This window comes from Achromobacter sp. ACRQX, assembly GCF_022346505.1.
In the GTDB taxonomy this organism is placed as follows: Bacteria; Pseudomonadota; Gammaproteobacteria; order Burkholderiales; family Burkholderiaceae_B; genus Achromobacter; species Achromobacter animicus.
Genome location: NZ_JAKRML010000001.1, coordinates 342,038 through 387,396, shown reverse-complemented (window position 1 = coordinate 387,396; position 45,359 = coordinate 342,038). Strand labels below are relative to the sequence as shown.

Below are 45,359 nucleotides of genomic sequence, written 5' to 3'. Positions count from 1 at the left end.
CCGACGCGCAGCGAACCATGCGCCAACGGCGATCCGGTGGCGCCCATGCCCCCGCCGCCGCCGATGCTTTGCACCACCAGCGCATTCGCGGAGTCGCCCCACGTGGTGATGGTGCTGCCCGACAGGCTGAGCGTGGCATTGCCGCCGTAGCTGCCGGACCCGCCGCTGCCGCCGACCGTCGATTGCACGGTGCCGCCCACGGAGTCGCCCGTGCCGACCAGCGTCGACAGCGCCGAGGCACTGCCGCCCAGGCCGCCGCCGCCGCCGATGGATTGCACCAGCACGCCCTGCGAATTCGCCCCATAGGTCGTCAGGATCGAATTGTTGATGGCCGATGACGCCGTGCCGCCCGCGCCGCCGCTTGCCCCGGAGCCGCCCATCGCAAAGGTCACCGCAACGCCGAACGACGCATCCTCGTCCGGCACGGCGATCGCCAAGGCTTTCGCCACGGAGGCGCCGCCCGCTCCGCCCCCGCCGCCGATGGACTGCACGACCACGCCGTGCGCGTCGCCATTGGCGGTGCCCGACGATCCGGTCGTCAGGCTTGCGTTGGATACATTGCCCGCTGCGGTGCCGCCCGCGCCTCCGCTTCCGCCGGTGCCACCCACTGCGACCGACATGGCAAACCCGACGCTGGCGTCGTAGGAAGACGCGGCGCCGCCGGTCCCGCCGCCGCCGCCGATGGATTGCGACACGATGCCGTACGCATGGTCGCCGCTCGTGTTCAGGGTGTAGCCGTTCAGACCCACGGTGGACGCGCCGCCGTTACCGCCGCCGCCGCCCTGTCCGCCGATGACGGCGACCCCGCTTGCCGCACCGCCGTCCCCACCGCCGCCACCGATGGACTGACCCAGCATCCCGATCGAGCCCGCCCCGCTGGTGCTCAACGCACCGGACTGGCTGACGTTGACCGTGCCGCCGGACACCGCGGTGCCGCCCGCGCCGCCCAACGCGACGATGCCGCTGCTGACGCCCGCCGTTCCGCCGCCGCCGCCGATGGCCTGCGCCGAAATCCCGTGCGACGACTGCCCGGTCGTCGAGATGGACGACTGGCTGTTGATCGTGACCGAGCCGCTGGCTCCGCCGATGCCGGCATTCGCACCCGCGTTGCCGAACAGTTCGAAGTTGGCCGTGGTGGCGCCACCGATGCCGCCCATCGACTGGCCGAGAATGCCGATGGAGTAATCGTTCAACGTCTGAATGGAACCGCCGGTCGTCGTGACCGTGACTGCGCCGCCCGCGCCGCCGCTGCCGGCATTCTCGGGCGTGAAGTCGATGATGCCGCTGCTGGTTTCGACGCCGCCGCCCGCACCGCCCAGGCTGCTGGCCGAAATGCCGGTGGACTGCAAACCATTGGTCCGGATGCTGGCATTGCCATTCATGGCGACGCTCACCGTGCCGCCATTGCCGCCGACCGCGCCATTGCTGTCCTCGCGGCCCGCGCCGCCGTTGCCGCCTTGCGTGATGACGCTGACGCCGGGGATGTAGTTGCCGGAGGTTGTGATCGACGATCCGCTGTTGAGCGTGACGCTGGTCGTGGTGCCCCCATTGCCGCCGCCGTATCCGCCGACCTCGCCGCTGGTGTTGGTGATCGTCTGCGGACCCATCCCCCCATTGCCGCCGAGCCCGATGACGACAATTCCGCCGGACACCTGCGACAGGCTGGCGGGTTGGACCGTTGACGAGCTCGCCACGGATACCTGTCCGTTGTTCACGACCGTCATCGCGCCGAACTGGCCGCCGGTGCCGCCGTTGTCGCTGCCGTCCTCGGACGTCATCCCATTGCCGCCCTGGCTCAGCACAGACAGGCCGCGCACGCTGCTCAGGGCCGACCCGCTGACATTCACCGATACGTTGCCGCTGTTGGTGATGATCGTAGGGTTCGAGGCATTGGCCGTTCCGGCGCTGGCGCCGCTGCCGTTGTCATGCCCCCCATCGCCGCCGATGGATTCGGCGCCGATGCCCCACGCATAGCGCCCCGCGGATCCGCTGACCGAGACCGTGCCCGTGTTGCTGATATTGACGATATTGCTGTTGCCGCCACCGCCGCCGTTCTGATCCCCCGTCGCCGCGCTGTCCTGATTCCCGCCCACCGCGCCGATGCTGGCGCCGTAGAGGCCGACGCCGCCATATGGCAGGTACGACACACTGACGTTGCCGCTATTCGTGATCGTCACGGCGGAACCGTCGCCCCCCCGGCCGCCATTGCCCCCGCCGATCACCGTCTCATTGGCATTGGCGCCAATGCCGCCGACCGACGCGCCATAGATGCCGAACTGCGCGCCCGAATCGGCCCATATCCCAGGCCCGCTGCCCTGGGTGCTGGACGTCGGCGAGTTCTGCACCGTGATCGTCCCGCCGTTGTTGTTGACGGTGATGGTGCCGCCGTTACCGCCATTCGTCGCATTGTTGCTGGTATCGCTGGATCCCTCGCCGCCCGTCAGGCGAACAAAGATGCCACCCTGCGGGGCGCTGGGCTGCAACACCGCGCCGCTATTGATCACCGTGTAGTTGCCGCCATAGCCGCCGACGTTGTCGCCGGTGCCGGCGCTGGCGGTATTGACCACGCTGACCTGCGCGCCGGCCCCGCCCTGGCTGGACGAAATGGTGCAGGTGGTGGAATTGGAGGGGTTGGTGTCGACCGATGGGCAACTCAGCGCCGCGGCCGCCGGTTGCACCATGACAAGTCCCACGGCCGTGACGGAGAGCATCTCGCGCCAATCTGGCGGACGCAGCAGCGAACGGCGCGGTTCGAGGCCCCCCAATGCAGCGGCTCTGGCTCGCAAAGGTCGCTTTGCAGTCGGCTTGCCCATCGTCATCCCCTCGGCGCAAACCCGTAACAACGGGCCGCATAAGTTTTCTGATTTTTTCGGCTTCGGGATTTTTACCAGGGACGCGTGCCTTTGCACAGCAATGTTGCACTTCGGTCAGGATGCTGCCGGGGCGGCGCCAACGCATTGGTGCGCGCCAACAACGGTGGCCTTAACGGCAAGGAAACGAACGCGCCAGCGCCTCCCCAACCAGCGGTCCGGCGTTCGTTTTCAGGCGGCTGTCTGGCAACGCAGTCAGATAGCTGTGCACCCTGTCCTTCAACTCATGCGGCAGCACGCCCGTTCGGGTGCACCAGAGCGTTCCTTGCGTTTGATCGGCGATCCCGCTCACATAGGCCTGCGCATACGCCGACGAGAACTGGCGGCCCAGCGAGGCATCGCGAATCCCCGACGGCATTTTTCCTTCCATGGCGGCGACCAGGTCGGCGCCGGAAAAATGCCAGGTCCGGACTTCCTGCGCCTGGCTTGCCACCGAGGCAGACAGCATGCAGATCAGCGCCACGCGTCTCATTGTCTTCGTTCCTATTCGCCACGACATGGGCAATGGAGCGAAGGATAGCGCAGGCGGGATGGCCGCCCGCCTGCCCGTCCGCCATCACCGCTCGCAACGCTGCGGCACCTTGCGCGGCGCTTCCGTGTAACCCAACGCCGTCACCCTGCTGAGCAGATCGGCATAGACCGCATCGTCCAGGCACGGCACCCGGGCCATGATCCAGACGTAATCGCGCTTGGAGCGGCCAACGATGGTGATCTGGTACGACTCGTCCAGATAGGCGATGACGTACTCGGCCTTGATGGGCCAGATGAACTGCATGCCCCACACCGCATTGCCGGTGCCGGGCCGCACGGTGGCCACCGGATGCATGGTGTCGATGGGCGCCTCGAAGCTGCCATCGCGGTAGCGGAAATCCGTCTGCACCCGGCCGTCCGGCAGCAGCCGATAGCTTTCCACGGCGTCGTAGGCATTGCGCTCGGGCCAACTGGGAATGTGGGCGATCACATACCAATCGCCCATGAAACGGTTCAGGTCCACGTGAGCCACCGGCGGCATGGGCGGCGGCGACGCGCAGCCGGCCAGCAGGGCCGTCACGCCAATACACAGGTTTCGCAACATGATGGTTCTCCTCAAGGCCGCGTGTAGCGGTAGTGCGCCACGCCCCACTGCTGGCCGTCGTCATAGCCAAAGAGCTCGGCGCAGGCCATCCAGAACATGCGCCAGCGCTGGTGCCACAAACGGGCCAAGGACGGGCCGTAAGCGTCTGCCAACGCCGCCCGCGCCGTTTCCCGGCGCGCGTCCTGGTTGGCCAGCCAGTGATTGGCGGTGCGGGCGTAATGCGTCCCGTCGAGAAACCAGCGCTCCTCAAGTCGCAGGTCTTGCTGGAAGTGCAGCAACGTCTGCGCCGACGGCATGATGCCGCCAGTAAAAAAGTGCCGACCCATCCAGTTGCCGGCGCCGTCGGTCTCGAACGGATAGGCGCGCTCGCGGTGCGCGAAGATGTGCACGAACAACTTGCCGCCGGGCCGCAGCCACTGCGCAATGCGTGCCATCAGATCCTGGTAGTTGCGCATGTGCTCGAACATTTCCACCGAAACGCAGCGGTTGAAGGTGGCGGCGGGCAGCGCCAGCACGTTGACATCGCAGGTCACGACGCGCACGTGCGACCAGCCGCGCTCCCGGCAGCGCGCCTCGATGTGCTGGCGCTGGGTGGCCGAGTTCGACACCGCGGTGATGCGTGCGTTGGGAAAGCGCTCGGCCATCCACAGCGTCAGCGCCCCCCAGCCGCAACCTAGCTCCAGGATGTCCTGGCCGTCAGCCAGCTCGGCGCGCTCGCCATACAAGCGCAGCATGGCGGTTTCGGCCTGGTCCAGCGTTTCGCTGCCCGTTGGGTAAAGGCAACTTGAATATTTCATGCGCGCGCCCAGGCAAAGCTGAAAGAACGCGGTCGGCAATTCGTAGTGCTGGGCGTTCGCGGCATCGGTGTGGATGGCGACGGCGCTGGTGCGCAGGCCGGCGATAAGCTGGCGGTCGCGCTCGGTCCAGGCCTCGATGCCACCGGCGTATTCCTGCGCCAGACGCTCGGCGCAGAGGCGCCGCATGCCCAGGCGCACTAACCCATCGGGCAGCAGGCCGCGCTCGGCCAGGCCGAGCAGACCGGGCGCGGGGCGGTCGGTGGGCAACGGAGTGTCGTGCAGCGTCGCGGTCGTCATGGCATACCTCGTCAGGATTTCGGGAACCAGGGAAAGAACGCCGGCGTGCGGCGTTGGTAGTCGCGATAGTCGTCGCCGCGCGTGCGCAGCGCCTGTTGCTCGGTGAACGGAATGCCGCTGATCCAGCGCAGAAATACGTACATCAGCACCGGCCCCAGCCAGGACAACCATGCCAGCGGCGATCCCCACGCCAAGGCGACGTAGGCGAACCAATGGCACCACTCGAAGAAGTAGTTAGGGTGCCGCGAATAGCGCCACAGGCCGACCCGGCAGGTCAGGCCGCGGTGAGTGGGGTTGTCGCGGAAGTGGTCGAGCTGGCGGTCGGCAATCACCTCGCCCGACAGGGCGGCCAGCCAGATCAGCAGGGCCAGTGCCACGGGCCAGCCCTGCGCCGGGCTGACGCCCGCCGCCAGGAAGGGCAGGCAGAACAGCATCACCAGCCCGGCCTGGAACATGAACAGGCCGAAGAACTTGCCCTGGTGACCTTGCCAATGCTCGCGCAGCGCACGATAACGGCCGTCCTCGCCTGCGCGCACGCGCCGCCACAGATGCCAAGCCAACCGCAACGACCACACCCCAGCCATCAATGCCAGCGCGAGCCTGGCGGCAAGACTGCCCGCGCCAGTGGCGGCGATCAGCAATGCCGCCGCGCCCATGCCCAGCGCCCACACCACGTCGACGATGCCGGCGTTGGCGCGGCGGCGCTGCCAGCGCCAAGCCAACGTCATGGCGCCAATCATGCCCAACGCGATGCAGAACCATTGCTGCCAGGTCGTCATGGCGCCTCCCGCACCCAGCGCTCGCCCTCAGGGCGCGCCTGCGGATGCGTCAGCAGCAGGTGCGCAACGCCGATGGAGCGTTCGCGAAAGCCGCCTTCGCAGTACGCCAGGTAGAACTCCCACAAGCGGCTGAAGCGTGCGTCGAAGCCTTGCGCCCGCACCTCGGGCTGCCGCGCCAGGAAGCGTTCGCGCCAGACCTGCAGCGTGCGCGCGTACGACTGGCCGAAATCCTCCAGGTGCACCAACGCCAGATCGCAGGCGCGGGTCTTGGCGCGCAGCATGGCATCGATGGACGGAATGAAGCTGCCCGGGAATATGTGGCGCTTGATGAAATCCACCGAGGCCAGCGCCTGCGCATAGCGGTGGTCCTCGATGGTGATGGCTTGAATCAGCGCGCGGCCATGCGGGCTGAGCAGGCTGGCGACCTTGGCGAAATAGGCTTCCAGGAAATTCGCGCCAACGGCTTCGATCATCTCCACCGACACCACCTTGTCGTACTGGCCTTGCAGGTCGCGATAGTCGCGCAGCACGACGCTGACCCGATCCTGCAGGCCAGCGGCGCGCACGCGCTCGACCGCCAGGTCATGCTGCTCGCGCGAGAGCGTGGCGGTGGTGACGTGGCAGCCGTAGTGACGCGCCGCGTGGATGGCCAAGCCGCCCCAGCCGCTGCCGATCTCCACCACGCGGTCCGTGGGACGCAGCGCCAGCTTGCGGCAGATCGTCGCCAGCTTGCGATGGGACGCCCCCTCCAGCGTGTCATCGCCGTCAGCCCACAGCGCGGACGAATACATCAGGTCGTCGGACAAGAACAACGCAAAGAACGGATTGCCCAGATCGTAGTGGGCGGCGATGTTGCGGCGGCTGCCGTCGCGGGTATTGCGGTTGCCGGCATGCCAGCGCCGCAGTGCCCAGCCGGCCAGCCGCGCCAGCCCCGACTCCATGGCGTCCAGCGTGTCGCGGTTGCGCACCAATAAGCGCACCAGTCCGACCAGGTCGTCGCAGCGCCACAGGCCGTCGCCGTAGGCCTCGCCCGCGCCGACGCTGCCTTGCGCGGCCACCAGCCGGTAAAAGCCCAGGTCACTGACCGTCAGGCGCACGCACGGCTCGCCGCGGCCCAGCGTGACGCTGCCCAGCCCGTCTTCGATCAGCAGCCGGCCATGGTCCAGTGCCGCCAGGCTGGCAAACAGACGCTGGCGCAACAGCCGCTCGAGCGGACTGGCGCGGCGGCTGGCCGCGACCGAAGCATGTTCCGAGGGCGTCATGGGTTTCATCGCGGTTCTCCGTTGGGCGTGCGGGGATGGTCGTAGACGGGATTGCGCTTGAGCCACAGACGCAGCGCCTGCCAATGAATGGCGCCGACGACTTGCAGCGTCATCAACGGGTAGCGCCACAGCAGGCGCGCTAGCCCCGCGCCATCCAAGGCGCGGCGCTGCAGATCCAAGCGCGCGTCAAACTGCGCCACGCCTGCCCGGCTGACCCGCATGTGCACCCGCAGGTCGTCGGCGGGCAGGTTGAAGCGCCAGTCATAGGCGCAATCCATCGGCAGGAATGGCGATACGTGGAAGCGCTTGTCGAAGCGCCAGGCCAGCGCGTCGCCCTCGCGCTCGGCGGCGGTGGCCGGCAGCACCACGCAATGGCGCTGCTTCCACGGCGTATTGGTGATCTCGGCCACGATGGCCGCCAGCGTCTGGCCATCCGCGTCAAAGCAGTAATAGAAGCTCACCGGATTGAAGACGTAGCCGGCGTAGCGGGGGTGCGCCAGCAGTCGGATGGGCCCGTCCGGCATGTCTCCCAGATGCGCGCACAGGCGTTGCCGAACCGCCTGCGCCAGCGGCAAGCCGTCGCCGGCGTCGAGATAATCGGCCCTGCGCCACTGCGCCAGATTGGGGCGCTCTACGGACCACAGCCAGCGATCCTGAAACACGCGGTCGATCTCATCCAGATCCAGGTAAAGCTGCGCCATGCGGTAGCCGAAGCCATGCGCGTGCGGATGGTGGCGCCGGTGAGTCACCCGGCCCTCGTAGACGGCGCTCTGGTGGATCATGCCGCCTCCCTCTCCCGCACCCGCGACTGTTCCAGGATGCCGCGCACCACGTCCAGCGCGCTCGCCACGCCGTCTTCATGAAAGCCCCAGCCCCAATAGGCGCCGGCGTACCAACTGCGCCGGCGCCCCGATATCTCCGCGCGGCGCGACTGCGCGGCCACGGCTTCGTGGGTGTACACGGGGTGGTGATAACGCATGCGCGCCAGCACCGTGTCCGGATCGATGGCATCGCTGCGATTCAACGTCACGATGAAGGGCTGGGGCGACCTGATGCCCTGCAGCAGGTTCATGCAATAGCTGACCGAACACGGCGCGTCTGGATCGGCCGGCACGTAGGCGTTCCAGGCGGCCCAGGCCTTGCGCTGGTGCGGCAACAGGCGCGCGTCGGTATGCAATACCACGTCGTTGTCCTGGTAGGCGATGGCGCCGAGGACCTCGCGTTCCTGCGGCGTCGGGTCGGCCAGCAGCGCCAGCGCCTGATCGCTGTGGCAGGCGAAGATCACCTCGTCATGGTGGTCCTGGCCATCGGACGTCATGACCTGCACGCCGCCCGGCAGGCGCCGGACGGCGCGCACGGCGCAGTTCAGCCGCTCGCGCACCGCCCATTGCCGGCGCATGGCGTCGATATAGCGGCGCGATCCGCCCTGCACCACGCGCCACTGCGGCCGGCCGCTCAGGCGCAGCATCTGGTGGTTCGCCATGAACCGCACCAGGTATCGCGCCGGAAACGCCAGGATGCGCGAGGCCGGCGATGACCACAGCGCCGACGCCATCGGAATCAGGTGGTCGGTGCGGAACGCCTCACCGTAACGGTGTTGCGCCAGGTATTCGCCCAGCGTAGGGCCCGGCTCCGGGGCGCGCAGCAGCGCGGGCGCCTCGCGGTAGAAGCGGATCAGGTCGCGCACCATGCCCAGGAATCGCGGCGACAGCAGGTTGCGCCGCTGGCAGAACAGCGTGTCCAGCGAGGCGGCGTTATAGGCAAGACCGTCCGCTTCCTTGTGCACCGAAAAGCTCATGGTGGTGGGCTGCGACGCCACGCCCAATTCTTCCAGCAGCGCCGTGAAATGGGGGTAATTGAGCGGGTTGTGAACGATGAATCCGCTATCGACCGCATAGCGCCGGCCGCCCTGTTCGACCCTGTGCGTATGCGTATGCCCGCCCAGATAGTCGTTGGCCTCGTACAGCGTGACATCGTGGTCGCGGCCCAGCTTCCAGGCGCAGACCAGTCCCGCGATGCCCGAACCGATGATGGCGATGCGCATGCTCACTCCTTGGCAGCGGCCAGCGCCCAATCCGGCACGGCCTTCAGGTCCCAGATGAGGCCGGTGGCGGCCAGCAGGCGCAGGCCGTACCAGGTGATGTCGATCTCGCGCGGACGAAAACCCTGGCGCGCCGATCCCGGATAGAAGTGATGGTTGTTGTGCCAGCCCTCACCGAACGTCAGCAGCGCAAGCCACACGTTGTTGCGGCTGTCATCGGTGGTGTCATAGCGCCGCTTGCCGTAGCGGTGCGCCAGCGAGTTGATGGTGACGGTGGCGTGGAACAGGGTCACGGTGGAAATGAAGAAGCCCCACACCAGCATCTGCGGCCCGTCCGTGCCCAGGCAGGGCGCCACGCGCGCCAACAGCGCCCCCAATCCGTAGCACCCCACCGCCAGCGCCAGCGGCACCGCGGCGTCGAAGCGGTCGAGCCAGCGCAGTTCGGGGAAGCCGCGCAGATCCGGCACGCGCGCAAGGTCGGTGGCGAAGGCGCGGCGCGTCAGGAACCAGCCCATGTGGCTCCACCAGAAGCCGTGATGGCGCGGAGAATGCAGGTCATGTGCATCGTCGGCATGGCGATGATGGTGCCGATGGTGGGCCGCCCACCACAGCGGACCGCGCTGCGCGCACGATGCTCCCAGCACGGCGAACACCCACTGCATGCCCCGCGACGTCCGGAATGTGCGATGCGAGAAATAGCGGTGATAGAAGCCGGTCAGAGCGAACATCCGTACCGCGTAGAGCGCCCCCGCCAGCGCCACCGCAACCGGCGAGACACCGGTCCACAGCACACCCAGGCAGCCGGCGTGCAGCAAGGCGAAAGGCAAGGCGCGGGTCCAGTCGATGCGATCGGGATCGCCGCCCGGCGCGTCCTGCGCCTGCGTATCGACCCAGCGCCGCATCGAAGCGGTCCAGCCGGTAAGAATGGAGCGCATCATGCTGTCCTGTGGGAAACGTAGGGGGATATACGGTCCCGGCACAGCATCGGATGCGTAGGTGAAAACCCTGGTGCGGCGCGGGCCGCGGCAAGCGCGCGGCCCCGCTCAAGAAGCGGCTCAGATCTTGAGCACGTCGCCCTTCATGATGACCGGGCCGGTGGGCTTGCCCGACGGCGACCCGCCCGGCGGTTCGAGCGTGATGGCCAGGGTCTGCCCGCCTTCCAGGCCTTGGGCGCGCGGCAGCGCCGTCTGGCCATCGGGGGCCACCACCCCGACGGATATCGGCGCCTGTCCCGGCGGAATCACCCAGAGCTCCAGGGCCTTGCCGTCGGCGCGCGAGGCCAGATCCTGCAAGGCATGCACGTGCAGGCCGCCGCGCTCGTCGGCGCGCACCACCAGCATGGCCTGCGCCTCGGGGCTTTGCAGCACCGCCATCAGCTGCGTGCGCGCGGCGCGGTCAACCTGCATCGGGTAGATCGCCACCCCTGCCACCAGCAGGGCCGCCAGCGCGCCGCTGACCACGCGCCAGAATGCCAGGCCCTGCCAGCCACGGCCGCCCCCCGGCTTCAAGCGCGATTCGATGGCGCGCCACACGCGGCGCGGCGGCACCCGGGCCGGCAGCGACCACAACAGGGGGTAGATGTCGTTTTCCCATTCGCGCACCTGGCGGCGCAGGTTGGCGTCGGCGGCCATCAAGCCCTCGAAGCGGCGGCGTGCGCCCCCGCGCATGGCGCCGGCCACGTAATCCGCGGCAAGCCGCTCGCGCAGTTGAGGATTGGTGTAGTTCATGACAGACACCTCTTGAGCCGGTCCATGCCGCGCCGCACCCAGCTCTTGATCGTGCCCAGCGGGGCCTCGAGGCGGCGGGCGATCTCGCTGTGGCTGAGGTCGTCGAAAAAGGACAGCGCGATGGCCGCGCGTTGCTGACCTTCGAGCTGTTTCAGGCAGTCCGCCAGACGCTGGCCGTCCTGGTCGCGTTGCAAGCGTTCGAACGGGCCGGGCGCGTCATCGGCCCAGGCCTGCGTCAATGCGCCGTCCGCGTCGGGGCGTTCCAGGTCCGGCCGGCGGAGCATGTCGATGCAACGGTTGCGCACGATGCGCGTCATCCAGGTCATGACTTGGCTCTGCTCCGATGAATAGCGGGCGGCATTGCGCCAGATATTGATGAAGCTGTCCTGGAGGACTTCCTCTGCCCAGTCGCTTCGCCGCAATATACGTACCGCGAGCGCGAACAGATGCGGGGAAGTCTGACGATAGAGTTCCGCCAGCGCGGACTCCTGGCCGCGAGCGCACTCCTGTATCAAAGCCTGCAGACGAAGCGGATCGGGCATGGCGGCTATCCGGGGTCACTGGCATTCAGGCCGCGCGACGACAAAACGGCGCTCGGGGGACGGATGTCTTGCAGCGGATGATACAGGCAAGTCCAGGCCGCGAAATATTTTCCGCGGCCTGCATCCAACTGCGGCTCCCGCGTGTAGTACCTGCAACGGCGCACATTCCGTGCGCCGTATCCGCAGCGTTTTACTGCGCAGGAGACCGCTCATGATGACTCGCCACACCCCCGCCAACGGCCTTTTCGCGGCCGCAATGCTGGCCGCTTGCGGCATGCTGCAAGCTTCTCCGGCCCTGGCCGCCTCGCAAGACGCCCTGCCCGCCCCCGTCAAGGTACCCGCCGGCCACAAAGTGGCATGGGAAACCGTAGGCACGGGCGACATCACCTATGAATGCCGCGCCAAGGCCGACGCCAAGGACCAGATGGAATGGGTGTTCGCCGGTCCGAAGGCGGTGCTGAAAGACCGCCAGGGCAAACAGGTCGGCACCTACTATGGCCCGCCCGCCACCTGGGAAGCCGCGGACGGCTCCAAGCTGACCGGCACGCAGGTCGCCGTGGCGCCGGCCGGCGCGGGCAACCTGCCCTATCAACTGGTCAAGGCCAATCCCGCCATGGGCGCCGGCGCCCTGACCGGCGTCACGTATATCCAGCGCACGGCGCTCAAGGGCGGCGTGGCGCCGCAGACGCCTTGCACGAAGGCCGGCGAACGCAGCCAGGTGTCTTACCAGGCCGACTACATCTTCTGGAAGGCCAACTGACACCGGGCAGGCAGGCCCCTGGCGGCAACGGGACTCCGGTAACATGCCTGGATCCGCCGCCGCCCGGGGCTTGTCAGCCCGGTCCGTGCCCACCCCCTCCTGCTCTGTGCGCATGCCGAACCGACCTGATCCGGACTTCGATTACACCGCGGCCCTCGAGCAGTGCGCCGCGGGACGCCGCTCGGCGCTGGAGGCCCTGTACCGCCAAGAAGGCCCCCGTCTGCTGGGCGTCGCGCAGCGCATCGTGCGTGACCGCGCCCGGGCCGAAGACATCGTGCACGACGCCTTCGTCAATATCTGGAACCGGGCTGGCAGCTTCGACGCCACGCGCGGCTCGGCCCGCGGCTGGATCTACAGCGTCGCGCGCAACCTGGCGCTGAACGCCGTGCGCGACGGCCGCCACGAAACTGCCGTCGACGACGACACCGCCGCCGCGCTGGATGCTCGCGACGCAATGGCTGCCTGGCACGACACGCGCGACGCCTTCGACTGGCGCGACAGCGCCGGCCGCATCGGCCCGTGCCTCGAACAACTGGAACCCGTGCGCCGCAACTGCGTGCTGCATGCCTACGTGGAAGGCCTGTCGCACAGTGAAATCGCGCAGCGCCTGGGCGCGCCGCTGGGCACCGTCAAAGCCTGGATCAAGCGCAGCCTGAAAGCGCTGAAGGAATGCCTGGCATGAGCGCCCCGTCCCCTTCCCCCGACAACCTGGATGAACTGGCCGGCGAATACGTGCTGGGCACCTTATCCGCTGCGCGCCGGCGCGACGTCAACGCCCGCCTGCCGCACGATGCCGCGCTGCGCGCCGCCGTCGACCGCTGGGAGGAACGCCTGCTGCCGCTCAGCAGCCTGGCCGAGCCGATCGAGCCGTCGCCGGGCCTGTGGCCTCGCATTGCGGATACGCTGGATCGCCAACGCGCGGCCCCGCAAGCCGCGCAGCCGGCGCGCCCGGGTTGGTGGGACAGCCTGTTCTTCTGGCGCGGTGCGGCCGCCAGCGGCCTGGCTGCCGCCCTGGTGCTGGCCGGCACGCTGGCGCTGCGGCCCGCGCCCGCGCCGGGTCCCGTGCAGTACATGGTGGTGCTGGTCGCGCCCCAGTCGCAAACGCCGGGCTGGGTCGTGCAGGCCAGTGCCGGTCAGCGCGACGTGCAACTGGTGCCGATCGCGGCCATGCAGGTGCCGGCCGATCGTGCGCTGGAATTCTGGACCAAGGCCGACGGCTGGGCCGGTCCGGTCTCGCTGGGCCTGATCAAACCGGGCGAGCCGGTGCGCATCCCGCTGGACAAGCTGCCGCCGCTGGAACCGAACCAGTTGTTTGAACTGACGCTGGAACCGGCCACCGGGTCACCAACCGGCAAGCCGACCGGGCCGATCCAGTTCATCGGCCGCGCGGTAAAGGTGATGTAGCGCCGGCGCGCCTGAATCGGCGCCGGCCCCGGCACGGGACCTGAAGCCGGCCCGAAGCCCATGAATTGTTTCCTTTCTTTCCGAACTGGAACCAAGGGCGCAGACCCCCGCAAATATAATTTCCGAGATTCAAATTCAGCGGAGGTTTTTCATGCGCCATGCAGAAGCCGGTCGTCGTTTCATCCACCCGTTGCGGCGCGTCGCCCCGTGGCTGGCCTTGGGACTGTTGGGTTTGACGTTGTATGGCTGTGCCGCGACGACGCCGCCCAAAGGCGTGACACCCGTTGGCTCCTTCGACGTGCATCGTTATGAAGGACGCTGGTTCGAAATCGCGCGGCTGGACCACAGCTTCGAACGCGGCATGACAGACGTCACCGCCCACTACACGCTGCAAGACGACGGCACCGTGCGCGTCATCAACCGCGGGTTCGACCCGGCCAAGGGTTCGCAAGGCGATTGGCGTTCGGCGCAGGGGCGAGCCCGCTTCACGGGTGACCCGTCGGTGGCATCGCTGAAAGTGTCGTTCTTCGGCCCCTTCTATGGCGGCTACCATGTGGCCGCATTGGATCCGGATTACCGCTGGGCCCTGGTCGTTGGCCCGGATCGCAGCTACGCCTGGATTCTCGCGCGTGACAAGACGCTGGGCCGCAATACGCGCGACGACATCCTGCGCCGCGCCAAGGCGTTGGGCCTGGACACCGACGCATTCATCTGGGTCAGCCAGGATCGCGAACAGCCGCCACTTGAACCGGCCTCCTGATGCAAAGCCGCGCGCCATGACATCCGAGCGCGCGAGGGCGCACACCCTGCGCCTGATTCTCGGCGACCAGTTGAACCCGTTGCACAGCTGGTTCGCCCGGACCGACCCGAACGTCGTGTATGTGCTGATGGAAGTGCGTCAAGAGACGGACTACGTGCTGCACCACGCGCAAAAAATCCTGGCGATATTCGCCGCCATGCGCGATTTCGCGCGGCATCTGCGCGAGGCGGGACATCGCGTGCGGTATGTCGCCATCGACAATCCCAGCAACCGGCAGAACATCACCCAGAATCTGGCAGCGTTGATGGCCCACTATGGCGCCCGAGAACTGGACTACCAGCAGCCCGATGAGTGGCGCGTCAGCGAAGTCCTTGGCGCCTGGAGTGCGTCGCAAGCATTCTCTGTCCGGGAAGCCGACAGCGAGCACTTCTACACGACGCGTGACGAGGTGGCCAAGTTCTTCGCCCCACGCAAGAACTGGCTCATGGAGACGTTTTACCGTCATATGCGCCAGCGCCATGGCGTACTCGTGGACGAATCGGGCGCGCCCGCGGGCGGCCGATGGAACTTTGACCACGACAACCGCAAGTCCTGGCCTGGAACGCCGCCGCTGCCGCCGGACGCGCGGCCCGAGCATGACCATCGCGCGTTGTGGGAAACGGTGTGTCAGGCAGGCGTGCGAAGCTTTGGAAATCCGCAAGCCGATCACTTCCGCTGGCCGTTGAATCGCACGCAGGCGTTAGCGTGGCTGGATCATTTCATCCAGCACACCTTGCCCAACTTCGGGGCTTACGAAGACGCCATGAGCGCGGGCAATCCGCGCCTGTTTCACTCGCAGTTGTCATTCGCCCTGAACACCAAGATGCTGCACCCAGACGAGCTGGTGCGGCAGGCGCAGGCCGCCTACGAAACGGGGCGCGCGCCCTTGGCAGCGGTCGAGGGCTTCATCCGGCAGATCCTGGGATGGCGCGAATATGTGCGTGGCGTGTACTGGGCGCACATGCCGGGTTACGAGACGCGCAACGCCTTGGCGCACACACGCCCGCTGCCGACGTGGTTCTGGACCGGAAAGACCACCATGCGCTGCATGCGCGACGCCATCGGCAATTCGCTGGACAACGCCTACGCGCACCATATCCAACGCCTGATGGTCATCGGCAACTTCGCGCTGCTGGCCGGTCTGGACCCTGCCGAAGTGCACCGTTGGTATCTGGGCGTGTACATCGATGCGTTCGAATGGGTCGAACTGCCCAACACGGTTGGCATGAGCCAGTTTGCCGACGGTGGTCTGCTGGGCACGAAACCCTATGCCGGCAGCGCGTCATACATCGATCGGATGAGCGATTACTGCCGTGGATGCTCGTACGACAGGAAACAGAAGACAGGCGATCGCGCCTGTCCGTTCAACGCGCTGTACTGGGATTTCTTTGCTCGCCATCAACCGCAGCTCAAGGACAACCGGCGCCTGGCCATGGTGTACCAACGCTGGCGGGACATGCCCGAGGACGCGCAGACGGCGTTGCGTGAGCACGCGGCGCTGACATTGACACGCCTGGACGAGCTTTAAGAAAGGCTCCACTTCAGAAGCGGTCTGCCCACCCGGCGGGATGTGGCAGGTATCAACCTGCCGCGCCCCCCATAGACTCCCCGTTCAAGTCCGGCCCGCGGCCGGGCGCCCCTTGAATGCGGAGTGATTCATGACAGCACCTCGGGCGGGTATCCGACTCGCCGACTTCCTTTCCCCGACCGTCGCGGCCCTGATATCGGTGTTGGTGAACTATGGCGGCACCTTTGTCCTGGTGTTTCAGGCGGCAGAGCTGGCCCGCTTGACGCCGGCGCAGACCACCTCCTGGGTATGGGCGGTATCCATCGGGGTGGGCGTGACCGGCGCGCTGCTCAGTTGGCGCTACAAGGCGCCCATCATTACGGCGTGGTCCACGCCCGGCGCCGCGTTCCTGGCCACGGTCATGCCGTTCACGCCTTATCAGGAAGTCATCGGCGCGTACATGTTGTCGGCGCTGGGTTTCATCGTGCTGGGACTGTCGGGTGCATTCGAAAAGCTTGTGCGCAGGATCCCGGCTGGCATTGCCGCCGGACTGCTGGCGGGCATCCTGCTGCAGTTTGGCGTCAATGCCTTTGGCGGCGCCAGCGCCGACCCCCTGCTGGTGATCGTGCTGGTGGTGTCCTACGCGCTGCTCAAGCGCTTCTCCTCGCGCTTCGCCGTGATCGGCATCCTGGCCATCGGCCTCGCATTGCTCATCGCGCAGGGCCGGATCGACTTCTCGGCGGTCCATCTGCGCCTGGCGGCGCCCGTGTTCGAAATGCCCGGCTTTTCGCTGCAGGCCGCGCTGGGCGTTGCCCTGCCCCTTTTCATCATCACCCTCACCGGTCAGTACATGCCCGGCATGCTGGTGCTGCGCAACGATGGCTACCGGACCAGCGCGAATCCGATCCTGACCGTGACGGGACTGGGCTCGCTCGTGATGGCGCCTTTCGGGGCGCACGCATTCAATGTCGCGGCGATCACCGCCGCCATCTGCACCGGCAAGGACGCCCATGAAGATCCCGCCAAGCGTTACATCGCGGGTCTGGCCTGCGGTGCGTTCTACATCCTGGTCGGCACCTTCGGCGTTACGTTGGCGACACTGTTCATGGTGCTGCCCAAGGCATTCATCACCACGCTGGCCGGCCTTGCCTTGCTTGGCGCGATTGGCGGCAGCCTGGCCAACGCCATGGCCGACGCGCGCACGCGTGAGACGGCGCTCATCACCTTTCTGGCCACCGCCGCGAACGTCACGATGCTAGGCGTGGGCGGCGCATTCTGGGGCCTGGTGGCCGGCTTGACCGCGCATCTGCTGATGCACGGCGCCCCTCAGGGACGGCACTCCATGCTGCCCAATCAAGGCCGGTCAAGCCCTTGACAGCGCGTTCTCCAGACGCAGCACGGCGTCCTCGATCTCGTAGGCCGTCAACGACGCATAGCCCAGCAGCCAGCCCGGCTGCTTGTACGGGCCGGCATACAGCCGGCTGAGGCCGGGCAGGCGCAGGCCGGCGCGCTCCGCCAGAAGCAGGGTCCTTTCCTCGGACCAGCCCGGCTCGAGCAGGCACGGGATCTGCAGGCCGCCGGGGGGACGCACTGCCTGCACGACGTGGCCCAGCCGCTTGACCAGCGACGCCAGCAGAACCTCGCGGCGCCCCGCGTACAGCTTGCGCATTGCCCGCACGTGCGAATGGTAATGACCGTCTTCCATGAAGCGGGCCAGTGTCAATTGCAGTATCTGCGGCGTGTGTCCGTCCATGATGCTGCGCGCCCGTGAAAAGGCGTCGACCAGTTCGGGCGGCAGCGCCATGTATCCCATCCTCAGGCCGGGAAACAGCGTCTTGCTGAACGTACCCAGGTACAAGGTGCGCTGATGCCGGTCCAGCCCCTGCACGCAAGCAGTCGGCAAACCGTCGTAATGGAATTCGCTGTCGTAGTCGTCCTCGATGATCCACTTGCCATGGTCGGCGGCCCAACCGATCAGCTCCAGCCTGCGTTCCAGCGACAACGTCACGCCCGTCGGATACTGGTGCGACGGCGTCACATACACGCAACTGGCGCCGCTGCGGTCCGCGCGCAGGAGGTCCATGCGTATGCCCTGCGCGTCGACGTCTATCGGCACGATCCGCGTTTCGGCGGCCTCGAACGACTTGCGGGCGCCAAAGTAACCGGGGTTCTCCATCAGGATGGGCTTGTCGGCGTCGGCCAGCAGTTGCGCGCACAGGAAGAGCGCTTGCCGGGTGCTGCTGAGCACCAGGACCTGCTCGGGCACGACTTTGGCGCCACGCTCCAGATTCAGATAGGCAGCGATGGCGCGGCGCAGCGGTTCAGCGCCCTGCGGTTCGCCATGCAGCAGAACGTGGCTGCGGCTGTCCTTCATGACTTGGCGCTGCAGGCGTTCCCAGACGCCAGTGGGAAACGTGCGCGTCTCGGGCAGGCCGGTTGCGAACGCCTTGATGACCTGCTGGTCTGACACGCCGCCGCTATCCAGGATCGCCCGCCCGCGCCGGCTCAGACCCGCACCCGGCTGCGCCGCGCCGGGCTTGCGCTCCAGCCTTGCCCGCTTGCGCGTCGCGCCCCGCAGTTCGATTCCCACCGTCTCGGACACATAGCTGCCCGAGCCCTCGCGACGCACGATGTAGCCATCGCGATGCAGTTGCACGTAGGCGTTTTCGACGGTGTCGCGGGACACGCCCAGCGACTTGGCCAAGCTGCGCGTCGCGGGCAGCTTGACCCGCGGTCCCAGCGCGCCGTCCAGGATCAGCGCGCGCAGCGCCCGCTGGATGCGCTGATGCAGATCCAACCGCTGGAGCGCCGCCTCGTTCATTTGAATCTTGAGCGTATCCAGCTGGAATGTCGTTGCCATACGGTTGTTGAACGGTCTGCTGATCGGCACGGAAATGGCCAGTCCTGACCGGCCATTCTAAGTCACTGCCGGGCATTGCCCGCGAAGGAGATGCATCGGGCCCGCACCCGCCGCAGTATGATTTCGACGATCAAGCACTCTGAGTTTTCCGCATGGCACGTACGCGTCACCCCTCGCTCGCGCATTGGGGCGCCTTCACGGCAATTACCGAAGCCGGCCGCCTGGTCGGCTGCGAGCCTTTTGAGCCGGATCCGGCGCCCTCGCCCATGCTGGATTCCATTCCCGAGATCGTGCATTCGCCACTGCGCGTGCGCCGTCCCGCGGTGCGGCGCGGCTGGCTTGAAGGCCGCCGCGACCGCGAGGGCGACGACTACATCGAAATTTCCTGGGACCGCGCGCTCGACCTCGTGTCGGGCGAGCTGACGCGCGTGCGCGCCAAGCATGGTGCGGCCGGAATATTTGGCGGCTCGTATGGCTGGTCCTCGGCCGGGCGGGTCCATCATGCGCGCAGCCTGATCCGGCGGTTCCTGTTCCTGGGCGGCGGCTGCGTCGATCAGATCGGCAATTACAGCTGGGGCGCTGCGCAGTTTCTGCTGCCGTATGTCATCGGCACCACCTCGCCCGTCAGCGGCGATGTGACCGATTGGGACAGCGTGCTGGAACACACCCGGGTGCTGATCGCGTTTGGCGGCATTCCGGTCAAGAACAGCCAGGTGACGTCGGGCGGCGCAGGTCTGCACAACCTGCCGGGATGGTTGGGCGAGGCCCAGCGGCGCGGCATCAAGCTGGTGGTGGTCAGCCCCACCCGGGCCGACATTCCCGCCGAAATGGCGGCCGAGTGGCTGCCGATACGGCCCAATACCGACACAGCGTTGATGCTGGGCATGGCGCATACCCTGCTGACCCAGGACCTTCACGACGAAGCATTTCTAGCCAGCCATTGCACCGGGTTCGAGCGCTGGGCCGCGTATTTGCGCGGCAATACCGATGGCCAGCCCAAGGACGCGGCGTGGGCCGCGGCGATTACCGGCATTCCGGCGACCCGCATTGCGGCGCTGGCACGCGAGGCCGCGCAGCAGCGCAGCCTGTTGACGGCTGCGTGGGCCTTGCAGCGTGCGCAGCATGGCGAGCAGCCGTATTGGGCATTGATCGGACTGGCGGCCATGCTCGGCCAGATCGGCCTGCCCGGCGGCGGCTTTGCCTTTGGCCATGCCTCGTTGAACGGCGTCGGCCAGCCGCGCCGTCAGGTGCCGGGGCCGGAGATTCCCGTGCCCAAGAACCCGTCGGGCTTGGCGATTCCGGTCGCGCGCATCGCGGACATGCTGCTGGCGCCGGGCACGGAATACGAATTCAATGGTGGGCGCCATGTGTACCCGGACGTGAAGCTGATCTACTGGGCCGGCGGCAATCCCTTCCATCACCATCAGGACCAGAATCGCTTGCGGCAGGCCTGGAACAAGCCCGAGACGGTGATCGTGCACGAGTCCCTCTGGACACCGTTGGCACGGCGCGCCGATATCGTGCTGCCCGCCACGACGGCGCTCGAGCGCGAAGATGTGGGCGGGTCGTCGCGCGATCCTTACGTGTTCGCCATGCATCGCGCCGTGGAGCCGCAAGGCGAGGCGCGCAACGATTTCGACATCTTTGCCGAGCTGGCGCGGCGCGCCGGCTTTGGCGAGGCGTTCACCGCGGGGCGCGATGTGCCCGGCTGGTGCCGGCATGTCTATGACGGCATGCGGGCGGGATGCCAGGCGCGGGGCGTGGAACTGCCTGACTTTGACACCTTCTGGGCGCGCGGGCATGCCGAAGTGCCGCCGCCCGAAACGCCCTACGTGCTGTTTGAGCGCTTCCGGCAGGACCCAGCCGGCAACCCGCTTTACACAAAGTCCGGGCGGATCGAGCTGTATTCCGAAGCGGTGGCCGGTTATGGCTATGACGATTGTCCCGGGTATCCGGCCTGGCTGCCGCCGACCGAATGGCTGGGCGCGCCGGCCGCCGAGCAATGGCCGCTGCATCTGCTGACCAATCAACCGCGCACGCGGCTGCACAGCCAACTGGATCCCGCCAGCCTGTCGCGCGCCGGCAAGGTGTCCGGCCATGAGCCCATTGCGATCAACCCGCTGGATGCGGCCAAGCGCGGCATCAGCGAAGGCGATGTACTGCGGGTGTTCAACGACCGTGGCGCCTGTCTGGCGGGTGCGGTGCTGGACGACGGACTGTCGCGCGGCGTCGTGATCATGGCGACGGGCGCCTGGTCGGATCCCGACGGCCCTCTGGACAGGCATGGCAATCCGAACGCACTGACCGCGGACATCGGAACCTCGCGGCTGACGCAGGGCCCCAGCGCCCAGACCGCCCTGGTGCAGGTGGAAAAGTATCTGGGCGAGCCGGTGCAGCATCGGGCCTGGGAACTGCCCGTGTTGCTGTCCGGGGCGGCGTAGTACCGCAACCCGCCCCGCGGCAGTCAAGTAATTCCGCGACATATCCTTAGAACGGCACGTTTGATTTTCTGACGGCAAACTTCGTTTTCCTTATTTACGATGGATCCGGAGTGCGCCATGCGCCTTAACCAGTTATTGGGTTTGCTGCTGTCTGCGTCGGTGCTGAGCGCCGCCCAGGCGGCTGATATCACGTTGGCGCTGGGCACCGAGCCCTCGACGCTGGATCCGCAGACGGCGCAGGACGGCTCCGAGCGCGCCGTGTCGCGCAACATCTTCGAAACCCTGCTGACCCGAACGCCCGCCGGCGAGCTGGTGCCGCAATTGGCGACAGCCCTGCCGCGTCAGGTCGACGCGACGACCTGGGAGGTCACGCTGCGTCCGGACCTCAAGTTCAGCGACGGCAAGCCCCTGGATGCCGCTGCCGTGGCCGCCAGCATCAACCGCATCGTCGACCCCAAGACCGCCTCGCGCCAGCGTCCGTTCTTTCTTGGCATCAAGCAGGCCGAGGCCGTGGACGCCGTGACCCTCAAGGTGCACACCAACGGCGCCGATCCGGCGCTGCCCGCGCGTCTGTCCTGGCTGACCATCGTGTCGCCGGCCGCGGCCGCCGATGGCAGCCTGAGCCAGAAGCCGGTGGGCAGCGGCCCCTATGTGCTGACGGAATGGTCCAAGGGCAACCGCATCGTCCTCACCAAAAACCCGAATTACTGGAACCCCAAGGCCGTCGGCAATGTCGACCGCGCCACCTATCGCTTCGTCGCCGAACCCGGCACGCGCCTGTCTGGCCTGCGCGCCGGCGACTTCGACTTCATCACCAATCTGCTGCCGGAAGACACCAAGCGCGTGGCCCAGGCCGTGACGCTCAAGGGCACCGACCTCCCGTTTGTGTCGCTCAACGCCCTGAAAGGCCTGACGGCCGACGTGCGCGTGCGCCAGGCCTTGAACTACGCGGTGGACAAGGAAGCGCTGGCCAACGACCTCTATGGCGGCTACGCGTCTGTGTCGCACGGCCAATTGCTGGCGCCGGGCTGGTTTGGCTATGACGCCTCCATCAAGCCCTATCCCTACGATCCCAAGCGCGCGACCGAGCTGCTGAAAGCCGCCGGCGCCCATGGCAAAAGCATCGACCTCTACGCCCCCTCGGGCCGCTGGCTGAAAGACAAGGAACTGGCGGAAACCATTGCCGCCTACTGGGAGGCCGCGGGCCTGAAGGTCAACTTCCGTGTGCTGGCCTGGGCCGAATACCTGGACGCGCTGAACAAGAACCGTGTGCCGACCGAAGCGCAGATCAGCAGCAGCCATTCGAACCAGCTGCTGGACGCGGATCGCACGCTCAGCGCCTATTACGCCGAAGGCGGCGTCGCAGCCGCCAACGACAACGCCGAGCTGAAGAAGCTGATCGAAGACGCGCGCCAGGAAGCCGATCCCGCCAAGCGTCAGGCTTTGTATTCCAAGGCGCTGCAGATCGGCCGCGATCAGGCCTATCTCGTCTTCCTGCTCGATGGCGGCGAGATTTTCGGTTTGTCCAAGCGCGTGGATTTCTCGCCGCGCGTCGACGGCCTGATTCCGCTCAAGGACTTCCGTGTCACCGACTGATCAGGGCGGGCGCGGCTTGCCGCGCTTTTTGCTGGGCCGCTTTCTGCAAGGCTTGCTGGTCGTGTTGGGCGTGACGACGATCGTGTTCGTCGTCACGCGGCTTATCGGCGACCCGGTGCAGGCCATGCTGCCGGTCGATGCCTCGGCCGAAGACCGCGCCGTGCTGGCGCGCGCCTTGGGCATGGATGGGCCGATCTGGCTGCAGTACCTGCACTATCTGCGCGACATCGCCAGCTTTCAGTTCGGCGACTCGCTTTGGCAACACCGGCCGGCCGTGGACATCGTGCTGGAACGCCTGTCGGGCACCCTCACCTTGTGCCTGGGCGCGCTGACCGTCGCCGTGCTGCTGGGCGTGCCGCTGGCCATTGCCGCCGCCCTGAAGCCCGGGCAATGGGCGGATCGCATTTCGGTATTACTGAGTCTGAGCGGTCTGTCCCTGCCGCAGTTCTGGCTGGGCTTGCTGCTGATCCTGCTGTTTGCCGTGACCTTGAACTGGTTGCCCTCATCAGGTTCGGACACCGCAGCCAGCGCCGTGCTGCCCATCATGACGCTAGCGCTGCCGGCCTTGGGCCGCATCGCCATGATGTTGCGCTCGGCGCTGATCGATGAACTCAATTCGCAATACGTGCGCACGGCGCGCGCCAAGGGATTGCGCTCGCGGCGCGTCGTGCTGGTGCATGCCTTGCGCAATGCCGCCGTGCCGACGGTTGCGCTGCTGGGCTGGGAATTTGCCGCCATGCTGGCCGGCCATACCGTCGTGGTCGAAACCGTGTTCGCCTGGCCAGGGCTGGGCCAGACGGCGGTGCAGGCCATCGAGCGCCAGGATCTGGTGCTGCTGCAGGCCGTGGTCTTCTTCATCGCCTTCCTGATCGTGATTCTGAATTTCTGCCTGGACATCGTGTACCGGGTGCTGGACCGGAGAATCGCGGTATGAGCACGCCTGTGTGGGAAGTGCCGGTGTCCGCACCGGCGGCACGTGGCTGGCGTGCCTTGTCGGATCGCCAGCGTGGCTGGATTCTGGCCGTGGTGCTGTTGCTGGCGCTGGCGGCGGTTGCCATCATCCTGCCGTGGCTGGCGCCTTATGACCCCGCCACGATCAAGCTGTCGGCACGCCTGCGTCCGCCGGCCTGGGAAGAACGCGGCAGCCTGGCGAACCTGCTGGGCACGGACAATCTGGGCCGCGATGTGCTGAGCCGGGTGCTGCACGGCGCGCGGCTGTCGATATTCATCGGCGCCGCCGTGGTGGCGATCTCGGCCGGCGTGGGCGTGCTGGTGGGTTTGATTGCAGGTTTCGCCGGCGGCCGGGTGGACGCGGTGCTGATGCGCTGGGTCGATATCCATGTGGCCTTCCCCGGGCTGCTGCTGTCTTTGGTGATCCTCGTGATTCTGGGTCCCGGCCCGGGAACGGTGATTCTGGCCCTGGCCCTGAACGGTTGGATGGTCTACGCGCGGCAGATCCGCAGCGTGGTCCTGTCGGTGCGCCAGTTGCCCTATATCGAAAGCGCCGAAATGGCTGGCGCGCGGCCGGCACGCATCCTGCTACGCCATGTCCTGCCCAATCTGGCCGCGCCGCTGATCACCTTGATGGTGCTTGAGTTCGCGCGTGTCGTGCTGGCCGAGGCGGCCCTGTCGTTTCTGGGTGTCGGCGTGCAACCGCCGGGCGTATCGTGGGGCCTGGACGTGGCCAACGGCCGCAACTATCTGACCAGCGCGTGGTGGCTGGCGACGTTTCCCGGTCTATCCATCGCGCTGACCGTGTTGGGCGTCAACCTGGCGGCCAGCCGCCTGCGCCTGGCGCTGGACCCGCGGGAACGCGAAAAAGACTTTGCCCGCAAACTGCTGGCCAAGGAGGGGCGATGACAACGCAGCCTCTGTTGAGCGTGCGTGACCTGAGCGTTGTGTTTCTGACCCGCCAGGGCAGTGTCAATGCGGTCGATCGCGTGTCCTTTGAGCTGCATGCCGGCGAAACGCTGGCCCTGGTCGGCGAAAGCGGATCCGGCAAAAGCGCCTGCGCCTTGGCGTTGATGGGCCTGACCACCTTGCCCGGCCGGGTGGCCGGTGGCAGCGTGGTGTTTGACGGCCAGGATCTCCTGACCCTGCCGGAGCGCGCACTGGAAGACATCCGCGGCCGGCGCATCGCCATGGTGTTTCAAGATCCCATGAGCGCGCTGAATCCGCTCCTGACCATCGGCACACAGATCGATGAAGTGCTGGAGCGCCATACCGCGCTGGATGCCGCAGCGCGCCGTGCGCGCATCATCAATCTGCTGGAGCAGGTCGGCATCCCCAAACCGGCCGAGCGCCTGGGGCGCCTGCCCCACGAGTTTTCCGGCGGCCAGCGGCAACGCATCCTGATCGCCATGGCGCTGGCCTGCGATCCGCAGATCCTGATTGCCGACGAGCCGACCACCGCATTGGATGTCACGATCCAGGCGCAAATCCTGGAACTGTTGGCCGAACTGAAAGCCCGCCTGAAACTGGCGGTGCTGCTGGTGACGCACGATCTGGGCGTGGTGGCGCAAGTAGCCGACCGCGTGGCCGTAATGTATGCCGGCCGTCTGGTGGAGGTGGGCGATGCCGATGCCTTGTTCGAGCAGCCCGCCCATCCCTATACGGCGGGTCTGCTGCGCGCGACGCCGCGGCTGTCGGATAACCAGCCCCGCATGACGGCGATCGACGGCGTGCCGCCCGATCCGCGCGTGCGCCGCAGCTATTGCGACTTCGCGCCACGTTGCCCGGGCGCCGATGCGGCCTGCGCCGCGCGGCCGCCGTTGCAATCGCTGTCACCCGGACGTCTGGCCGCCTGTGTGCGGCCGTTTGCACCGGTCTGGAAGGAGCTGGCATGACGGCGCCCCTGTTGCAGGTAGAGGATTTGCGTGTGCATTACCCGGTGCGCTCGGCGGGCTGGTTCAGCCGGCCCATGACCGCGCGCGCGGTCGATGGGGTGTCGCTGGAACTGGCGCGCGGTGAAACATTGGGCCTGGTAGGCGAATCCGGTTCGGGCAAGACCACCTTGGGCCGCGCGGTCCTGCGCCGCACGCCGTTGACGTCGGGGTCCATCCGGTTTCAGGGGAAAGACATCAGCACCGCTGGCACCGCGCAATTGCGCGAGCTGCGGCGGCACATGCAGCTCGTGTTCCAGGACCCGACCACCAGCTTGAATCCGCGTCACACCGTGTTTGATGCGATCGCCGAACCCTTGATCGTGCATGGCTGGTCGGCCGGACGGCGTGCGCTCGAAGCGCGCGTAGCCCAGTTGATCACGCAGGTCGGCCTGCCGGCCGATACGGCCAAGCGCTATCCCCATGCGTTCTCCGGCGGTCAACGTCAGCGCGTCGGCATTGCCCGCGCGCTGGCGATCCAGCCCGAGCTGATCGTGGCCGATGAACCCGTGTCGGCGCTGGACGTGTCGGTGCGGGCGCAGATCATCAATCTGTTCCAGGACTTGCAGCAGGAGCTGGGACTATCCTTCCTGTTGATCGCGCACGATCTGGCGGTGGTGCGGCATATCTCGCATCGCATCGCCATCATGTATGCCGGCCAGATCGTCGAGACAGGACGTCGTGATGATGTCTATGACCGGCCGCTGCATCCCTACACGCGCGGTTTGCTGGCTGCCGTACCCGAGCCGGAACGCCATCGCGATGGCCGTCGGACGTTTCCGGTGGCGCTGGGTGAACCGCCCAGCCCGATGTCCCCGCCGTCAGGCTGTCGGTATCACCCGCGTTGCCCCCTGGCGGTAGAACGTTGCCGCCAGGAAGCGCCGCCGCTGATGACCATGGCGGGCGAACACAAAGTGGCTTGCTGGTTTCCCGGCGCCGCCCCGATTTCCTCGTAATTTTTCATGGAGAAACCATGTCTGTTAAAGCTCTGACCCCTGTCGATCCGGCTGACGCCGACGCGGTGCGCGCCTGGTTCAAGGAACTGTCCGACCATGTCCAAGCCGTGGATTACGCGGCGGCGCGCCATTTGTTCGCGGAAGACTTTGTCGCGTTCGGCACGTACACCAACTTCGTGCATGGCCGCGATCATGCCGAGAAAAACCAGTGGCGCAACGTGTGGTTCAGCATCGACAAATTCCTGTGGCGTCTGGACGACGTGCAGACCTTTGTGTCGCCGGACCGCCTGTTTGCCGTCGGTGCAGCGGTGTGGGATTCGATCGGCTATCACCCGGACGGCAAGACCTTCGACCGCCTGGGCCGCGCCACCGTGTCGTTCGCGCGTGAAAACGTTGGCGATCCGTGGGTGGCGACGCACACGCACATGTCGCTGTTCCGCGATACGCCCAGCGTGTCTCACGGAAACAAGCCGGTTCGGAGTTAAGCGGGACCGCGCCCCGATTCGGACGCCGCCCTCACCGGCCTGATGCCGCGACGCCGTGGTCGTGGCATCAGGACTCGGTCAACCAAGGCGCTCAGGCCAGCAGCAGACGCAACTGCCGCACCAGATCCGAGCGGGCCTCCTGCGCTTGAGGCAGGATGCGGGTCATGCTGATGAAGCTATGCGGCACGCCGGGGTAGATTTTCTGCCACGGCTGCGCGCCCGCCTCGCGCAACGCCTGCGCCAGGTCCTTGGTGTCGTCCAGCAAGGGATCGAGTTCGGCGGCTTGCAGAATGGCAGGGGGCAGACCCTGCACGCTGCCCAAGAGCGGCGCAACGCCAGGGTCCTGCAATTGCGCTTCATCGGCCACATACTGGCGCCAGAACCAATCCAGCTTGTCGGTCGACAACCCAAAGCGGCCATCGCCCAGTTCCTGCTGCGCAGGCGTATCACGACGCGCCGACAGCATGCCGTAGATCAGCGCAATCGCGCGCAGCAGCGGCTCGCCCGCATCCCGCAGCCGTTGCGCCGCCGCCAGCGTCAGATTGCCGCCAGCGGACTCTCCGCCCAGGCTCAAGCGTCCGGCATCCAGGCCCAGCGCTGCCGCATTGCCATGCAGCCAGCGCACCGCCCCCAGCACCTGCTCCACCGCCACCGGGTATCGTGCTTCGGGCGCCAGCGCATACTCCAACCCGCCCGTCACGATGCCGGCCTCATTGGCAATCTCGCGTTTCCAGCGATCCAATGTTTCCAGATCCCCGTGCGCGAACCCGCCGCCGTGCAGATGCAGATACAGCGGCAGCGCCTTGCCCTCCGAGCCCGCGGGATAGTAAAGCCGCAACGTCGCCGGCACCGGCAGATGATCCAGCCGATGCTCCACCACCCGCCCGACCTCGGGCACGTCCCCAGCCAACCAGATCTGATAACCGCGCGCCTGCCGGCGCACTTGATCCAGCGGGGTGGTCAGCACGTTGGGGGTGCCGACACCGGCTTCACGGCCCAAGGCCTGGGCGGCTTGTACTTCGGGTGACAGGGTGCTCATGATGCGTCCGATGCAATGAAGGAAGGCTGGCCAACGGCGGCGGCCAAAACCGCTCAGTATGGACACGCCGGGCTCAGGAGTCCAAATACGATTCAGACATATGCTTTTAACCTGCAGCGGAAGGCAGGTGTTCCCCCGAGCCTGCGATGGCGGCGCCTGCGCGACAGGGGCCAAGGTGCGCGATCCACGGGGACAGATCGCAACCGTATACTGCGCATTCTTTGAATGCCTATCGGAAGCCCCCCGCATGTCTTACACGCCCGGCGATATCTACGTCACGTTCAACCGCCGCCTGCAGGCCTACACCGCCTCGCAAATCACGCACGTGAAGGGTGACGGCGCGGACGCCGAGATCGCAGTGCTGAGCCTGGACTGGGTGGGCAGCGCGTTGCCCGGCGACGCCGACATCGCCGCGATGCGGCCGGCGCACTTCGACTTCTACTTCTGGCGCGACCGCGTGAACCGTACGTGGATCAGCGGGCCGGTACCCACGCACGCCAAGCACGTGGGCTGGCGCGAGCCGCTCGTGACCGAGGAGTCACGCTCGTATTCCGGCGGCTGGTCCAGTGGCGACATGCTCTACAACCAGCGCCGCTGGAACGCGATCGACGCCGGCGTCCGTGCGCGTTTCAAAGCGGCCGCCCACGCGGATACGCCCGATAACACCGTAGTGCTGGAGCAACCGGACCGCACGATCACGCGCGCCATGCGCGGCCTGGATAGCGCGGCGCTGCTCGCCGCGCCGTCGCTCGCGACGTTCGACGACATGCCCTTGCTGATCAAGCTGCACGTGGATGCGCCCGTGCCCGGGCTGATCGAATGGGCCCGCACGAAGCCGATTCTCAGCGAACTGGAATACGCCAGTTTCGGCGAGCCGGTCGTCGACCTGCGCGGCACCTCGTTCGGGCGGGTCGCGATTGACGTGACCGGCGTGCGCGAACTCTATTTGAATGACGGGCTGAACACGCTGTCGCTGCGCGGTGAGGTGCATCCCGACCTGGTCGTGCACGCCGAAGACGACGGCATGTGGTTGCGGCTGGAACGCGAAAACGCCATCTGGTCCGGCGCCGGATTGACGCGCCTTGGCGCGATCTCGCTGCGCGGCATGAAGACGCTGGACTGCGCCGAGGTCGCGCGTATCTTTCCGCACCTGCATTCGCTGTATGTATGGGGCGCCCCCGGCGTGGCCACCGGCATCGAGCATCTGGCGGCCCTGCGCGAGCTGGCGATGATCCTGATCAACGACGTGTTCCCGCCTGCCGAGAGCCGCCTGCCCGGGCCGGACGCCTGGCCCAAGCTGCAATCGCTCTGGCTCACGAGCATGCCCGCTGAGATCCTGGCGCAGGCCAAGAAGGACTACAAGAAAGCCGCAACGGCAGGTCTGGATCTGGAAGTCAGCAAGCCCCGCAAGCCCGAATGGCTGGCCGCGAACCTGGACAATCCGTTTCGCGAATGGGACGGCAGCGAACACATCACGGCCGCCCAGGCCAAGAAAGCCGCCGCGTTGTACCGCAAGACCCGCGCCGATGCCCTGAAGGCCGCCGCGACCCATGCCGCGGATGCGCAAGCGCTGATGGCGACCCTGTCCGAGATCGTGCGGGCGTATACCGAAGGCTTCAACGCGCTCGACCGGCGCACCGGCTTCATCGAAACGGTGGAACGCGATCAGATCTATGTGGCGCTGATGGGCATCCTGGACGCCGTCCAGGCCAAGCTCATCGAGGACGCGGGTGAAGGCGCGGCCGTGCTGGATCGCGATGCGCTGGATCGTGCGGTGGATGAGGTGCGGGACTTTTAAGTGCGGCACGCTCATCCTTGTGCTCTCTACTGTTCCTTCAACCCCAACGATTTCATCAACGGCGCGAACAGTTTTTTCTCTTCCTGCACGCGCGCGGCATAATCGGCCGCGCTCAGCGGTATTGCTTCGGCGCCCGCATCCAGAAAGCGCTTCTGGATGTCCGGCCGCGCAAGCACCTTGTTGAGCTCAGCGTTCATGCGCTCGACCACATCATCTCGGGTGCCAGAGGCGGCATATACGCCGAACAGGCTGTCCGCGAAAACCCCGTCGATGCCGACCTCGGAGAACGTTCGAATGTCGGGCGCCACGGCAGCGCGCTGCCGGCTTGCCACCGCCAGCACTTTCAACTTGCCCGCTTGCACCATGGGAAAGACCGTCGCCGGTCCAAACGCAAAGTCGATCTGGCCCGCTGCCAGGTCTTGTATCGCCGGCGCCACGCCGCGATACGGCGCATGGGTAGCTTGCATGCCCGTCGCCTGCTTGAGCAGTTCGCCGGCCAGATGCGGCGTCGTGCCGTTGCCGGCCGAACCATAATTGAGCGGATCGGGCCGCTTGCGCGCGTATTCCACGAACTCCTCGAGCGTGTTGACGCCGAGCGAGGACCGGACAAACAGGAACAATTGGCTGTTGGCCAGCAACCCAACCGGCCGCAAATCCTGCTGCGGATCGAACGGCATGTTGGCGAACATCAGCGGGTTGACCGACTCGGTCGTCGAGGGATTGAGCAGGAAGGTGTGGTTGTCCTTTCCGTTGCGCGCCACCTCGGCGCCCGCCACGTTGCCGCCCGCACCGCCCCGATTCTCCACGATGACGGTCTGCTTGAAGGCCTCGGCCAAGTGCGGTTGCACGGTGCGCGCCAGCACATCGACCAGCCCGCCCGGCGCTAGTCCCACGACCAGGCGCACGGGTTTGGTGGGCCAGGCCTGAGACGGCGTTTGCGCATGGCTGCCCGTCGTCCAGCCAGTCAGCGCCAGCATCATCACGGCCAGACAACGTCTACGCAGCAGCATGCGATTCTCCAGATGGGGCGTCACCCCGCAATGTCGCGCACGGTGCGTCACGTGCCGCACCACGGTGAGCCGCCTTCATGCCTTATCGGCGGCGGCCCTGCATCCGCCGCCCATTCTTCACAAAAGTTTAAGCATAAAGAATCCCGGAATAACCCTAATTCCCCGGGTAAGAGCGAGGCGCCTCGTTGTCCTGCTGTTCACTGAATTCAACCTCCTGAGCGGACGTGGGCGCAATGTCACGGTATGGCGCGCGTGCTCGCATATACGCCATCGGGCTGCACTTCATCTCCGTGCGGAACGCAAAGATGAACGACGACGTGGAACCATAGCCGAGTTCCAAAGCAGTCCCCGTTACGTCGAGACCACTTTCCAACAGCTCGATGGCTCTGAACAACTTCAGCCGGCGCCGCCAGTCGCGCAGCGTCAACCCGGTTTCCGCAAGGAATTTTCTGGCCAGCGTCCGCCCGGACATCCCCAATTCCCTGCCCCAATCTTCCGGGCTCCTTTGATCGGCCGGCCGGTTGTACAAGGCTTCGCAAATGGTCAATAGCGGGCGGCTCGCCGGCCACGCCAGCACCAATGAAATCGGGGTGGCACGGCACAGTTGGTCGAGCACCAACCGATACACCCGACCGAAGTATTCGTCTTCGTCCGAGCGCCCTTGAATTGCCGCCGCCTCAACGATCAACGCTTTCAACAGCGCAGACACGCCAAAGACTGCCACCCCGCCCTGGGAAAGCGTTCCCCCGGGATGGTCGGCGAGCCACAGGCTGCGGTACTCGGCGCCGAGAAAAGAACCGACGCTATGGACTGTCCCGGACGGAATCCAGGCGGCCTGGTTTGGGGAGATGGCGAAAGAATGGTCGTCTGCCGTGACCATGAGGACGCCAGAGACGGCGTATACGACCTGGTGCCATTCATGCGTATGCGCGGCAAAGTAATCCCGCGCGCCAATGGACTGCACCCTCATGGTCATTGGCGCCGGCGGCCGGACGTCGGCGGGGGCCGTAATGGCTTTCCATTGCATGAGCGCGTTCATATGTCGCCGATTCTATATAACTTGGCAATCTGTCGATAGATCGCCTACGTAACTTTGCGTTGTAATGCGTCTGACCCGTCCCACACCGTTCACCGCAATGACACAAAGTAGCGCCTCCCCAGGGCATGATCGCCCCGCCGTTCTGCCCGAGGGCGTTCAACAAGGCAATATCTGGCGACTGACCACCGCCCAAGCCCTGGCGGGCGCGAATTCGGTGGTGGTCTATGCAACGGGCTCCATCGTCGGCAACATGCTTGCCCCGACGCCCATGCTCGCGACCCTGCCGATTTCCATCTTTGTCGTCGGCATGGCGACATGCACGCTGCCGATGGGCGCCGTCGCCAGGCGCCACAGCCGGCGTGCGGCATTTCTGCTGGGCACCGGAGCTGGCGTGCTCACCGGCCTGCTGGCGATGCTGGCGGTCATGATCGGAAGTTTCTGGCTGTTCAGCCTGGCCACGTTCTTCGGCGGTGTTTATGCGGCAGTGGTCCTGTCCTTCCGCTTCGCCGCCGCGGACGGCGTGGAGCCCAAGCGACGGGCGCGCGCGCTATCCCTGGTCATGGCGGGTGGCGTCGCCGCCGGGGTCGTCGGGCCACAACTCGTCACCTGGACGATGAACCTGTGGCCGCCGCACATGTTTGCCGCCACGTTTCTGGCGCAAGCGGCGGTTGCAGCGATTTCCGCGTTCATTCTTCTCGGCGTCAGATTGCCCGCGCCCACTGCCGCCGAGGTCGCGGGCGGACGCCCGCTTTCCGAGATTGCGCTGCAACCGCGGTTCATCGCCGCAGTGATCGCTGGCGCGGTCTCATACATGCTCATGAACTTCCTCATGACGGCCGCACCGCTGGCAATGCACATCTGCGGCCACTCCCAGGAGTCCGCCAACCTGGGACTGCAGTGGCATGTCATTGCCATGTACGCGCCCAGTTTCTTCACCGGCAGACTGATCTCCCGCTTTGGTGCGGGACGGATCGCAACCATGGGCCTCGTGTTGATTGGCGTGGCGGCTGCGGTAGGTCTCGGCGGTATCGACGTCATGCACTTCTGGTGGTCACTGATCCTGCTCGGCGTGGGATGGAACTTCGGGTTTCTGGGCGCATCCGCGCTGGTGCTGGAATGCCATCGGCCCGAGGAAAAGACACGCGTCCAGTCGCTGAACGACTTCATCGTCTTCGGCCTGATGGCCATCGGATCCTTTTCATCGGGGGGCCTGCTGTCGGCTTTCGGCTGGAACACGGTGCTGTGGGTGTCATTCATTCCGCTGGCGCTGTCCGTCGCCGCCCTTGGCGTTGCCATGCGGAGAAAGGCCGTCGCACTGAGCCGGTGAAGCCACATGCCACAAGCGATTCGCGCCTGACTGGCGCGAGCTGACATTCGAACGCGGCCCCCGGTTGACGCCCGCCTACTCGGCGGCGAGCGACAGCTCATGCACTAATCCGGCCTCGAGCTGCCGCGCCACGCGCCCCAGCCCGCGGTTCAGCGGCCACACGATGTCCAGATCAAGCCCGCCTTCCACATCGACGGGCACGACACTCAGCCCGTGTCGCCGCGCATACAGGCCGCTCATGCTATCCAGGATGGCCACACCCAGGCCGCGTTCCGCGAAGGCGCAGGCGGCCGAGTACTGATTCACTTCGATAACCGGCAGAAACGGCAAGCGCTCCTGCTCGAACTGCCGCGCCGTCAGCGCCCCCACCTGCAAATGCCGGCTGAGTGAGATGTAGGGGATGTCCGCCAGGTCGGCCAACGCAAGACGGTGTCGATCCGCCAGCGCGTGGCCTGCCGGCATCACGGCCTGCAGGCTCAGCCGCGCCAGCGTGCGCTGGCCCACGTTCGGCAGCGCCGCCGAACCGATCACGATGCCGATATCGATGCGCTGATCGGCCGCCAGCCCCGCCACGCCCAGCGTCATGTCCGTGCGCACGCTGACGCGCACACCGGGCTCGCGAGCCTGCAACCAGGCCATCGCGCCGGGCAGAATGCTCGCGCCCACCGCCGCCACCGCCCCGACGTCGAGCCGCGCATGCGCCCCGCCCCGCATGCTGGCCGCCACCCGTTCGGCGTTGTCCATCGCCGCCAATGCATGGACGATCTCCGGCAGCAGCATGCGTGCCTCGGCGGTCAGCGCCAGCCGGCGCTTGTCGCGGCTGAACAGGGCAAAGCCCAGCTTGTCTTCCAACGACTTCAGCATCGCGCTCGCCGCCGGCTGCGACATCCCGGTGGCGGCCGCTGCCAAGGTGACGGAGCCAGTGCGCCCCACCGCTTCGAAAAGCGCCATTTCGCGTTTGTTCATGTGAACCTCAGTGCTCATACAGATTGATGTATGAAATGACTCAATTTATATATTTGACTATATCAACCGGCGCATCGGACACTGGCTCCAACATCACAACAGCCGGCGCGGCCTGGATGCGGCGCACGGCAATACAGCGAGGAGACACCGATGCAAACGAAACCTGGCGCACACCCACGCAGGCTGCTGGCTAGCCTGTTCGCGCCGCTGCTGGGAAGCGCTTTGCTGGCTTGCGCAGCGCCCGCGCTGTCCGAAACCCCGGCGGGCGGCACGATCCGGATCGTCGTCGGTGCGCCGCCGGGAGGCGCGCCCGACACCGTGGCCCGCATCGTCGCGCAGCACATGCAGGTGGGCGGACGCGCCGTGATGGTCGAAAACAAGAACGGCGCCGCCTCCATGATCGCGGCGGCCTACGTGGCCCGCGCGCGGCCCGATGGCAACACCCTGCTGCTCGCCAGCCAGACGACCGTCGCCGTCGCGCCCACGCTGCAGAGCGTGACAACGTTCGACCCCATGAAGGACTTCACCGGCGTGGCGCTGGTGGGCAGTGCGCCGCAAGTGCTGCTGGCCGGGCCGAAGCTGCGCGCCAACTCCGTCCAGGAGCTCATCGCCCAGGCCAAGGCCGCGCCGGGCGAGATCGATTTCTGCTCGGGCGGCATCGGCACCTCGCCCTACATGGCGGCCGTGCTGTTTGCCCAGACCGCGGGCATCGAATTGCACAGCATCCCGTTTGCGGGCGAACAAGCCTGCATCACCGAAATGCTGGCGGGCCGGTTGCCGTTCATGTTCGCCAACGCCTCGACGGCCCTGCCCTACATGAAGGACCAGCGCCTGCGCGCCCTGGCCGTGACAAGCAAAGCGCGCGTTGACTTCGCGCCCCAGTTGCCGACCACGGCCGAAGCGGGCCTCAAGGATTACGAGGTCGCCACTTGGCTTGGCCTGCTTGCACCCGCCGCCACGCCCCCCGACGTCGTCAACGCGCTGAACGCGGAAGTGCGTCGTGTGCTTCGCCTGCCGGATGTCCGCGAGAAGCTGGAAGCGCAAGGGTACGCGCTGTCGGACGACAGCCCGGCGGCCTTCACTCGCTATTACCAGGCCGATCGCGACAAATGGGTGCGGCTGATCCAGACAGCCGGCATCAAGCAGAACCCCTGAGCGCGGCCGTGTTCACGCCCTTCGCCATCATCTTCCCGAGCATCCCATGAGCCGTACCCAGCTTGCCGCTTCTTCCGACGACCCACGCACCGTGCTGGGCGTCCGTCACAGCCCGGTCACCGGCACGATTCCGCCGGGCGCCTGCGATTGCCATGTGCATATCTTCGGCCCGTTCGACCGCTATCCGCTGGCCGAAAACCGCGTGTTCATGCCGGGGCTAGCCTCGACCGAAGATCTGCTTGCGCTGCACGCGGCGCTCGGGATCGACCGCGCTGTCGTCGTGCAGGCCAGCCCGCAAGGCACCGACAATCGGTGCATGACCGACGCCCTTGCCACCCTGAATGCGGCAGGCCATGCATCCCGCGGCGTCGCGGTCCTGGCGCCCGATATCTCGCGCGACGGCTTGCGGGCGCTGCATGCGGCGGGCGTGAGAGGCGCACGCGTCAACCTGCAATCATTCGGCCAGCAGGATCCGGCCATCGCGCGCGATGCGCTGGCGCGCACCGCCGAACAGGTTGTCGACCTGGGTTGGCACGTGCAGATCTACACCACGTTGCCGGTCGTCACCGCGCTCGCACCCGCGCTGCGCGACTGCCCCGTGCCTGTCGTGATCGATCATTTCGCACTGGCAAGCGCCGTGGCCGGCACGGGTCAGCCCGGCTTCGATGCGCTTCTGGAAATTGTGGCGTCAGGCAATGTGTACGTGAAGCTCTCTGCCCCGTACCGCCTCACGGTCTGGCAAGATGGCCGCCCGCCCACCGAGGCGCGAGAGATCGCACGAGCGCTGATCGATACGCGGCTTGATCGCATGCTGTGGGGCACCGACTGGCCGCATTCGGGGGCTTGGCCGGGCGTGGCCCGCACGCGTGATCGCAGTGAACCGCTGCATCCGATTGACGATGGCGAACAGCTGTCAGCGTTCTGCGCGTGGGTTAGCGAAGCGGAGAAGCAGGCGATCCTGGTCGATAACGCGGCGCGGCTTTATGACTTTTGAGCCGGGCACGCGCCCCCGAGTGCCGCACTTATCGCGCTGATTCGTGGACATCTCGACGACACCCTGGACGAGACGGAAATGGCGGAATCAACTCATGCAGAGCGGCTTTTCCCCTCCGCGCTCTGCAGCCTGTCGAAACTTTGCCGCGATTCCCGGAACCGGTCCGCATTTTCCACAATCCAGGTCCACAACGGAACCATGCGGACGAGCAACTCCATGCCCGTATCGGAAAGTTCGTACTCGACTCTTGGGGGCACCTCTCCGAAGTCATGCCGAAGCACCAAGCCGTCCCGCTCGAGCTGCCGCAAGGTCAGCGTCAGCATACGTTGCGTGACGCCATGCATGCGCCTGCCGATCTCGGCATGCCGCAACCTTCCATACACGCCGAGCGTGTGGACAACACCCAGAGACCAGCGGCTTCCAGCATGTGCGAGTACCTCTCGCCGCAGCCCATCGTCATCATCCCGCAGGCCGTCACAAACGGTCTGTGAGTATCGGAGAATTTCGTCTCGATCCATCGCATCCAGCTCCCAGTATCACGCGTGTGCCTTCTTACATCCACGATGAAGCATTGCTAGACTGCCTCAACGCAATCGTAAGTGGGCTTCATCATGAACCAAACAGACCTTGACGCTACGTCTAAAAACATTCTGGTGCTCGGGGCAGGCGAACTCGGCCTTCCGGTGCTGCGCAATCTTGCGCGCAAAGCCAAAGACGTCGAGGGCGCAAGGATCAACGTGCTATTGCGCGCGAGCGCCATCGAATCGCGCGAGCCAAGCAAGCGAAATGATATCGCGGAGATCCGAGACCTCGGGATTGAGATCGTGTCAGGCGATCTTGTTAAGAGCTCCATCGACGAGCTCTCGGCTGTATTCGCGCGGTACGACACTGTGATTGGTTGTGCCGGCTACGCAGCGGGAATCGACACTCCGATGAAGCTCGCCCGCGCCGCCTTGCAGGCACGCATTCCGCGGTACTTCCCTTGGCAATTCGGAGTCGATTTTGACGTGATCGGTCGTGGAGGTCCGCAAGACATTTTCGACGCTCAGTTGGACGTGCGCGAACTATTGCGCAGTCAGCGGCAGACCGAGTGGGTCATCATCTCGACCGGCATGTTCATGAGCTACCTTTTTGAGCCTGAGTTCGGAGTCGTTGATTTGCAGAACGATGCCGTCCATGCGCTTGGTACCCTCGACACCGCCGTAACGCTGACGACGCCCGAGGACATTGGCGCGCTGACCGCCGAAATCGTCTTCGCCACGCCTCGTATCCGTAACGAAATTGTGTATCTTGCCGGCGACACCGTGACGTACGGCGAAGTCGCCGACAAGCTGCAAGCGGGCCTCGGGCGTCCATTCAAGCGTTCGGCTTGGAGCGTCGAGTATTTGCTGGATGAACTGGCGCGCGACCCGCAGAACATGATGCGCAAATACCGCGCAGCCTTTGCGCAAGGCAGGGGTATGTCATGGGACAAGGGCGGGACGTTCAATCAGCGCAAAGGGATTCCGGTCACCGATGTCGCGTCGTGGATTGACGCACATCTCGGGTCACTCCGATCCAAGTAGACAATCGACAGGCATCTGGCAAGCTCAGAATGCGGCAGCCAACCGGAACAGGAAGCTGTTGCCCATGCGGGAAGCAGCTTCTGCGGCCGCCACCGCCACATCAATACCTCGTGCATCCCAGCAAAAGACCGCATAACGCGCTTATGCCGCCATCGACAAGAATCCCCGACCCGGTGACATATGCGGCGCCCGGCCCCGCCAGGAAGGCGACGGCGTCGGCGACCTCCCTGGTCTTTCCGTAGCGGGCAATTGACAAGCTTGGCAAGATGGATGCGGCGAGGGGGCCGTCAGCAGGATTCATGTCCGTGTCGATGGGGCCAGGGCGGACAAGATTGACGGTGATGTCACGGTGCCCCAGCTCACGTGCAAGCCCGCGGGTAAAGCTCTCCATCGCGGATTTGGTCGCCGCATAGACTGCGATGCCGGCGAATGGCACCGACAAGCCGGCATTGCTGCCAATCGTGATGATGCGGCCGCCATCAGGAAGGTATCTCAGCGCGGCCTGGGTGGTCATGAACACGCCGCGCACGTTGACGTCCAGCTGCAGGCTTATCTGCTCCAGCGACTGCTCGGAGAACGGACCTGAAATCAGAACGCCGGCGTTGTTGACGAGGATGTCCAGGCCCCCTAGTTCATCCACGGTCCTATATACCGCGGCCTTCACGGCATCAGGGCTGGCCGCATCGGCCTGAATCGCGACGGCGTTGCGGCCGAGGGCGCGAATCTCGGCAGCCAGCGCCTCGGCCTTCCCCACTGATTTCTCGTACGTGATAGCGACGTCCGCGCCGTCTTCGGCCAGCTTGAGCGCAATGGCCGCGCCGATGCCACGCGCAGCGCCGGTGACAAGCGCCCGCTTATGGGCAAGAACAGGCAAGGAATTCTTCAAAGCAGTGTTCATAGCAGAGGGTTCTCTCGGAAGCATGCATTCACGATGCAAAAGGATTCTCGATCTTTCATATTTCTTGGCGTTTCCAACTTAATGCGGCGGCCAGCGCCAGTGATGCGGCTATCGCCAATGAGGCCACCGCAAATCCAAGCTGCACGTCCTGAACGCTTGCCCCATCAGGCGCGATCGCGATGAATAGACCGCCGACCAAGGCGACGCTTACTGCAGCGCTGATCTGCAATGTGGCGTTTACCAAGCCCGAGGCCAACCCGGCCCAACGTGTTTCCACATGGTCCACGTTCAAGCGCACCAACGCAGGAAGGGCGATGCCTTGCCCGGCGCCAATCAAAAACAAGGGCAACCCCAGCCAGGACGGCGCACTGGCGAACGCCAACACTGCGACCATGACGAGACCGAGCACCTCCAGAACCATGCCGAACCCGGCGGTGCGTGAGCCTATTTGCCGAGCGATGTGCGGGCTGCACAGCGGACCAAGAAAAAACCCGACGCCAAGCGGCAGGATGGCCAGGCCGGCTGTCATCGCGTCGTGGCCCAGGCCGGCGTGTTCGTACACGGCGAACACCAGGAAGAACGCGGCTAGCGCATAGAAAAGGAACGTAGATGCCAAACTGCGTCGTAACCCGCGCACGGCCAGAAGCGATGGCAGGACCAGTGGAGTTCTGCCGGCGCGCTCCTCTGCCCGTTCGTACTTCCAGAAGAGACATAGCAACGGCATGCTCACCGCCAGCGGCACGATGCACCACCAGGGCCAATGATGTTGCTGCCCTTCGATAAGCGGAACCACGAGCGCCAGCAAGCTTATCGCCAGCAGCACCGCGCCGGGCACGTCCAGGCGTGGCGAATGTTCGTCACGAGTTTCTCGCAGCAACCTCATTGCAGCTGGAATGGCAACGATGATGATGGGAAGGTTGATCAAAAAGACGCTGCGCCACCCCAGTCCCCACGGACTCGTCGAAACCAGCACTCCGCCAAGCAATTGCCCCCCCACCGAGGCGAAGCCGAAAGTCGCACCATATCGGCTCAGCGCGCGATTCTTTTCGCTTGCCGGAAAGATGGCATGTATCGATGCCAATGATTGCGGCGCCATGATCGCGGCAGATATCCCTTGCAGCAGCCGGCCGGCGACAAGCATGCCCGGGGACGGCGCCAGGCCGCACAACGCGGACGCCACGCCAAAGCCGAGCATGCCCGCGATAAACACGCGCTTGCGGCCATAAAGATCCCCCAGACGACCTCCCAGGATCAGCGTGACGGCATAGGCGGCGGCATACACCGAGATCACCAACTGCGAGACGTCGGAAGAAGCTTGCAGGTCGGTCCGTATGGCGGGCAGCGCCCCGTTGACGATGAAGAAGTCCAAAGGCGGCAGGAGCGTGCCAGTCAACAGCACGGCCAAAGCGAGCCAGCGACGGGGATCAGCGGCGGCTTTCCCAGCCGCGCGTTCGGATGACGCCAGCGCTGCTTCGAGCGCGCCTGCAACGTGGCGGGGTTCAATATTCATAGCTTGAGGCTCCAAATCAGATGTGCCTGAGCGTGAGCGCAACGGTTCGCCAGGACATTTCATGGAACGCATGATCCTCTGAACAATGTTGTTCGGACACTGACATCCATGTATATTTTCCGTACATTTTTGTACGCAATGGATTGGCATGGATTGGAATGACGTTCGCATCTTTCTAGCGGTTGCTCGCAGCGGATCCTTCGGCGGCGCGGCCCGGACACTGAACGTCAGTCATCCGACAGTGGGTCGCCGCATCAAGGTGCTTGAGGAGAAAGCCAAGCAGGCACTCTTTCGAAGAACAAAGGATGGCCTGGTGCTCACGGATGCCGGTGACAACGTGCGGGCGCTGGCGGAGTCCATGGAAGATTCCGCGCTATCCATGGAAAGGCGTCTGACCGGCAACGACCAGCGCCTGGAAGGCATCCTGCGAATCTCTTCCGCGGAATGGTTCGCCGGCTATGTCCTGGCGCCCGTCCTGGTCGAGTTGACCCACCGCCATCCCGCTGTCGTGCCGGAAGTGATTGCCAGCCATCGCTTACTCGATCTCTCACGGCGGGAGGCCGACGTGGCCTTTCGCATCGTGCCTTTCAGCGAACCGGATATTGTCCAGCGCCGCCTGATGCGCATGTCATATGGCGTCTATGCGTCGGCGGCAACCGCCCAGGCCTTGCAGGATGATCCCGCATCAGTGGGCGTCATTCTGATGAACACCGCCCAGTCGCATTTCCCCGATGTGGCTTGGGTGCTGGAGAGGTTTCCGCGCTGCCGGCGCGCGTTCACAAGCACGAATCGTTCGGTGCAGGCGCAGATGTGTTTGAGGGATGTGGGCATCGCGGTGCTGCCACGGCCGCTAGGCGATGCAGTTCCCGGATTGCAGCGCCTGCACACGCCGGATGAACCACCCACGCGGGATATATGGGTCGGCTACCACCAGGACCTGCGGCACATGGATCGCTTGCGGGTGATGCTGGATATCGCCGACATGATGCTGTCGAACACCAGCATTCCAGCGCCTTGAGCGAAGGCTCGCAGATCCAGCCGCGGGGGATGGCAATCCAGCGCCGACTCCGGAAGTAAGGCACTACCGCAGCCCAGCGCCTGGACCCGATCGCTCGGGCGCTTGAGTGCAAAAGTGACTTTTTTTATGCCACGATTGACGTCGTTGGTGAGCAAACGGAGCACCATTCCGAGGCCTCTGTCTCGGCTGCCCTATTTCAACTACTTGGGTGGAAGAACCCTCCACGGCCAGTGTTGAACATTGGCGAGGAAACGAGACCGTACATCGCGTACCCTACTGCCGCTCTTCTACTTTGTCGTGGGGCACGGGTAGCGGATCAATATGGCCGGGGCCTGCCGCGTCGGCGGCGACATCGATGAAGTCGCCCACGTGGTACGTATCCCGGTAGTGCGGTTCCATGTAGAACGGTAGGCAGAGCCCGCACCAAACAGTAGCGCAAGGCAAGATGATCAGGGTCTCGGCGGGCCATCCCTTCATGAGTAGATCGACGCGGTTCGGCCAGCCAACCAGATACCAATCTGCCAGTGCCTTTGACTCCTCGAAACGGAAGCGAGGCCCGACTTGCATCACTTCCTCAATCCGCCACATTCTCAGGCGTTGCGGGGCCGAAGGCCCTTCCTTTTCGGTCATGCCGCTGACTTGGCGCATCAAGCCTGAGAGCCGCTTGACACGGCACTCCGGCTCAGCGGTGTTCGCAAGGAGCTCCACGTACCCTACCCCAGCCAATGCGATTTCCATCGGGCTGTTAGGGGATAAATCCGTACCTAAACAATCCGCGATGGCCGCACTAAGGAATTGCTTAACGACTCTAGCAGTTCTGCAAGCCCGAAGACCCGCTCCTCTTAGTAGCTCTTGTGCGAATCGCATGGGCCGGCAAAGCAATTCACAACACAGGTCGGCGCAACCGAGACCGCTTGTCGCGACTTGGCAGGGCGGTACACTGTGCGCTTACTGCCCCAGAGCGCTTTCTGCCTTACATGTCTACCGCCCCGCTCACGTCCTCTGCACCACCTGCCGATAATGTTGTTCGCGAAGACGAAGTAGATGAACGCCTATTCGTAGCGTCGGTCGAAAAGGCGATGCGCGTACTTGAGAGCTTCGACCGCGACAACCAGGCGCTGTCAATTCTTGAGATCAACGAGCGCACCCAGTTGGGCCGCAGCGCGACCCAGCGTTTTGTCTACACCCTGCACCAACTGGGCTATCTGCAACGCCTGGCGGGCGCGAAAACGTACCGCCTCTCGTCGCGGCTGGTCGGCCTGGCCGGCGCGATGCTGGGTGGCAACGCACCCTTGCAGCACGCCTGGCCGTACCTGGTCGAACTGGCGCGTGAAACCGGCGAATCGATTTCCTGGGTCGAACTCGACGGGGACGAGATTATCGTTCTAGGCAACATCCCGAGTGTGCATCCTGTGTCGGTAAACCTGCCGGTGGGAAGCCGCTATGCGGCCTTGCCAGCCTCGTCCGGACAGGTGCTGCTGGCGCACTTGCCCGACACCTCGCTGCGCACGCGTATTGCCGGCATGCCGTCCAACGTCCGCGACCGGTTCGGCGATCGCGACGACGACGAGATCCTCAGCTTCTTCACCCGTGCCCGAGCACAGGGCTACTCGATGACCGAAAAAAATCTCGGGCAGGGTAGTGTGTCGATCTCCGTGCCCGTGGTCGACGCCCGCGGCCAAACCATCGCTGCTCTCAATTTGTCCACCCTGGCCACGCGCCATGACGCGCAAGCGGCGCGCACCCGCTTGCTGCCGCTCGTCACAAAGGCAGCGCGCGAGCTCATCGCCGCCTGAACTCCCCTTCGATAAAAATTACATGGCAATTTATTTGCCATAGCGTCCGCTCGCCCTCGGGAAACCCCTCGGTGTCTCGCCACAAAATTCGCGCGTATGATTCCTGAAAATTAAATAGTAATTATCGCAATTGCTATGTAATTATAGTTGCTGACGACGGCAGCCCCTTTCGCAAAGGACGAACATCATGGACTTCATCAAGTTGGAACGCGCAGGAAACGTGACGGTGCTGACGTTGAATCGGCCCGATTGCCTCAATGCCTGGCATACGGCGATGCGCGCGGAAATCATGCAGGTACTGCGCGACGCCGCAACGGATCCGGCCGTCGGCGCGCTGGTGATGACCGGCGCCGGCGATCGTGCATTCTGCGCAGGGCAGGATCTCAATGAAGCACGCAACTTCGATGGCGCTCGTGCCGAGACCTGGATCGGGGAGTGGGAAACCTACTACCACCTGCTGCGCAGCTTTCCCAAGCCCCTCGTCATGGCGCTCAATGGCACCGCAGCCGGTTCGGCTTTCCAGGTCGCGCTGCTGGGCGATATCCGCGTGGCGCACGATGGCGTGAAGATGGGACAGCCCGAAATCAATGCCGGCATTGCCAGCGTCACGGGTCCGTGGATCATGCGCCAGATGCTCGGCCTGTCGCGCACCATTGAGTTGACGTTGACCGGCCGCATGATGGAAGCGCGCGAATGCCATCAGCTCGGACTGATCCATCACCTGGTCCCGGCGAGCGAGGTGCGTGCGCGCGCGCTTGAGATCGCCGCCGAGCTGGCCGCCAAGCCGCCCGTCGCGCTGCGCCTGGACAAGCAGCGCTTCCAGGAGATGACCGAGCCCGGATTCCGTGACGCCATGCAGGCGGCGGCGCGCCTGCACCACGAATCGTATGAGAGCGGCGAACCGGCCCGCATGATGCAGGCCTTCTTCGCTGAGCGCGACCAACGCCGCGCAGCCGCGAACTGACGTGGCAACGCCCTCTGACACTCCGACCGCTCCTGGCATCATGACCGCAGATTCTCACATCGACATCCCGCCGGCCTCCGACGAAACCATCGCACAGTTGATCGCGCGCCGCGCCGCCGAGGCGCCGGACGAGGTGTATTGCCTCTTCAATGACTCGCCGCTGACGCTGGCCATGCTGCATGAACGCGTGCTGCGCCTCGCCAACCTGCTGTGGCAGGAAGGCCTGCGCCCCGGTGATCGGGTGGCGCTGATGCTGCCCAGTCATCCCGACCATATCGTCGCGATCTTTGCGCTGGCCACGCTCGGCCTCGTCCGGGTGCCGGTAAACGTCCACCTGAAGGGCGCCTCGCTCACGCATCTGTTCGAGCACCTGGCGCCGCGCGCCCTTATTGCCGACGCGGAGCACGCCAGCGCGCTGACGCCCGAGCTTCACCGGCTTGACGTGGTGTTGTGGCGCGGCGGACCGGGTCCGGACACCGTCCCCGGCCGCACTTTCGAGCGCTACCTGGACATGCCGGCCGACCCGTTGCCGGTGTCACCCGGGCCGGACGACATCCTTGCGCTCACGCCCAGTTCGGGCACCACCGGTGCGCCCAAGGGCGTGCTGAAATCCGACCGCACGCTGCGCGCGGGACCGCTTGCCATCCTGCGGCTGACCGGCGCTGCGCCCGGCAGCGTGTTCCTGCTGTGGGAATCGCTGCATCACGGCGCCGGCGTCGCCGTTGTCATCTCGGCGCTGTTGGGCGGCACCCGCCTCGCGATGGTGGAGCGCTTCAGCGCCTCGCGGTTCTGGGACGACGCCCGCCGCTATGGCGTCACGCACATCCATTACCTGGGCACCGTGATCCCGATGCTCCTCAAACAGCCTCCACGCGCGGACGACCGCGACCACGGCGTGCGCATCGCCTGGGGCGGCGGTTGCCCGCCTGAACTCTGGCAGGCGTTCTCGCAACGCTTCGGCGTGGAGATGCGCGAGGGCTACGGCTTGTCCGAGTTGATCACCTTCGTCACCGTCAACCCCGCCGGCCCTGCGGGTTCCGTAGGCAAGTCGCTCGACTACTACGACGTACAACTCACCGGCGACGACGGCGAACCGGTCCCCGTGGGTGAAAGCGGCGAAATCACGGTGCGCGCACGCGTGCCCGGTCTGGGGTTTCTGGGGTACTTCCGCAATCCCGAGGCCGAGCGAGACGCACGCCG

At 65.7% G+C, this 45,359-nt stretch carries 42 protein-coding genes (1 of these 42 cut by a window edge); 22 read left to right on the top strand and 20 right to left on the bottom strand.

Annotation, left to right across the window (positions count from 1 at the left end; genetic code table 11):
* From MHZ91_RS01710 to MHZ91_RS01660, 11 genes are all read right to left on the bottom strand, one after another.
* Window positions 1–2,711: beta strand repeat-containing protein (locus MHZ91_RS01710; RefSeq protein WP_370647769.1), on the bottom strand; the 2,711-nt coding region annotated here is incomplete at its 3' end.
* A 271-nt stretch (window positions 2,712–2,982) separates the two neighbouring features.
* A complete protein-coding gene (locus MHZ91_RS01705) occupies window positions 2,983–3,342 on the bottom strand; it encodes a Rap1a/Tai family immunity protein (protein ID WP_239211938.1) in 360 nt (119 codons plus the stop codon).
* Between the two features lie 84 nt (window positions 3,343–3,426).
* The gene (locus tag MHZ91_RS01700) at window positions 3,427–3,945 is read right to left on the bottom strand and encodes a lipocalin family protein (RefSeq protein ID WP_175122630.1); all 519 of its coding nucleotides are present in this window, start codon (window positions 3,943–3,945) and stop codon (window positions 3,427–3,429) included.
* Window positions 3,946–3,956: 11 nt separating this feature from the next.
* Window positions 3,957–5,039 carry a cyclopropane-fatty-acyl-phospholipid synthase family protein gene (locus MHZ91_RS01695; protein ID WP_239211936.1) on the bottom strand — a complete coding sequence of 361 codons (1,083 nt, stop codon included), beginning with the start codon at window positions 5,037–5,039 and terminating at the stop codon, window positions 3,957–3,959.
* An 11-nt stretch (window positions 5,040–5,050) separates the two neighbouring features.
* The gene (locus tag MHZ91_RS01690) at window positions 5,051–5,818 is read right to left on the bottom strand and encodes a DUF1295 domain-containing protein (protein ID WP_239211934.1); all 768 of its coding nucleotides are present in this window, start codon (window positions 5,816–5,818) and stop codon (window positions 5,051–5,053) included.
* Window positions 5,815–7,089, bottom strand: a complete 1,275-nt coding sequence (locus MHZ91_RS01685; RefSeq protein ID WP_239211921.1) for a cyclopropane-fatty-acyl-phospholipid synthase family protein — start codon at window positions 7,087–7,089, stop codon at window positions 5,815–5,817. Before MHZ91_RS01685 ends, MHZ91_RS01690 begins: the two co-directional genes overlap by 4 nt.
* Window positions 7,086–7,862, bottom strand: a complete 777-nt coding sequence (locus MHZ91_RS01680) for a DUF1365 domain-containing protein (protein WP_239211919.1) — start codon at window positions 7,860–7,862, stop codon at window positions 7,086–7,088. The genes MHZ91_RS01685 and MHZ91_RS01680 overlap by 4 nt, the downstream gene beginning before the upstream one ends.
* Entirely contained in the window at window positions 7,859–9,124 is a 1,266-nt protein-coding gene (locus MHZ91_RS01675; RefSeq protein WP_239211916.1) for an NAD(P)/FAD-dependent oxidoreductase, read from the bottom strand. Before MHZ91_RS01675 ends, MHZ91_RS01680 begins: the two co-directional genes overlap by 4 nt.
* Window positions 9,125–9,126: 2 nt before the next feature.
* The gene (locus tag MHZ91_RS01670; RefSeq protein ID WP_239211913.1) at window positions 9,127–10,059 is read right to left on the bottom strand and encodes an acyl-CoA desaturase; all 933 of its coding nucleotides are present in this window, start codon (window positions 10,057–10,059) and stop codon (window positions 9,127–9,129) included.
* Between the two features lie 117 nt (window positions 10,060–10,176).
* Window positions 10,177–10,848 carry an anti-sigma factor domain-containing protein gene (locus MHZ91_RS01665; protein WP_175122624.1) on the bottom strand — a complete coding sequence of 224 codons (672 nt, stop codon included), beginning with the start codon at window positions 10,846–10,848 and terminating at the stop codon, window positions 10,177–10,179.
* The gene (locus MHZ91_RS01660) at window positions 10,845–11,390 is read right to left on the bottom strand and encodes an RNA polymerase sigma factor (RefSeq protein ID WP_175122623.1); all 546 of its coding nucleotides are present in this window, start codon (window positions 11,388–11,390) and stop codon (window positions 10,845–10,847) included. The genes MHZ91_RS01665 and MHZ91_RS01660 overlap by 4 nt, the downstream gene beginning before the upstream one ends.
* Window positions 11,391–11,604: 214 nt before the next feature.
* Here MHZ91_RS01660 and MHZ91_RS01655 point away from each other — a divergent pair, with 214 nt between their 5' ends.
* The 6 genes from MHZ91_RS01655 to MHZ91_RS01630 all read left to right on the top strand — a co-directional run bounded on the left by MHZ91_RS01655 (window position 11,605) and on the right by MHZ91_RS01630 (window position 17,235).
* The gene (locus MHZ91_RS01655) at window positions 11,605–12,150 is read left to right on the top strand and encodes a DUF3455 domain-containing protein (protein WP_370647773.1); all 546 of its coding nucleotides are present in this window, start codon (window positions 11,605–11,607) and stop codon (window positions 12,148–12,150) included.
* A 112-nt stretch (window positions 12,151–12,262) separates the two neighbouring features.
* Window positions 12,263–12,832, top strand: coding sequence for a sigma-70 family RNA polymerase sigma factor (locus MHZ91_RS01650; protein ID WP_239211909.1), 570 nt, complete (start codon window positions 12,263–12,265; stop codon window positions 12,830–12,832).
* On the top strand, window positions 12,829–13,554 hold the full coding sequence (locus MHZ91_RS01645; RefSeq protein ID WP_239211906.1) for an anti-sigma factor domain-containing protein: 726 nt from the start codon (window positions 12,829–12,831) through the stop codon (window positions 13,552–13,554). Before MHZ91_RS01650 ends, MHZ91_RS01645 begins: the two co-directional genes overlap by 4 nt.
* A 151-nt stretch (window positions 13,555–13,705) precedes the next feature.
* Window positions 13,706–14,314 carry a lipocalin family protein gene (locus MHZ91_RS01640; RefSeq protein WP_239211903.1) on the top strand — a complete coding sequence of 203 codons (609 nt, stop codon included), beginning with the start codon at window positions 13,706–13,708 and terminating at the stop codon, window positions 14,312–14,314.
* 16 nt (window positions 14,315–14,330) lie between these two features.
* Window positions 14,331–15,881: a cryptochrome/photolyase family protein gene (locus MHZ91_RS01635; RefSeq protein WP_239211901.1), complete on the top strand. Its 1,551-nt coding sequence runs from the start codon at window positions 14,331–14,333 to the stop codon at window positions 15,879–15,881.
* A 130-nt stretch (window positions 15,882–16,011) separates the two neighbouring features.
* Window positions 16,012–17,235, top strand: coding sequence for a benzoate/H(+) symporter BenE family transporter (locus tag MHZ91_RS01630; RefSeq protein WP_239211899.1), 1,224 nt, complete (start codon window positions 16,012–16,014; stop codon window positions 17,233–17,235).
* On the opposite strand, the gene MHZ91_RS01625 is transcribed toward MHZ91_RS01630, so the two are convergent.
* On the bottom strand, window positions 17,224–18,720 hold the full coding sequence (locus tag MHZ91_RS01625; protein WP_239211982.1) for a PLP-dependent aminotransferase family protein: 1,497 nt from the start codon (window positions 18,718–18,720) through the stop codon (window positions 17,224–17,226). The two genes, MHZ91_RS01630 and MHZ91_RS01625, sit on opposite strands and share 12 nt — an antisense overlap.
* A gap of 152 nt (window positions 18,721–18,872) precedes the next feature.
* On the opposite strand from MHZ91_RS01625, the gene MHZ91_RS01620 reads away from it, so the two are divergent.
* The 7 genes from MHZ91_RS01620 (at window position 18,873) to MHZ91_RS01590 (ending at window position 27,080) form a co-directional block, all read left to right on the top strand.
* Window positions 18,873–21,161 carry a molybdopterin-dependent oxidoreductase gene (locus tag MHZ91_RS01620; protein ID WP_239211889.1) on the top strand — a complete coding sequence of 763 codons (2,289 nt, stop codon included), beginning with the start codon at window positions 18,873–18,875 and terminating at the stop codon, window positions 21,159–21,161.
* A gap of 117 nt (window positions 21,162–21,278) precedes the next feature.
* Window positions 21,279–22,757 (top strand): ABC transporter substrate-binding protein, encoded by a 1,479-nt coding sequence (locus MHZ91_RS01615; protein ID WP_239211887.1) that lies wholly within the window; start codon window positions 21,279–21,281, stop codon window positions 22,755–22,757.
* Window positions 22,744–23,691, top strand: a complete 948-nt coding sequence (locus MHZ91_RS01610; protein WP_239211885.1) for an ABC transporter permease — start codon at window positions 22,744–22,746, stop codon at window positions 23,689–23,691. Before MHZ91_RS01615 ends, MHZ91_RS01610 begins: the two co-directional genes overlap by 14 nt.
* Complete coding sequence (locus tag MHZ91_RS01605; RefSeq protein WP_175184589.1) at window positions 23,688–24,617, top strand: ABC transporter permease; 930 nt, start codon at window positions 23,688–23,690, stop codon at window positions 24,615–24,617. Before MHZ91_RS01610 ends, MHZ91_RS01605 begins: the two co-directional genes overlap by 4 nt.
* Window positions 24,614–25,603 (top strand): ABC transporter ATP-binding protein, encoded by a 990-nt coding sequence (locus MHZ91_RS01600; protein WP_239211882.1) that lies wholly within the window; start codon window positions 24,614–24,616, stop codon window positions 25,601–25,603. Before MHZ91_RS01605 ends, MHZ91_RS01600 begins: the two co-directional genes overlap by 4 nt.
* Window positions 25,600–26,595: an ABC transporter ATP-binding protein gene (locus MHZ91_RS01595; protein ID WP_239211879.1), complete on the top strand. Its 996-nt coding sequence runs from the start codon at window positions 25,600–25,602 to the stop codon at window positions 26,593–26,595. Before MHZ91_RS01600 ends, MHZ91_RS01595 begins: the two co-directional genes overlap by 4 nt.
* 17 nt (window positions 26,596–26,612) lie before the next feature.
* Window positions 26,613–27,080 (top strand): ketosteroid isomerase, encoded by a 468-nt coding sequence (locus MHZ91_RS01590; protein ID WP_175122611.1) that lies wholly within the window; start codon window positions 26,613–26,615, stop codon window positions 27,078–27,080.
* Window positions 27,081–27,171: 91 nt separating this feature from the next.
* Here the strand turns inward: MHZ91_RS01590 and MHZ91_RS01585 are convergent, their stop codons facing one another.
* The gene (locus MHZ91_RS01585; protein WP_239211876.1) at window positions 27,172–28,119 is read right to left on the bottom strand and encodes an alpha/beta hydrolase; all 948 of its coding nucleotides are present in this window, start codon (window positions 28,117–28,119) and stop codon (window positions 27,172–27,174) included.
* A gap of 247 nt (window positions 28,120–28,366) precedes the next feature.
* Here MHZ91_RS01585 and MHZ91_RS01580 point away from each other — a divergent pair, with 247 nt between their 5' ends.
* The gene (locus MHZ91_RS01580; RefSeq protein WP_239211874.1) at window positions 28,367–29,917 is read left to right on the top strand and encodes a hypothetical protein; all 1,551 of its coding nucleotides are present in this window, start codon (window positions 28,367–28,369) and stop codon (window positions 29,915–29,917) included.
* 26 nt (window positions 29,918–29,943) lie between these two features.
* On the opposite strand, the gene MHZ91_RS01575 is transcribed toward MHZ91_RS01580, so the two are convergent.
* Entirely contained in the window at window positions 29,944–30,927 is a 984-nt protein-coding gene (locus MHZ91_RS01575; RefSeq protein WP_175122599.1) for a tripartite tricarboxylate transporter substrate binding protein, read from the bottom strand.
* A 154-nt stretch (window positions 30,928–31,081) separates the two neighbouring features.
* On the bottom strand, window positions 31,082–31,954 hold the full coding sequence (locus tag MHZ91_RS01570) for a helix-turn-helix domain-containing protein (RefSeq protein WP_239211872.1): 873 nt from the start codon (window positions 31,952–31,954) through the stop codon (window positions 31,082–31,084).
* 109 nt (window positions 31,955–32,063) lie between these two features.
* Between MHZ91_RS01570 and MHZ91_RS01565 the strand changes: the two genes are divergently transcribed.
* Entirely contained in the window at window positions 32,064–33,293 is a 1,230-nt protein-coding gene (locus tag MHZ91_RS01565; RefSeq protein WP_239211869.1) for an MFS transporter, read from the top strand.
* A gap of 75 nt (window positions 33,294–33,368) precedes the next feature.
* Here MHZ91_RS01565 and MHZ91_RS01560 read toward each other — a convergent pair whose 3' ends face one another.
* Window positions 33,369–34,259 (bottom strand): LysR family transcriptional regulator, encoded by an 891-nt coding sequence (locus tag MHZ91_RS01560; protein ID WP_218342937.1) that lies wholly within the window; start codon window positions 34,257–34,259, stop codon window positions 33,369–33,371.
* Window positions 34,260–34,409: 150 nt separating this feature from the next.
* Here MHZ91_RS01560 and MHZ91_RS01555 point away from each other — a divergent pair, with 150 nt between their 5' ends.
* Both MHZ91_RS01555 and MHZ91_RS01550 read left to right on the top strand, forming a co-directional pair.
* The gene (locus tag MHZ91_RS01555; RefSeq protein ID WP_239211858.1) at window positions 34,410–35,414 is read left to right on the top strand and encodes a tripartite tricarboxylate transporter substrate-binding protein; all 1,005 of its coding nucleotides are present in this window, start codon (window positions 34,410–34,412) and stop codon (window positions 35,412–35,414) included.
* Window positions 35,415–35,460: 46 nt separating this feature from the next.
* Entirely contained in the window at window positions 35,461–36,408 is a 948-nt protein-coding gene (locus MHZ91_RS01550; protein WP_239211855.1) for an amidohydrolase, read from the top strand.
* A gap of 92 nt (window positions 36,409–36,500) precedes the next feature.
* Here the strand turns inward: MHZ91_RS01550 and MHZ91_RS01545 are convergent, their stop codons facing one another.
* Entirely contained in the window at window positions 36,501–36,926 is a 426-nt protein-coding gene (locus MHZ91_RS01545; RefSeq protein ID WP_370647768.1) for a winged helix-turn-helix transcriptional regulator, read from the bottom strand.
* A gap of 93 nt (window positions 36,927–37,019) precedes the next feature.
* On the opposite strand from MHZ91_RS01545, the gene MHZ91_RS01540 reads away from it, so the two are divergent.
* Entirely contained in the window at window positions 37,020–37,973 is a 954-nt protein-coding gene (locus MHZ91_RS01540) for an aromatic alcohol reductase (protein ID WP_175137552.1), read from the top strand.
* Between the two features lie 100 nt (window positions 37,974–38,073).
* Here MHZ91_RS01540 and MHZ91_RS01535 read toward each other — a convergent pair whose 3' ends face one another.
* Together MHZ91_RS01535 and MHZ91_RS01530 are read right to left on the bottom strand one after the other, a co-directional pair.
* Window positions 38,074–38,871, bottom strand: coding sequence for an SDR family oxidoreductase (locus tag MHZ91_RS01535; RefSeq protein WP_239211852.1), 798 nt, complete (start codon window positions 38,869–38,871; stop codon window positions 38,074–38,076).
* 55 nt (window positions 38,872–38,926) lie between these two features.
* Complete coding sequence (locus tag MHZ91_RS01530; protein ID WP_239211849.1) at window positions 38,927–40,381, bottom strand: MFS transporter; 1,455 nt, start codon at window positions 40,379–40,381, stop codon at window positions 38,927–38,929.
* A 148-nt stretch (window positions 40,382–40,529) separates the two neighbouring features.
* Here MHZ91_RS01530 and MHZ91_RS01525 point away from each other — a divergent pair, with 148 nt between their 5' ends.
* Entirely contained in the window at window positions 40,530–41,399 is an 870-nt protein-coding gene (locus MHZ91_RS01525; RefSeq protein WP_239211846.1) for a LysR family transcriptional regulator, read from the top strand.
* Window positions 41,400–41,672: 273 nt separating this feature from the next.
* Here the strand turns inward: MHZ91_RS01525 and MHZ91_RS01520 are convergent, their stop codons facing one another.
* On the bottom strand, window positions 41,673–42,137 hold the full coding sequence (locus tag MHZ91_RS01520; protein ID WP_239211840.1) for a hypothetical protein: 465 nt from the start codon (window positions 42,135–42,137) through the stop codon (window positions 41,673–41,675).
* 239 nt (window positions 42,138–42,376) lie between these two features.
* On the opposite strand from MHZ91_RS01520, the gene MHZ91_RS01515 reads away from it, so the two are divergent.
* The 3 genes from MHZ91_RS01515 to MHZ91_RS01505 form a co-directional block, all read left to right on the top strand.
* Window positions 42,377–43,195, top strand: coding sequence for an IclR family transcriptional regulator (locus MHZ91_RS01515; protein ID WP_239211837.1), 819 nt, complete (start codon window positions 42,377–42,379; stop codon window positions 43,193–43,195).
* Between the two features lie 184 nt (window positions 43,196–43,379).
* Entirely contained in the window at window positions 43,380–44,159 is a 780-nt protein-coding gene (locus tag MHZ91_RS01510; protein WP_370647772.1) for an enoyl-CoA hydratase/isomerase family protein, read from the top strand.
* A 40-nt stretch (window positions 44,160–44,199) separates the two neighbouring features.
* A protein-coding gene (locus MHZ91_RS01505; RefSeq protein WP_239211825.1) for an AMP-binding protein crosses the window boundary here: on the top strand, window positions 44,200–45,359 show its 5' portion. The gene runs 421 nt beyond the window's last position; 1,160 of the gene's 1,581 nt are visible here — the first part of the coding sequence; the start codon lies at window positions 44,200–44,202; its stop codon lies off the right edge, out of view.

Excerpts from the sequence above, each read along its gene's own strand:
- MHZ91_RS01705 (WP_239211938.1), bottom strand. The coding sequence starts at position 3,342 with ATGAGACGCGTGGCGCTGATCTGCATGCTGTCTGCCTCGGTGGCAAGC.
- MHZ91_RS01700 (WP_175122630.1), bottom strand. The coding sequence starts at position 3,945 with ATGTTGCGAAACCTGTGTATTGGCGTGACGGCCCTGCTGGCCGGCTGC.
- MHZ91_RS01695 (WP_239211936.1), bottom strand. The coding sequence starts at position 5,039 with ATGACGACCGCGACGCTGCACGACACTCCGTTGCCCACCGACCGCCCC.
- MHZ91_RS01690 (WP_239211934.1), bottom strand. The coding sequence starts at position 5,818 with ATGACGACCTGGCAGCAATGGTTCTGCATCGCGTTGGGCATGATTGGC.
- MHZ91_RS01685 (WP_239211921.1), bottom strand. The coding sequence starts at position 7,089 with ATGAAACCCATGACGCCCTCGGAACATGCTTCGGTCGCGGCCAGCCGC.
- MHZ91_RS01680 (WP_239211919.1), bottom strand. The coding sequence starts at position 7,862 with ATGATCCACCAGAGCGCCGTCTACGAGGGCCGGGTGACTCACCGGCGC.
- MHZ91_RS01675 (WP_239211916.1), bottom strand. The coding sequence starts at position 9,124 with ATGCGCATCGCCATCATCGGTTCGGGCATCGCGGGACTGGTCTGCGCC.
- MHZ91_RS01670 (WP_239211913.1), bottom strand. The coding sequence starts at position 10,059 with ATGATGCGCTCCATTCTTACCGGCTGGACCGCTTCGATGCGGCGCTGG.
- MHZ91_RS01665 (WP_175122624.1), bottom strand. The coding sequence starts at position 10,848 with ATGAACTACACCAATCCTCAACTGCGCGAGCGGCTTGCCGCGGATTAC.
- MHZ91_RS01660 (WP_175122623.1), bottom strand. The coding sequence starts at position 11,390 with ATGCCCGATCCGCTTCGTCTGCAGGCTTTGATACAGGAGTGCGCTCGC.
- MHZ91_RS01655 (WP_370647773.1), top strand. The coding sequence starts at position 11,605 with ATGACTCGCCACACCCCCGCCAACGGCCTTTTCGCGGCCGCAATGCTG.
- MHZ91_RS01650 (WP_239211909.1), top strand. The coding sequence starts at position 12,263 with ATGCCGAACCGACCTGATCCGGACTTCGATTACACCGCGGCCCTCGAG.
- MHZ91_RS01645 (WP_239211906.1), top strand. The coding sequence starts at position 12,829 with ATGAGCGCCCCGTCCCCTTCCCCCGACAACCTGGATGAACTGGCCGGC.
- MHZ91_RS01640 (WP_239211903.1), top strand. The coding sequence starts at position 13,706 with ATGCGCCATGCAGAAGCCGGTCGTCGTTTCATCCACCCGTTGCGGCGC.
- MHZ91_RS01635 (WP_239211901.1), top strand. The coding sequence starts at position 14,331 with ATGACATCCGAGCGCGCGAGGGCGCACACCCTGCGCCTGATTCTCGGC.
- MHZ91_RS01630 (WP_239211899.1), top strand. The coding sequence starts at position 16,012 with ATGACAGCACCTCGGGCGGGTATCCGACTCGCCGACTTCCTTTCCCCG.
- MHZ91_RS01625 (WP_239211982.1), bottom strand. The coding sequence starts at position 18,720 with ATGGCAACGACATTCCAGCTGGATACGCTCAAGATTCAAATGAACGAG.
- MHZ91_RS01620 (WP_239211889.1), top strand. The coding sequence starts at position 18,873 with ATGGCACGTACGCGTCACCCCTCGCTCGCGCATTGGGGCGCCTTCACG.
- MHZ91_RS01615 (WP_239211887.1), top strand. The coding sequence starts at position 21,279 with ATGCGCCTTAACCAGTTATTGGGTTTGCTGCTGTCTGCGTCGGTGCTG.
- MHZ91_RS01605 (WP_175184589.1), top strand. The coding sequence starts at position 23,688 with ATGAGCACGCCTGTGTGGGAAGTGCCGGTGTCCGCACCGGCGGCACGT.
- MHZ91_RS01600 (WP_239211882.1), top strand. The coding sequence starts at position 24,614 with ATGACAACGCAGCCTCTGTTGAGCGTGCGTGACCTGAGCGTTGTGTTT.
- MHZ91_RS01595 (WP_239211879.1), top strand. The coding sequence starts at position 25,600 with ATGACGGCGCCCCTGTTGCAGGTAGAGGATTTGCGTGTGCATTACCCG.
- MHZ91_RS01590 (WP_175122611.1), top strand. The coding sequence starts at position 26,613 with ATGTCTGTTAAAGCTCTGACCCCTGTCGATCCGGCTGACGCCGACGCG.
- MHZ91_RS01585 (WP_239211876.1), bottom strand. The coding sequence starts at position 28,119 with ATGAGCACCCTGTCACCCGAAGTACAAGCCGCCCAGGCCTTGGGCCGT.
- MHZ91_RS01580 (WP_239211874.1), top strand. The coding sequence starts at position 28,367 with ATGTCTTACACGCCCGGCGATATCTACGTCACGTTCAACCGCCGCCTG.
- MHZ91_RS01575 (WP_175122599.1), bottom strand. The coding sequence starts at position 30,927 with ATGCTGCTGCGTAGACGTTGTCTGGCCGTGATGATGCTGGCGCTGACT.
- MHZ91_RS01570 (WP_239211872.1), bottom strand. The coding sequence starts at position 31,954 with ATGCAATGGAAAGCCATTACGGCCCCCGCCGACGTCCGGCCGCCGGCG.
- MHZ91_RS01565 (WP_239211869.1), top strand. The coding sequence starts at position 32,064 with ATGACACAAAGTAGCGCCTCCCCAGGGCATGATCGCCCCGCCGTTCTG.
- MHZ91_RS01560 (WP_218342937.1), bottom strand. The coding sequence starts at position 34,259 with ATGAACAAACGCGAAATGGCGCTTTTCGAAGCGGTGGGGCGCACTGGC.
- MHZ91_RS01555 (WP_239211858.1), top strand. The coding sequence starts at position 34,410 with ATGCAAACGAAACCTGGCGCACACCCACGCAGGCTGCTGGCTAGCCTG.
- MHZ91_RS01550 (WP_239211855.1), top strand. The coding sequence starts at position 35,461 with ATGAGCCGTACCCAGCTTGCCGCTTCTTCCGACGACCCACGCACCGTG.
- MHZ91_RS01545 (WP_370647768.1), bottom strand. The coding sequence starts at position 36,926 with ATGGATCGAGACGAAATTCTCCGATACTCACAGACCGTTTGTGACGGC.
- MHZ91_RS01540 (WP_175137552.1), top strand. The coding sequence starts at position 37,020 with ATGAACCAAACAGACCTTGACGCTACGTCTAAAAACATTCTGGTGCTC.
- MHZ91_RS01535 (WP_239211852.1), bottom strand. The coding sequence starts at position 38,871 with ATGAACACTGCTTTGAAGAATTCCTTGCCTGTTCTTGCCCATAAGCGG.
- MHZ91_RS01530 (WP_239211849.1), bottom strand. The coding sequence starts at position 40,381 with ATGAATATTGAACCCCGCCACGTTGCAGGCGCGCTCGAAGCAGCGCTG.
- MHZ91_RS01525 (WP_239211846.1), top strand. The coding sequence starts at position 40,530 with ATGGATTGGAATGACGTTCGCATCTTTCTAGCGGTTGCTCGCAGCGGA.
- MHZ91_RS01520 (WP_239211840.1), bottom strand. The coding sequence starts at position 42,137 with ATGGAAATCGCATTGGCTGGGGTAGGGTACGTGGAGCTCCTTGCGAAC.
- MHZ91_RS01515 (WP_239211837.1), top strand. The coding sequence starts at position 42,377 with ATGTCTACCGCCCCGCTCACGTCCTCTGCACCACCTGCCGATAATGTT.